We start from the raw sequence: 57,671 nt of genomic DNA on the forward strand, positions 1-57,671 counted from the left end.
GGTCAGGGGCGGCCGGTCAGGGGCGGCCGGTCAGGGGCGGCCGGTCAGGGGCGGCCGGTCAGGGGCGGCCGGTCAGGGGCGGCCGGTCAGGGGCGGCCGGTCAGGGGCGGTTGGTCAGGGTGTCGTGCAGGCCGCGGACGGCCTCGGTGATCGGCTCCAGGGGGTCGTCGGCGGTCAGGCGCACCTGGTCGGCCACCGGCCGCCCGGCGCGGACGTGCTCGGCGATCTCCTCCAGCGACGCGGCCGTCCGGCTGACCGCCTGCGGCGAGGGCGCGTCCCGGCCGTGCTCGGTCAGGGCCGCCGTGGCCGCGGTCGCGTCGGCCACCCGCTCGAGCGCGGTCATCGCCGGCAGCCAGGTGGTGACGCGCCTGCTGACCACCGGCGGCTCTGTCAGCGCCCGCTGGAAGACCGTGCGAAGGTCGGCCAGGGCGTCGAACGCCTCGCGGTGCAGCAGCGCGCACGGCGGGCCGCCTTCGAACGCGTGCCGCAGGTAGCGGGCCGTGGCGGCCACCGCGTCGGCGAACGGCGGCCCCACCGGCGCCTCCCAGCTCGCCGGCCAGGGCAGGTAGCCGAACACCAGCACGATGGCGCAGCCGATCAGGGTGTCCACCAGGCGGATCTCCGCCAGCCGCGGCCCCGCGCCGGTCAGAAGGTCGACCAGCAGCACGACCAGCGGCACCTGGAAGGTGGACATCAGCCCCCAGTTGCGCTGCTGGCCGTAGGGCAGGAGCGCGGCGAACAACGCCAGGGGGATGAGGATCCCGGGCCCGTAGGGCACCACGAAGAGCACCAGGGTGCCGAGCATCGCGCCCACGACCGTCCCGATCCCCCGCTGCACCGCCCGGGCGAAGACCGAACCGAAGTCCGGCTTGAGCACCAGCGCGACGGTGAGCATGACCCAGTAGGACCGCTCGACCCAGTGCAACTCGCTCAGCGCGGCGGCCACCCCCATGCACAGCGCGAGCCTGACCGTGTAGACCCGGGCGAGGTGCCCGTACCGCAGCCGCTGCCAGAGCCGGCCGATCCTCGCGCCAGGGCCGGCCGCCTCGCGGACCGGCTCCTGGCCGGAGGGGACCTCGCTCCCTGACAGCAGCTCCACGGTGTCGTTCACCGCCGCGCACACCGCCCGCAGTGCGGGCGAGACGGCCTCCAGCCGCTTCGGCCGGCCGGCGGTCCCCTCACCGGCCAGCGCGCCGGCGATCGAGGCGACAGCCTGCGCGATCTCGGGCGCCGGCTCGCGCCCCTCCTCGATGAGCGAGATCAGGGCATTGCGGACGCGGATGGCCTGGTTGAGCAGAGCGACCAGGCGGGTGCGCTCCCGGTCGGGGCCGAGCGCCGCCGACCGGGCGCCGAGCACGGTGTCGTAGGCCTTCTTCAGCGCGGCGTCGAAGGCCGTCAGAGCCTCGGCCCTGCCGTTGTGCCAGCGCTCCAGCAGGCAGGCGAGCGCCCGGTAGGCGCCGGCGACGGCCGATTCCTCGGCGGCGCGGGGACGCAGCGGCCAGCCGGCGACCGACAGCACCATCGCCCAGGCCGCGCCGGCGGCGTAGGCCGACGCCCCGGTCACCGGCCCCTGGGGGAAGGACACACCGAGGCCGAGCACGGTCATCACCAGCGACTGCAGCCCGCCCAGGGACCCGGCCGCCCCCGAGACGCTGACCAGCGCGGACAGCACCGACACCGCGACGGCCACCAGGACCGTCCACCAGCCGAGGCCGCGTGCGGAGTGGCCGATCATGTACCCGGCCGACCCGCCGCACGCGGCGCCGGCGATGCGGATGACCCGGGCGCGGTAGGAACCGCCCCGGTCGGCCAGCGCCGCCGCCATGGCCCCCATCGCGGGCAGCATGCCCAGCGTGAGCCGCCCCGCGGCCAGGGTCGCGATCAGGGGGCCGGTGACGGAGGCCGCCACCCGCGCCATCGCCGCCCAGTCCGGCCGCGCCGGAGCGGGCCGGACCGTCTCCACCAGCCAGCCGGGAGCCGCGCCGGCCAGCCGGTCGGCGGGATGCCGGAAGAGCGAGGACAGCGAGAACACGGGCCGGGGACGCGTTCAGCGCACCAGCTTGTCCAGGCGGATCGGCAGATCGCGGATCCGCACCCCGGTGGCGTGGTGGACGGCGTTGGCGATTGCCGCGGCGGTGCCGACGATGCCGATCTCACCGATGCCTTTGGAACCCATGGGGTTGAGGTGCGGGTCGTCCTCCTCCAGCCAGAACGCCTGGACGTCGCGCACGTCCGCGTTGGCCGCGATGTGGTACTGGGCCAGGTCGCGGTTGAGGTAGTCGCCGAACTCGCGGTCCATGATGCTCTCCTCCAGCAGAGCCATCGACAGCCCCATGGTCATGCCGCCGATGAGCTGCGAGCGCGCGGTCTTGGGATTGAGGATGCGGCCCACGGCGAACACGCCGAGCAGGCGCGGCACGCGGGTCTCCCCCGTGTCGGCGTCGACGGTCACCTCGGCGAACTGCGCGCCGAAGGCGTGGCGGGCGTACCGCTGCCGGCCGCGCACCTCCTGGGTGGTGTCGGCCGTGGCCTCGAGCCCACCGGCCGGGACGGCGCCGCCCACGGCCGAGAGCCGTTCCCTGAGCGCCTCGCACGCGCGCACCACGGCCGTCCCCCACGAGGCGGTGCCCATGGACCCGCCCGCGACCGCGGCGCGGGGCAGCGCGCTGTCGCCGAGCTCCACCGTGACCAGGCCCGGCGTGGAGCCCAGGGCGTCGGCCGCGATCTGGGTCAGCACGGTGCGCGCGCCGGTGCCGATGTCGGCGGCGGCGATGCGCACCGTGTACCGGCCGTCGGGCTCGGCCCGGGCGCTCGCCGACGAGGGGGCGCGAAGGGCGGGGAAGGTGGCGGCGGCGACGCCGGTGCCGACCAGCAGCCGTCCCCGGCGCCGCATGCCCGGGCGCGGGTCGCGTCCGGCCCAGCCGAAGCGCCGGGCCCCCTCGCGCAGGCAGCCGACCAGGTTCCTGGAGCTGAACGGCAGCCCGCTGTGCGGATCGGCGGCCGGCTCGTTGCGCACCCGCAGGTCGATCGGGTCGACGCCGCAGGCGATGGCCAGCTCGTCCATCGCCGACTCCAGCGCGAACATGCCCGGGCACTCGCCGGGCGCGCGCATCCACGAGGGGGTCGGCACGTCCAGCCGCACCAGGCGGTGGGTGGTGCGGCGGTGCGGGGCCGCGTACATCGTGCGCGAGGGCACCGCGGCCTGCTCGGCGAACTCGGCGAGGGCCGAGCTCTGCTCGAAGACGTCGTGGGTGAGGGCGACCAGCCGCCCGTCGGGCTCGGCGCCCAGCCTCATCCGCTGGATGGTCGGGGTGCGGTAGGCGGTGGCCGCGAACATCTGCCGCCGGGTGAGGGCCATCTTGACCGGCCGGCCGACCTGCTTGGCGGTCAGGGCGGCGAGGATGACGTGCGGGTGCACCTTGGCCTTGGAGCCGAACCCGCCGCCGACGTAGGGCGACACGACGTGCACGTGGGCGGGCGGCATGCCGAACAGCGAGGCCAGGGTCGCGCGCAGCCCGGTGACGTTCTGGGACGGCTCGTGGACGGTCAGCCCGTCGCCGTGCCACTCGGCGACCGTGGCGTGCGGCTCCATGGGGTTGTTGTGCTCGGCCGGGGTGCTGTAGACCTCGTCCACCACGACGGGCGCCGAGGCGAGGGCGGCGTCGGGGTCGCCCTGCTCGGTGTCGGTGGGATGGCCGGCGTTGACGGCGTCGGGCCGGTACATCTTCGGGTGGTCGGCGCGCAGGCCGACGTCGTGCTCCTCCGGCGCGTACTGCACGTGCAGCGTTCGCGCCGCCTCACGGGCGTCCTCCAGGGTCTCGGCCACCACGACGGCGATGTACTGGCCGCGGTAGGACACCCGCCGCGACTGCAGGACGGCCAGCTCCTCGTCGGAGGTCGCCAGCCGGGGCGCGTTGCCGTGCCAGATGGCCGCGACCACGCCGGGGCGCTTGAGCATGGAGTCCACGTCCACCTGGACGACCTCGCCGCGGGCGATGGCGGCCTCGACCGGCACGGCGTGCAGCAGGTCGGCCGGGCCGTGGTCGTAGGCGTACATGGCGCTGCCGGTGACCTTCGCCAGGCCGTCCACGCGGTCGAGGGCCTCGCCCACGTGGCGGGCGCCCGTGACGGGCGGGGCGGCGGTCATGGCCGGGCCGCCAGATCGGCCAGCACGCGCACCATCAGGTTACGGGCCAGCGGCACCTTGTAGCCGTTGCGCGGCAGCGGGCGCGCCCGCTCCAGCTCGGCGCCCGCGGCCTGGATGAACGCCTCCTCGGTCGCGGGCCCGCCCCGCAGCGCGGCCTCGGCGGTCTCGGCCCGCCACGGGACGTGCGCGACGGCGCCCAGGGCGATGCGGCAGTCGCGCACCACTCCCCCGGCGCCGCCGTCCAGCTCGAGCGCCGCCGCGACCGACACCGAGGCGAAGGAGAACGACGCCCGGTCGCGCGCCTTGCGATAGGCCGAGCGGGCGGCCATCGGCAGCGCGGGCAGCTCCACCGCCGTGATGAGCTCGCCGGGCGACAGGACGGTGTCGCGTGAGGGGTCGTCATCGGGCAGCCGGTGCAACCCGGGCATGGGCACCTGACGCGCCCCGCCGGGCCCCTCCACGTGGACCAGCGCGCCGAGCGCCGCCAGGGCGACGGCCATGTCGGAGGGATGGGTGGCCACGCAGCTCTCCGAGTGGCCGAGGATCGCCAGGTTGCCGTGCTCGCCCTCGCGGGCCGGGCATCCGGTGCCGGGGCTGCGCTTGTTACAGGGCTTGGTGACGTCCTGGAAGTAGGAGCAGCGGGTGCGCTGGAGCAGGTTGCCGCCCGCGGTCGCCATGTTGCGGAGCTGGCCGGAGGCCCCGGAGAGCAGCGCCTCGGCGAGCACCGGGTAGCGGCGGCGGACCACGGGGTGGGCGGCGAGGTCGCCGTTGCGCGCGCCGGCGCCGATGCGCAGGCCGCCGCCGGGGGTCTCCTCGATGGCGGTGGAGACGGCGCGGGTGACGTCGACGAGCGTGCCCGGTGCGGCGACGCCGAGCCGCATGAGGTCGACCAGGTTGGTGCCGCCGGCCAGGTACATCACGTCTGCGTCCGCGCCGACCGCCGCCACGGCCGAGGCGACGGTGGGCGGCCGCTGGTAGGCGAAGGGTCTCATCGCGCGACCTCCGCCGACCGGGCCACCTCGGCGATGGCGGCGACGATCCCCGGGTAGGCGCCGCACCGGCACAGGTTGCCGCTCATCCGCTCGCGGATCTCCTCCTCGTCCAGGGTCACCGGGCCGCCGGCCCCGGCGGCGTCGCGGGCGCTGACCAGGCTCGGCCGTCCCTCCGCCGCCTCGGCGAGCATGCCCGCCGCCGAGCAGAGCTGCCCGGGAGTGCAGAAGCCGCACTGCAGGGCGTCGTGCTCGACGAAGGCCCGCTGCAGCGGGTGGACGGCGCCGGAGGCGGCGAGCCCTTCGACGGTGGTGACGGCGCCGTCGTCCACCGACACCGTCAGCGTCAGGCACGACACCACCCGCCTGCCGTCCACCAGGACCGTGCAGGCGCCGCACTGGCCGTGGTCGCACCCCTTCTTCGCGCCGGTCAGTCCCAGGCGCTCCCGGAGGGTGTCCAGCAGTGACTCCCTGGTGTCGGCCGTGATCGGATATAGCCGGTCATTGACACGAAGCTGGAGATCGACGGTGATCGGGACCGGGGCCGGGTCCTCGCCGGGCGTATTGGCTAGGCCTTTCACCCGCGCTTCCCTACCCCCGGACATGTCACGATTATCCCAAGGGCGGCCCATCATTGCCCGTCCCGGTCCCCGGCCGGGCAATGCGGCCCCCGGGCGGGTCGGCCGGCGGGGACGGAGCGTACCCCGGTTGGCACGCGGACGGCACCTGGGGTGAAATAGGTGTGCTCTTTACCGTTGAAAGGCGCGGCCGCGCCGCCCGATCGAGGAGGTCATCCGGTGGGCACATCGGCGCGCCAGGGCCGCGGCGAGCACGACCAGCGCGACCGGCCCGACGCCGTCGGCGCCCGCATGCGCCGCTTCCGCAAGGAGCGCGGCATGACGCTGCGCGGGCTGTCCACCCGCTCGGGGCTGTCGATCGGCTTCCTGTCACAGGTCGAGCGGGGCATCTCCTCCATCGGGCTCACCGCGCTGAACGGCGTCGCCGCGGCGCTCGACCACAGCGTCGCCGACTTCTTCGACGACGAGCAGCAGCCGGGCGACGACCGCGCGGACATCGCCCGGCTTCCCTCCCACTTCACGCTCACCCGGGCCTCGACGGCCGCCACCGAGTACGTCTCCGGCCAGCAGACCTACCGCATGCTGTCGGCCCGCGGGCCGCACCTGGTGCTGGAGCCGCTGCTGGTGCACATCGCCCCCGGGGGGCGGCGCGAGGACGCCTACGGGCACGCGGGCGAGGAGTTCGCCTTCGTGCTGTCGGGCGAGCTGCTGTACGAGGTGGACGGCGTGGAACACCGGCTCTACCCTGGCGACAGCGTCCACCTGCGCTCCACCGTGCCGCACGCCATGTACAACGACACCGACGCGGTCACCACGGTGGTCTCGGTGGTCACCCCCCGGCTGTTCTGACCGGCTGTTTCCGACCGGCAGGACGCCTCGGCCTCACCCGTTCACTCGGAGGGCAAGGTGTTACGTGGGACGAAAACCGGTGAACATCGGTGCCGGAGTCACATGCGGGTGCGGGCCGACCACAGCTCGGGGAACACGTCGCGGCGCAGGCTGCGCTCAAGCCAGGTGAGCCCGCTGGAGCCGCCCGAGCCCGGCTTGGCGCCCATCGAGCGGCGCACGGCCATCAGGTGCCGGTAGCGCCAGTCGGAGAACCTCTCGGACAGGTCGGTGAGCGTCTCGGCGAGGGACCACAGCTCCTCCCCCGGGCCGTGCTCGGCGTAGACCCGGACCCAGGCGTCCTCCACCAGCGGGCTCGGGACGTACTCCTGCGCCGGGTCGCCGGACTGGGGGATCTCGAACCCGCGCCTGGCGAGCAGGGCGAGCACGCTGTCGTACAGGCTGGGGCGCCGCAGGGCGTCGACCAGTTCCTTGTACACCGCCGGGCTGCGGCGGTGCGGGCGGGTCAGCGGCTCCGACTTGTTGCCCAGCAGGAACTCCAGGTGCCGGTACATGGCCGACTGGAACCCCGAGGCCTCGCCCAGCGCGTCGCGGAAGGCGTTGAACTGGGCGGGCGTGAGCCAGCTCAGCGCCGCCCAGGAGGCGTTGAGCGCCTCGAAGTAGCGGACGCTGCGGGCCAGCACCGCCGTCGCCCCCACCACCTCGTCGTCGTCCAGCAGCCGCTGCGCGAGCCACCACTCCGACCGGATCAGCCCGAAGTACAGCTCCATCACCTGGGTCGTCACCAGGAAGGCGCGCTCCTCGGGCACGTCGGTGACCGTCCGCTGGAGCCCGTGCAACGCCTGCGCCGCCACATAGTGGTCGTAAGGGGTGCCGTCGGCGAACTCCAGGGTGGGCGCCACGTGCTCGGCCGCCTGCGCGGGGGCACGCAGGCGCCCGGCCAAGGATCTCACCCGGGCGCCTCCGGCCCGCCGTCTGCTCGTCATCCCAACTCCTCAGTTCACCTCCATGTTCACTTATATAGAATTCCAGTGAAATGATGACTCGATAGCGATTCGCCCCTTCCGCCTTCGGAACGGAAGGCGGAAGACGGTTTCCGGTTTGCGAATGACGGAGCGTGACCGTGGACGCGATGGACTGGGCCCTGGTGGCCGAACTGCAGGCGGACGCACGACTGTCCTACAGCGAGCTGTCCCGGCGGGTGCACCTGTCGGCCCCGGCGGTCGCCGAGCGGGTGCGCCGGCTGGAGGAGACCGGCGTGATCGCCGGCTATCACGCCAGGATCGACCCCTCCCGTGCCGGCCGCAAGGTCAGCGCCCTGATCCGCATGTCCTGCTACGGAGTGCGGTGCGTGCTGCGCGACAAGCAGGCGCTCGCCTGGCCGGAGATCGTCGAGGTGCACCGGGTCACCGGGGACACCTGCTGCCTGCTGCGCGTCGCCGCCACCTCGATGACGGCCTTCGAGGAGCTCATCGACCGCCTGGCCCCCTACGGGCAGCCCTCCAGCATGATGATGCTCTCGAGCCCCCTGCCCTGGCGCGCGCTCGCTCCCGCCGACGAGTGACCTCCCGGCGCCGGCGGGCCGCTCCCCCCGTGCGCCCTGTGCCCCTGTGCCCCTTGTGCGCCTTGTGCGACCGTGGCGCCTGGGCCCGCCGCCGTACCGGCCGGCTCGCGCGATCACACCGTGACCCTCTGCGATGGTAAGGTCACGGTAAGCGCACGGTCATGGTCGGCTCACGAGACTTAGGCAGGCTCATGCAGGCTTTCACGCTGCCCGATTTCTACATGCCGTATCCCGCCCGGCTGAACCCGCACCTCGAGCGCTCCCGCGCCCACAGCACCGCCTGGGCGCGCGGCATGGGCATGCTCGACGCGCCGCGGCCCGGCGGCGGCCTCATCTGGGACGAGGCCGCGCTCGCCCAGATGGACTACGCGCTGATGTGCGCCTACACCCACCCCGACTGCGACGGCGCGACCCTCGACCTCATCACCGACTGGTACGTCTGGGTGTTCTTCTTCGACGACCACTTCCTCGAACTGTTCAAGCACTCCCGCGACCTGGCGGGCGCCAAGGCCCACCTCGACCGCCTCGAGCTGTTCATGACCGCCGAGGACGAGACGCCGCCCGAGCCGGCCGATCCCGCCGAGGCCGGTCTGAAGGATCTTTGGGCGCGCACGGTGCCGGCCATGTCGCCCGACTGGCGGCGGCGCTTCACCACCAGCACCCACAACCTGATGGTCGAGTCCATGTGGGAGCTGAACAACATCGAGCTGGGCCGCGTCGCCAACCCCATCGAGTACGTCCAGATGCGGCGCAGGGTCGGCGGGGCGCCCTGGTCGGCCGACCTGGTGGAGTACGCCGCGCGGGCCGAGATCCCCGCCCACCTCGCCGGCACCCGGCCGATGAAGGTCCTGTCCGACACCTTCTCCGACGCGGTGCACCTGCGCAACGACCTGTTCTCCTACCAGCGCGAGGTTCAGGAGGAGGGCGAGAACTCCAACGCGGTGCTGGTCTTCGAGCGCTTCTTCGACTGCCCCACGCAGGAGGCCGCCGAACTGGTCAACGACCTGCTGACCTCCCGGCTCCAGCAGTTCGAGACCACCGCGCTGACCGAGGTGCCCGCCCTGCTCGCCGAGCGGGCGGCGCCCGCCCACGAGCAGGCCGCGGTCGCCGCCTACGTCAAGGGCCTGCAAGATTGGCAGTCCGGCGGCCACGAGTGGCACGCCCGCTCCAGCCGCTACATGAATGAGGGCGCCGCCGGCGGCCCGGTCCCCGGCGTCCCGTCCGGCCCGTCCGGGCTCGGCACCTCGGCGGTGTGGTCGCTGCTGCCCACGCTGCGACTCGGCGCCGACCTGCGCTCCCGCCAGCACCTTTCCCCGCCGTTGCGCCCCGTGGGGCACCTTGACCTGCCCGCCTTCCACATGCCGTTCGCGTTCCGCACGAACCCGCATCTGGAGCCCGCGCGGCGCCACGGGGCCGAATGGGCGCGGCGCATGGGCATGTTCGACTCCCTCCCCGGCATCTCCACCGGCGCGCTGTGGGACGAGCGGCGCTTCCTCGGCTTCGACTTCGCGCACTGCGCGGCGATGATCCACGCCGACGGCGAGCTGAAGCAGGTCTGCCTGTCGTCCGACTGGCTGGCCTGGGGCACCTACGGCGACGACTACTTCCCCCGTGTCTTCGGCGTCCCCCGCGACCTGCCCGCGGCGCGGCTCTGCCACGAGCGGCTCGGGTCGTTCATGCCCCTGGACATGAGCGAGACCCCCGAGCCGTCCGGCGCGCTCGAGCGCGGCCTGGGCGACCTGTGGCGGCGCACCGCCTCCGGCATGGACGCGCGCGGGCGGCGGCGGTTGCGCGCCGCAGTGGACGACATGACCGGCAGCTGGGTGTGGGAGGTCGGCAACCAGGCCCTGAACCGTGTCCCCGACCCGATCGACTACGTCGAGATGCGCCGCAAGACCTTCGGCTCCGACATGACGATGAGCCTGGCCCGGCTCGCCCACATCGACGTCGTGCCCGACGAGGTGTACCAGACACGCGTGCTGCGCGAGCTGGACACCGCCGCCCAGGACTACGCCTGCTTCACCAACGACCTGTTCTCCTACCAGAAGGAGATCGAGTTCGAGGGGGAGGTCCACAACATGGTGCTGGTGGTCGAGCGCTTCCTCGGCGTCGACCGCTGCCGGGCCCGCGACATCGTGGCCGACCTGATGACGGCGCGCATGCGGCAGTTCGAGCACATCGTCGCCCACGACCTGCCCGCCCTGCTGGACGACCTCGCCCTCGGCGAGCGGGCGCGGCAGATCCTCGTCGAGCACGCCGAGTCCCTCAAAGACTGGATGTCCGGCATCCTCGAATGGCACCGCCGCTGCGCGCGCTACACCGAAGCCGAACTACGCACCCACGGCTCCGCCGCCGCCCCCCGCCCAGCCGCCGCCTTCACCGCACCCCTCACGGATGCCTCCCTCACCGCTCCCCCGACGCATGCCCTCCTCGCCACCGCCCCATCGCATGCCTTCGTCACCGCTGCTCCCGCGCGGGTCACCGCCGGCGCTCCCCAGCCGTCCGCCAAAGAGGTATGGCGCGCCATGCCCCCCACCGGCCTCGGCACCTCGGCGGCACGCCTCACCCCACAGGGACCACCGGAAACGGCCCCCGACCGCTGACCACGACGACCACGACACCCGGCACCGTCATCACCACCCCGCGAGCCGCGTGAACCGCCGGGCGAGTCGTGAGGGACCACCGGGCAGGTCACGGCGGTAGGTCATGGTGGATGGCCGGGCGGTTCATGGAGAACCGCCCGGCGCGGGGTCACAGATGGATCAGGCTGCCGTGGTGGTCGATCTGGTCGGCGGTCTCGTCGTCGAACCACAGGCCGGCGGTCGCCAGGTAGCGGAACCGGTGGACGCCCTGGGGCAGGATCACCGAGACGGTGCGCAGGCCGTTGTGGCGGCGGCGCAGCTCGTGACGCCCCGGGCACCAGTCGTTGAAGTCGCCGACGACGCTGACCACGCCGTAGGGCCGGTCGGCGGGCAGGCAGAAGGTGACGCGGGTCTTACGGCCGAAAAGCAGGTTGCGCTTGAGCATCGGGGGGTCCTCCGGGTTGTGACACCCCCAGCTTGGCGCACCCCCACACCCTCATCACACGGACACGCCACACGTAACACACTGTTCACCCTCAGATCCCCGCACTCTCCCCCTCCACCCGGCCGTGCGCGGCACCCTCACAACCGCCCCACCGACCCCGAACCCACAAGCAACGTGACCATCCACGGCCAACCGTCCTCATGCAGGGAGCGATGGCCACGAACCTGCCTACGGCAGGGCCGGTCGTCGATGACCGGGCCAAGCCAGGATCGGTCATCGCGAAACGGTCTCAGGGCCGGGTTCGGGCGGGCAATGGTCGGCGAGTCGGTCTGCCACGGCGTGCCAGATGGGGGCGTCGGGGTCGATGACGGCGAAGTGGTCGCCCGGCCGTTCGACGTGGACTGCCTCCGGGCCGGCCGCGCGCGCGTACCTGCGGCCGATGTCCACCAGGTCGGGATCGTCGTCGGTTCCCTGGACGACAAGGTGCGGCACACCCAGCGGCAGCCGGGCCAGCGGGCTCGCGGCGGCGTACACCTCGGGCAACTCGTCCGCGTCCCCGCCGAGCGCGGCGGCGACCGCTCCGACGCCCATGCGCCGCCGGTCCGCCTCCACCAGGTCAAGCACCCCGGCCAGCGACACGGCGACCGCCACCCGCGGCTCCCGTGCCCCCCTGCCTACCGCCCACTCCCCCACGCCCCGCTTCCCTGGGACCGGTTCTGCCATGTCCAGGTCTGGCACATCCGGCATGTCCATGCCGGGCCGGCCGGGAGCCGCCTGGCCGGGTGGGGCGGATCGGGCCGCGTCGGCCGCCAGGCGTAGGGCGAGCTGGCCGCCGGCCGAGTGGCCGAGGACCACGACGCGGTCGAGGTCCAGCGGGACGCCGAGCGCCGTCAGCGCCGTCAGCCCGCTCGCCACGTCCCGCGTGGTGGCATCCCATCCGTGCAGGTCAGGTCGGCGATACTCCAGGTTCCACGTGGCGTACCCCCGGCGGGCGAGGTCGATCGCGAGCGCGTCCATCAGGTCGGCCTGCCAGATGGACCTCCAGTACCCCCCATGCACCAGCACCGCCACCGGTGGCGGCGGCCCCTCGGCGGACCGGCCCACGGAGCCCATGGACGACGATGGCGACCCGTCGGCGGCGGAGATGGCCGCGTTCATGGAAGACGACAGCGACCCGCCGGCGGAGGAGACGCCGGTGTCCGCGGGCCAAGGTGCAGGACCGGCCACGGAGGACGGTAGCCGAAGTTCTCCCCACTGGTCAGGATGGCCCCCGTACGGGATGCGAACGGCCGGCGTCCGAAGCCGGTGCACGGCGTGGCGGATGGCCCATGTCAGACCCCACACTCCCCGGCCCTGAAGGTGAGCGGCCCCGCCGGCGGCCTGAAGCGGGCCCACGCGGGCGAGATCGAGCCACACCGTCCGAGGGGAGCACGCCGGTGGAGCGTCGATGAGCCGTCGGGCGTCCGGATCAGGGCCGGGCATCGCGACGACGGCCTGATCTTCGCCCGTGGCTTCCAACTCGGCACGGAAAGAGGCGACGTCGGCCGCGACCACGAGGCGCCCCTCGACACCGAGCGCGGCGAACTCCCGCGCCGCCATGTCCTCCAGCAGCCCGGCGTCCGCCAGGACGCCCGGCCCGATCAGAATGTGCACGCGCACGCGCCGGCCTCCCCACAGCCCCCGAAGGCCCGGCGAGTGGCCGCCCGGACCGCGCCCAGCCTATCGAGGCGGTCCCTCCCACCGACGGCCGGTCGTCCGGTGATCGCGTCGATGAGGAACACCACGGTTCTTCTCCGTTCGATGGTCGCCGGTCGGTTCGACCGGCGCTCCGGGTAGGTGAACGCCGGAAATGTGCCAGGAAGGACAGCGTCCTGACGGCATGCCGGTAATCGCGATCACGCCGTGGATCGTTGCCGGATCGCTGTAGGGCCCCTCCTCCTGGGTGGAGAAGGACGAACCTAGAGTGGCTGAGGTGATCACCAAATGGTCGTATCCTCTGGCGGTCGTCTTAGCCGGGTCGCTGCTTTCGCCGAGTCCCGCGTTGGCCGGGAACGTTTCGGCCCCGAGCTCAGCCGATCCGCTCAAGGCCGCTCTCCTGGCGCCGAAGGATCTCGGGAGCGAGTTCACCCGTCGCGACTACCGCACCACAGGCCTTCTGAACCCCGCCTTCACCCATTCGAAAGCGTGCGGCGAAGCCTCCAAGCGCGTCGCCGCCGTTTATCGGACCAAGATCGCGACGGCTTTGAAGTATCGGAAACGGTGGGAAGGCGTCAGCGAATACATCTGGAGCGGCACTTCCAGTGAGATCTCCACCCTGGAGCGCGCAGCGAGGAGCATGGTCCGTCATTGCCGCAAGATCACCATCAGGTCGGACGGCGCGAATGACATCATTCGCCGGTTGCCGGTCGGTCGGCTCGGCGACAGCGCATATGGGATCAAGTTCCGCAGCGGGTTCCCGGGCAGCGATCTGGAGCGTGACTCCGAACCGGCGACCGGCATGATGGTCGCGATCGACGTTGTGATCATCCGGTACAAGAACACCCTGATCGTGTTGGAGCACGATGGCAACGTCGGCGAATTCGTTCCAGCGCTCACCAGGTCCGCCGCCGAGACAGCCGTGGCGCGACTCCGAGTGACACAGCGGAACAGTCATTGAGGACATCCACCGTTTCCTCAGGGAAGGCGTGTCGGCGTCAGGTGGTGGTCAGAGCGGGGAGCGGTTGAGGAGGGGGAGGACTTCGGCGCCGAGGAGGCGGATGCCTTGCTCGTCGTCGAGGCCGTGGGGGGTGCCGAACTCGACCCTGTGCGCGCCGGCGTCGATCAGCGCCTGGGCCTGGGCCGCCACCTGCTCGGGCGTGCCGGAGAAGGCGAACAGATCGAGGATGTCGTCCGGGATCAGTTCGCCGGCCGCCCGGTCCTCCCCCGCCGCGACCAGGTCTCGCACTCGGACGAGCAGGTCGTCGGGGATCTCGGCGGTAGGGTCCAGTTCCGCGACCACGGCCAGGTACATGGCGACCTCGGTGCGGGCTCTGGCCCGGGCGGCGGCGCCGTCGGTGTCCACGACGGTGACCGCGCCGAGCACGACGCCGACCTCGCCGGGGTCGCGTCCGGCCGCCTCGGCGCCGGCGCGCACCCGGTCGCGGATCACGGGCACCATCGCCGGGTTGGCGCTGCCGCCCACCTTGATCTCCTCCGCGATGCGCCCGGCCAGCGCGGCGCCCTTCGGGCCCCAGGTGCCGAGCAGGAGCGGCGGCCGTGCCCGCTGGACGGGGTAGCGCAGGAGCGTACCCGCCTCCAGGCGGAACACCTCGCCCTCGTACCCGGTGTCGTCGCCGCCGAGCAGCCGGTAGACCACCTCGGCGGCCTCGGCGAGGGCGGTCAGCGGCCGGGGCTGGGCGATGCCGACCGCGCCGAGCCAGGTGCCCCGGGCCAGGCCGAGATAGGCACGGCCGGCCGAGGCGAGGTCCAGGGCGGCGATCTGGCCGGCGATCTCGTAGGGGGCCAGGGAGTAAGGGTTGAGGCAGGCGGGACCGAGCCGCACGCGCCGGGTGGCCGCCGCCATCTCCAGCAGCGGGTACAGCGGGGGCTGGTACATCAGGTCGCCGAACACGCTGAGCACGTCGAACCCGTGCTCCTCGGCCACGCGCGCCAGCCGCGCGTAGTCGCCCGGCCGTTTGTCACTCTGCAACCCGAGGCCGATCTCGGCGGGTCTCATGGCAACCTCTCCCTTCTGCTCCAGGACCGTGCGCCGTGTCTCCTCCAAAACCGTGCGCCGTGCACGGGGCCGCCGCCGCGACGCGCACCGCCGCCGCGACGCGCACCGCCGCCGCGACGCGCACCGCCGCCGCGACGCGCACCGCCGCCGGGACGCGCACCGCCGCCGGGACGCGCTCGCGCCTTCGGGCGGTTCAGGTCAGGTCCGCGGAGTTCATGCGGCGGCGGCGGGTTCGTTCGACGCGCATCACCAGGCGTTCCTCGGGATCGGGGCAGGCGAACAGCGTGTCCTTCGCCAGCCAGTCGCCGGCGGCGAGGTCGCGTTGCTTGGCGGCGAGGAAGGGCAGCACCGCGGCCAGCGCGTAGACGCAGAAGTGCGCGCCGTCGGGCAGACGCAGGTGCGCGCTCTGTTCGAGGTCGAAGCGGTCGCCCACCCGCATGCCGCAGACCGATCTGCCGTCGATGCGGTCGACCACGACCCGCAGGTCGTACAGCTCCATATCGCCCTCGGCCGCCCCGTCAGGCCCATCGGGCGCCACGCCGAGCTCCTCGGGCGCAGTGATGAACCCCTCGGGTGCCGCGCCGGGCGTCTCGTCCGGGGGCGCGTCGTCGCCATCGGCGGGGAGCTGGTCATTCATGTGGAGGACTCCAGGACGCGCGGGGGTGAGGGACGCGGCTCATCAGGGGTGGACCGTCGCGCGGTCGTCGCGGACGATCCGGCCGCCTTTCATCACCCAGTGGACGCCACGGAACGCCGAGGCGGTGGTCAGGGGGTCGTCGTCCATCGCGATGAGGTCGGCGTACCGGCCGGGCTCGACGGTGCCGAGGTCGTCGTCGGCGCCGAGCCAGCGGGCCGGTTCGAGCGTCGCGGCCCGCAGCGCGCCGGCCGGGCCGAGACCGGCCTCGGACATGTGCTCCAGCTCCCTGACCGTGGCGTTGGTGCCCTCGAACGGCCAGAACGGGGGCATGTCGCTGCCGAGCATGACGGTCACGCCGGCCGCGAGGGCCATGGCGTAGCTGTCCAGGTGGCGGGGTCCGGCGGCCAGCGCGCGGCACTGCATCCATTCGGGGACGCCGAGCTCGTCGAAGAACTCCTTGCACCGCGTGACGAGCAGCGTGGGGACCAGTGCGGTGCCGCGGGCGGCCATGGCGGCGGCGACGGCGGGGGTCAGTTCGTAGCCGTGCTCGACGCAGTCCAGCCCGAGCTCGACGGCCTGGGCGATGACGGCCGCGGGGCCGGCGTGCGCGGTGACCTTGCGGCCCCAGGCGTGCGCCGTGTCGAGCACCGCGGCCATCTCGTCGGCGAACAGCTGGGGGGTGTCGATGCGCTCGTGCTCACCGGCGATGCCGCCGGAGATCATGACCTTGATGAGGTCGGCGCCCGCCTTGATCTGGCTGCGCACGCCGCGGCGGAAGGCGTCGGGCCCGTCGCACTCGAGGGTGTCGGCGCCCTCGTGCCCGTGGCCGCCGGTGCACACCAGGGCCCGCCCGGCGGTGTAGAGGCGCGGCCCGGTCGCCCGACCTGCTTCGATGGCCCGGCGCAGGGCGAAGTCGGCGTGGTCCTTCTCGGCGACGCAGCGCACCGTCGTCACCCCGCACGCGAGGGTGCGGCGGGCGCCGTCGGCCATGTACAGGGCCAGGTCGTGCGGTCCCATGCCCTTGACGTCGTCGCCTCCCTGGCCGGGCAGCGACAGCGACAGGTGGGTGTGCATGTTGATCAGGCCGGGGGTGAGGTAGGCGCCGTCGAGGTCGAGGACGGGCACGCCGGGGATGCCGCGCAGGATCTGCGCGCGGGACCCGACGGCGAGGACGCGCTCACCGCGGACGTGCACCGCCGCGTCGGGCAGGGTCTCGGCACCGCCCGCCGCCCGCCCGTGCACGACGGTGCAGTTGACGATGACCACCTCGCCCATCGGCCGGCCTCGATCCATGAGAGGAACCGCTGTTCATGAACAAGAGCACAGCCTGTTCACTCGGTAATATAGCGGCCCGACCCGTAAAAACCGAGTTCACCTCACTTTTTCGCTCCTGACGTTCATGAAATTTCAGAGACCTGCGGCCAGTCTCAGCCGCAGCCCTCGAACTGCGGGACGGTGAAGGTCAGCGCCAGCCCCGACTTGGCGAACCACTTCTGCAGCAGCCGCTTGGCCGTGCCGTCCTGGTACATCTCGGTGATCGCCTTGTTGACCGCCTCGCAGCCGTCGATGTCGCCGGTGCGGATGCCGATGCCGTACCGCTCGTCGCTGAACGGCGCGTTGACGATCTTGGTGCCGGAGGTGGCGAACCCGGTCAGGATCAGGTCGTCGGTCGAGACGGCGTCCACCTTGCCCGCGCGCAGGTCCTCGACGCACTCGCTGTAGGAGGCCGAGGGCACCAGCGTCACGGGGATCTTGCGCTCCTCCTTGACCCGGCGCCAGGAGTTGGACCCGGTCACCTGGCACAGCTTGCGGTCGCGCAGGTCGCGCACGTTGTCCACGCCGCTCTGGTCGGCCCGCACCAGCGTGTCCTGGTGCGCCACGTAGTACGGGCCGCCGAAGGACACCTTGGTCTTGCGCTCGGCGGTGATGGAGTAGGTGGCGACGACCAGGTCGACCACACCGTTCGTGATCATGTTCTCGCGCTGGGCGGACGGCGCGGTGACGAACCGCACCTGCTTGCCGAGCTTGCGGGCGACGTAGGTGGCGACGTCGACGTCGAACCCCGAGTAGGCGCCGCCCGCGCCCTTGACCCCGAGGTTCGGCTGGTCGGCCTTCACTCCGATCACCAGGGAGTCCTTGTCGAGGATGGAGGTGCCTGCCGCGCAGGAGGCGGCCAGCGGGACGAGCGCCGCCACGGCCGCCAGCGCGGCGGCGGCGCGGCGGAACCCGCCGTGCGCGCGCGTGGAAGTGAGCGTGACCATCAAGGGGTTCCCTTCAGCGGTACTCGGCGAGCCGGGGCCGGACACCGATGAGGACCATCAGGATGGCGGCCAGGGCGGCCGCGGGAGGCACCCAGTTCCACCCGCCGAGCGCCCCGTCGCCCTCGCGCACCGCCGACTCGAACGCCTGGCGGTGCAGCGCGGTGAGCTTGACCAGGGCGTCGTCGTAGGAGGCGAAGGCCGGGCCCATGGCCTGGCCGACCGCCGCGCGCCGCGAGCCGGACGTGGCGAGCTGCCGGATGCGCTGGTCGTTGTGCTGGAAGGCCTGGTAGCGCTGGAGGACCTGGTCGAACGCCGGCCGCTGCGGGGGCAGGGACAGGCCCGCGGCCTCCGCCCCGAAGAAACCGAGGAAGTCCTTCTTGCCGCCGGAGACGCGGTCGTTCACCGCGGCGTAGTACTTGTCGAGGTTGCCGGCCGGGACGTAGAGGACGGCCTGCGACTTGTCCAGGTACACCTGCTCGTAGGTGTCGGCGCGTTCGGGGTCGAGCAGGTAGCGGCTCTCGTCGCCGTGCAGCGTGTTGCCGATGGCGCGGGCCCGCGAGAGCGCGAGGACGGAGTTGAAGCCGTCCTCCTTGGCGTCGCGCAGCACGTCGCCCTCGTGCTGGAGGACGGCGAACGCGGCCACGGTCAGCGCGGCGACCACGACGGTGGCCACCAGCGCGGGCACGTTGAACGTGCGGCGGAAGCCGCGGCTCAGATAGACCTGCAGCACGATGAGCGCCAGCAGCGCCAGCCCTCCGGCGACGCCCACCCAGATGCGCCCCTGCTGGACGGCCGACAGCTCGGCCAGGTAGGCGTGCCGGACGATGGTGCCGCTGTCCAGGGTCAGGTTGTAGGCCTTGGGCAGCAGGTCCAGTCGCATGAGGTCGGTCGCCTGGCGGTAGACGTCCAGGACGGCCTGTGGCGGCGGCCCGGCGGCATGGCCGGACTGCTCGTCCAGCAGCAGTGCGCGGGCGGCCAGCCGCTCGTAGCGGCCGAGCCCGTCCAGCAGGGCCTGCACGGTCATCTGCTCGGTGGCGTCGCCGCTGGCGAGGTCGGCCGCCTGCAGCACGGCGCGGTCGGCCTGCGAGCGGCGCTCGTCGTAGCGGTCGAGCATGGTCTGGCGGCCGGGCCCGAGGGCGGACTCGCGGCCGGTGAGCAGCACGGAGGCGACCTGGGCGTCCATGTCGCTGAGCGCGAAGTACAGGTCGGCGGTGGTGACGACCTGCGGGCCGGCGGTGTGGCCGATGACGCGCAGGCCATCCCTGGCGTGGCCGACGCCGATGCTGACGGTCGCGAAGACCAGCAGGACGGCGGCGACGGCGAGCCCGGTCAGCAGGCGGATCCACCCGGGGACGGTGCGAACCCGCAGCAGGCGGCGCAGCGCCGGGGTGCCGGCGGCCGGGCCGGCCGCCGGCACGGCGGGCACGGCGGCCGTGGCGCCGCCCGGCGCGGGGGCGGCGGGCGGCGGGGCCTGGGCCGGCGCCGGGGCGGGAAGTGTCATGGCTCAGGCCCTCCGCACGGTGATGAGCGTCCAGGCGCCGACGTGCACGCGGTCGCCGTCGGCGATCGGGACCGGCACGTTGACCTCCAGGAGCTCGCCGTTGACCAGGGTGCCGTTCGCCGAGCCGGGGTCGACGAGCTGCCAGGAGCCGTCAGGCTGGGCCAGCAGCACGGCGTGCAAATGGGAGACGCCGGGGTCCTCCGGCGGCCCGGACAGGTCGATCTCGGGAACCAGCGACCGGGACTGGCTGCGCCGCCCGATGCGCATCTCGGGACCGGCGAGAGGCAGAGTGCGCTCGGGACAGTAGGGCGGGAAGGCGACCCGCGCGGCGTCCGGCCCGCCCTGGCCGATCATGGCCTCGTAGTGCGCGCGGTCGGCGGCGACCACCGCCACCCAGCCCGCCCGCGCGGGGCGGCCCTGCGCCGTGCCGCCGGTCGCCGCCTGGCCGGTCGCCGGGCCGTTCGCGCCGGCCGGGCCGTTCGCTCCCTGCGGCGCGGGCGGCGACGGCTGCCACGACGAGGAGGACCGCGACGAGGGCTGCACGGGCTGCGACGGCTGCCAGGACGGGGCCGCCTGCACCGGCTGGGACGGCTGCCAGGACGTCGCCTGCTGGGGGCCCCGCACCGGCTGCGCCGGCTGCCACGGCTGGGCGGGCGCGGCGGCGCCGCCCGTGCCGGTCTGCGTGGCCGGCTGCGGCGGGGCGGCGGACCGGGACGACGCGCCGCCGCCGCCGAGCACGAAGTCGTACCCGCAGGTCTCGCAGAACCGGCCGGTGCGCTCGGCCCCGCAGTCGGGGCAGTCGCCGGTCGCCGCGGCGCCCTGCCCGGCCGCGGCCCCGGGGGACGCCGCGCCGGAGGCCGGGCCCGCGGGCGCCCCGGAGGCGGCCGGCGCCGGGCTTCCCGACATCAGCGCGCCGCAGATGTCGCAGTATTCCTCGTCGGCGGAGTCGTGCCCCACAGGGCAGATGGCCATCCTCAGTTCTCCGGGTCCTTGCGCATGCGGACGGTTCGGACGGAACGGGTGTCGAGCGCGATCTCGTCCGCCTTGTCAACGACGCGCTTGAGGCGGGCGGTTCCCGTCTCGGGGTCGACGTCGATGACCTTGTCGAGCAGTTTGGCGGTCTCCTCGTTGCCGGCCTGCTGGGCGATGCCGCGCGCCCTGCCGAGCCGGGCGGTCGCGGTGTCCAGGTCGCCCTCGTTGCGGGCCTGCAGGCCCTCCTGGATCAGCGAGGCGAGCTCCTGCTGGCCGGTGTAGTGGGCGACCCTGGGGTTGATGCGCGTGGACTGGACCGGGTCGTCACTCCACTGCGCCAGGATGTTGCCGCCGGCCAGCACCTCCCCGGTGTCGGGCACCACCAGCTTGACCAGGCCGGCGCGCATCTCCTGGCCGACGTTCCCGGCCGGCACGCGCACGCTGACGTGGTACTCGCGGGTCTCCCCGCCCCAGGAGCCGGTCGGGTAGTCGCCGGTGAGCGCGTCGACCTCCGTGCGGCGCCCGGTCAGGTCCTCGAGGGTCGGGGACACCTGCTTGACGAAGTTGAGGGTCGCCGCCCGGGGCGTCCACACGCGCAGCGCGACGTCGGCGACGGTCTTGCCCATGGCGGCCTCGGTCATGGCGCGGAAGTCGGCCTCCAGCTCCTCGGGCCTGCGCACGTCCATCACGCTGCCGAGCAGGGTGGAGCCGATCCTGCGGACCTCGGCCACCACCCAGTCGGTGCCGACGCCGCGGCAGTCGCAGACGAACTTGCCGGCGCAGTAGGCGAGGTTGGCGTCGAACTCGGGGGCGGGCTCGTGCTCGTTCTTGCCGTCGGTGAGCAGGATGGCGTGCCGGATCGCGCCCGGGTGGCTCATCTGGTGGGCGCTGAACAGGTCGGCGGCGCGGCGCAGCCAGCGGCCCATGGCCGTGCCGCCGTCGGCTCGGAGCTGGGCGACGGCGTCCTTGGCGGCCTGCCGGCTCTGCGGGGTGGCGGGCGCGAGCTGCCCGTTGGGCGGGAAGACGACCTCGGCCTGGTGGTCGCCGGAGATCACCGCGAAGTACACCCCGTCGCGCAGGGTGTCGATGGCGGCCTGCGCGGCCTTGCGGGCATCGGTGATCTTGCCGTACGCCATGGAGCCCGAAGTGTCGACGATGATCACCTCGGCCGCCTCGGCGACGGGCGCCCGGTCCACCGGGCCGCTCGCCTCGACCGTGATGATGCCGTGGACCTCCTGGCTCCCCGCGGGCAGGTACTTGTTCTGGTCCACACGGACGCTGAAGTCAGTCACTTGTCTCCTTCGGGAATGCCACCGTCGTCTCGCCCCGCTCCCCCTGTCCGAACGGGATCACCGCGACGGTGATGTTGTCGTGACCCCCGGCCTCGTTGGCCAGCCGCACGAGCCGCCGCGCCACCGCCAGAGAGGGGCCGCTCAGGGCCGTGGCGGCCAGCGCCTCCGGCTCGGGGTAGTAGTTCCACAGGCCGTCGCTGCACAGCAGCACCACGCCGGGACCGTCGGTGGTGAAGGTCCTGACGTGCGGCACGACCTCTCCCGCGTCGGCGCCGAGCCAGGCGGTGAGCATGTGGGTGCCCGGGGTGGCGTCGTCGGTGGTCAGCAGCGACGACTGCTCCCCCAGCCAGTACGCGCGGCTGTCGCCCACCCATCCGACGGTGACCCGCCGCCGCTCGACCACCGCGGACACCAGCGTGCAGGCGGGCGAGTCCTCCCCCGGCCGGGCGGCGGAGGCGACGGTGTCGGCGGCCAGCCGCACGGCCTCGCGGGTGGCCGTCTCGGGGCCCTCTCCCTCGGCCAGGCGCTTGGCGATGGTGACCGCCGCGATGTCGGCGGCCGCCTGGGAGGCCTCGTCGGGGCGCGGCGAGGTGGACACCCCGTCGCACACGACCGCGACGACGGCGTCCTCGCCGGCCGTGAGCAGCGCCATGGCGTCCTCGTTGCGGCTGTGCCGCAGGCCGCGGTCGCTGACGCCGGCCATCGGGCCGAGCTCCATCTCCACGTGGTCGCGGCCGGTGGGCTGGAGCATGCCGCAGTTCTCGCAGTAGCCGTCGGACCCGATGGCGGCCGACCCGCATACGGTGCAGGCCCTCCCCAAGGACGGCGCCGAGCCCCGCGGGGCACCTGGCGCCGAGCCCGGCGAGGCCGGCCGCGCGGAGACCCGCGCGGCCGCGGACAGGTCGTGCCCGCACTGCTCGCAGAACGCCTCACCGGGCAGGACGTGGGTGCCGCACACGGGGCAGGAGCCGCTCACCTCTGCCCCGCTCGTCTCCGGGCCGCTCACCACATCGTCCTCGGCCGTACGGCGTTGGCCCTGCCGATGAGGGCGTGGCGTTCCTCGGTGGACCCGGCCGAGCGGGCCAGGGACCGGTAGACCCGTTCGAGCTCGCCGCGCACGCCCTGCTCGCTGAGCGGGGTGCCGAGCAGCGTCCCGTTGCCGGGCACCGCCTGCCCGGTGACGAACCGGGCGAGCGCGCTCTCGAGCACCTCCGAGGCCAGCCCGGCGCGGTCGCGCGCGTCGAGCTTCAGGCCGCGCAGCCGATCCCCGGCGGCGACCAGCTCGGGCTCGGCGGGAGCCTGGCCGCGCACCACCACCGCGACGGCCGCCACCTGGGCGGCGGTGCGGTGGATGGAGGTGGGCGGCATCTGGTCGAGCACGCGGATCGCCCCCTGCGGATCGCCGGCGGCCAGCCGGATGCGCGCCTGGGCGAAGCAGGCGCTGACGTAGGAGCGGTCGGTCTGCCAGATGGCGGCGTAGTGCCGTTCGGCGTCGGCGAGGGCGCCGAGGTGCTCCAGGGCGAACGCCAGGGCCAGCCGGGGCGCCGCCTCTCCGGGGAACCACGAGTAGATGCCGTCGAAGAACTGCGCGGCGCCGCCGGCGTCCCCGGCGGCCAGCGCGGCGACGCCGCGGTACCACCACAGCCGCCAGTCGCCGGGCAGGTCCCTGGCCACGGCCGCGTACAGCTCGTCGGGCACCGGGCGGCCCTGCTCGCTCATCACCCTGATCAGCGCGAGCCTGGTCTCGGGGGTGGGCGGCGCGGACTCCAGCAGGCCGATCAGCTCCTCGGGGTTGCCGGCGGTGAGGCCGGCGAGCAGGCCGGCGGCCGGGTCGAGCGGGTCGACCAGCGGCACGGGGAGCGCGGAGGCGGCGTCGGCGGGGTCGAGCGCCGGGAAGGCCCGCCCGGTGGTGGCCGGGGCGAGCTCGGTGCCCACGGCGGCCCGCTCGGGGCCGAACACCCCCGACTGCGCCGGGTGCGGCGTGCCGTCCTCGATGGCCCTGACCTCGCGTAAGACGCCGACGAGCTGGTCGGACATCTCGGCCGCGCTCTGGAACCGCCTGCCGGGGTCGGGGTCGGCCGCTCGCCGCAGGAAGCGCTGGAAGGACTCCTGGCGGGGGCCCATGTCGGGCAGCGGGGCGCTCTTGCCGCCACTGGTCGGGCTGAAGGGGAAGGCCAGCACGGCGAGCGTGCGGCCCACGGTGTACAGGTCGGAGGCGATGGAGGGGCCGTGGGAGGCGATCTCGGGCGCCTGGTAGCCGATGGTGCCGTAGATGGCGCTGTCGGCGTCGTCCACCCGCCGCACGGCGCCGAGGTCGATGAGCTTGAGCTGTTCCTCGACCTGGATGACGTTGGCCGGTTTGAGGTCGCAGTAGAGCATGCCGCGGTCGTGCAGGTATCCGAAGGCCCGCAGGATCTCAAGGCCGTAGGCGATGACCTGGGCCAGCGGCAGCGCCTCGCGGTTGTCGGACTCCCGCAGCCTCCTGCGCAGCATCTCCTGCAGGGGCTCGCCGCCGACGTACTCCATGACGATGTAGCCGACCATCGTCCCGGTGCCCGGGTCGGGGTGGTTCACGAAGTTGAAGATCTTGACGATGTTCGGGTGGTCCATCGCCGTCAGGTAGCGCCGCTCGGCCTCGGCGGCGGCCAGCGCCTCCAGGTCGCCGGTGTCGAGCAGGCCCTTCATGACCACCCAGCGGCCGTCGAGGTTGCGGTCGGCGGCCAGGTAGATCCAGCCGAGACCGCCGTGGGCCAGGCACCCCTTGACCTCGTACTGGCCGGCGACCAGGTCGCCGGAGCGCAGTTTGGGGGTGAAGGAGAAGCGCTGGCCGCAGTGCGGGCAGAAGCCCTCGGGACGGCCCGGGCGGCCGTCCCGCGTGCGGCCCACGGGCTTGCCGCAGTCGGGGTTGCCGCAGAAGCGGCGGTCCTCGGGCACGACCGGGTCGGAGAGCACGACGGCCGAGGGGTCGCGGTAGGGCACCGGGGGCACCTCGACCAGCCCCATGCCGAGCATGCCCCGGCGGGAGCGGCTGCTGGTGCGGCGCGAGCCGCTGGTGAAGCCGGTGATGCCGCTGGGCGCCGAGCCGGTGGGCATGGTGACGGGGGGCATGCCGGCGGAGGGCGCGGTCAGCGGCCCCGGGACGACGCCGGAGGGCGGCGCGCCCGTGGCGGAGGACGGCCAGGCCGTGCCCGGGCGTCCCGCGCCGCCCGCGGGGGCGTTGGGGATGCCGGGGGCGTTGGGCGGCGACGCGGAGGGCCAGGCGGTCCCGGGGTGGCCGGAGTTGCCGAACCCGGGAGGCGCCGGCGGCGCGCCCGGGGGCGCCCAGTGGCCGCCGGGCGGGCTCTGCGGCGCGCCGGGACCGCCGGGCGGCGGGGCCTGGGCGGGCGCCGAACCCGGGGACGAGCGCGCGGCCTCGGGAACGGGCGCCATGCCGCATGTGTCGCAGTACCCGTCCACCACCGTCCCGGCGCAGCCGGGTTGCGTGCATCTGGTCATCCGGCCGCTCCTATTCGAGTGATGGCCCGCTGGTACTCGGCGACCGCCACGGTCGCCCGCCGCAGATCGCACGGCGCCGTCCACAGAAGGTCCCGCGCCGCCCCGTACAGGCCGGCGAGGGCGAGGTCCTCGGCGTGCCCGAGGCGCACCGCCTTGGCCTGGTAGGCCGACAGCCGCCCGCGCAGTTCGTCGCGGCGGCCGATCAGGCCGGCGACCGACTCGGTGGTGCGCGTGGCGTGGGCCAGCGCCTCCTCCACGCCGCGTTCGAGGGAGGTCAGGCGCTCGGCCAGCTCCAGCCAGCGGCCCGCGCGGGTGTCCAGAGCGGCCAGCCGGTCGCGCAGCGTGGGCGCCTGGTCGGGCATCTGGGGCAGCGACGGCGACTGGATCTTGGTGAGGACCAGGTCGCGGACGCGCAGCGCCTCCCGCTCGGCCTCGGCGACCGCGTCGATGCGCTCCGCGAGCCGGCGGGCGCGGCCGTCGAACTCCTCGCGCACGCGAAGGGCCTGGTCCAGCTCGGCTCGGCGCGCGCCGGCGGCCCGGCCGAGCGCCTCCAGCTCGCCGAGCAGACCGGCCGACCCCAGCGGGTCGGTGGTGACCCGCGCGCGCAGCCGGGCGGCGGTGTCGTCGAGCCGGTCGAGCTCGGGGTCGGGCGCGCCGAGGGAGGTGGCGGCCTCCCGCGCGCCCCGGCGGGCGGCGTCGGCCGCGTCCAGCGCGGGCAGCAGGGTGTTCCACGCGGCGTCCACGGCGCCGATCAGCTCGGCGACCTCACGGTAGGCGCCGTCCATCCCGGCGAGGGCGAGGTCCAGGGTGATCCACTCGCCCTTCTCCCTGAGCAGGGAGCGCTTCTCGATGGGCACGTCGTCGGGCTTGAGCTCCACCGAGAGGCCGGTGAGCAGCGCGGTGAGCAGGCCGAGGTCGGGCCGGCCCGCGGCCCTGGCCTCCTGGGCGAGGTCGAGCACGCGGCGGTAGGCGTCGAACAGCCACCACAGCCTGACCAGGGTGACCTGCGCCTGGTCCCATCGGCGCGCGGTCTCCCCGGTGGGGGTCATGCCTTTGAGCAGCCGGTGGCTCGGGTGGTCGTCCAGGTCGAGCATGTCGCCGGCGACGCGGTCGCGTTCCTCCATGCGCCGGCGCAGGGCGTGGTCGACGCCCTCCAGGCTCATAGGCGGGCCGGCGGCCCCGGGCATCCCCAACGCTCCGCGCCTCCCCCGGTGCTGGGACGTACTAGTCCGTCTCTATCCACATTCTTTCCATAATTCAGGGGCGCGCGTGCGGTCCGGGAGGGCGGCGCAGGCGGGTATTCGATCACATACCGGTCACGCAGGTGTCACGGCGCGGTCGTCCGGCGCGAAACGGGGGGCGGGACGGAGGGCGGTCAGCGGCCGACGAGCCAGTTCCACACGCTTCTGACCACGTCGGATCCCACCTCGGCCGGCGCTCCGAGCTCACGGGAGACCGCGTCCTTGATCAGCCGCTCCATGGCGGCCTCGTCGCGGTACTGGACGGCGTAGTCCAGCCGCGTGGCGTACTCGGCGTCCTCGCGGCGCCGTTCGTCCACGGCCCGCAGGATGTCGGCATCGTCGATCATGGGCGTCAGAAGGGGAAGCGGGCGAGGTCGAACGCCTTGACGCCGCGCACGCCGTCCCACACCAGGAAGTTGCCGTATTCGCGCATCGCCTCCACCGGCACCCGGGCCAGCTCGGTGACGTCGCCCAGCAGCCGCTGGAAGCGGAAGACGGCCGCCGGCCCGAGCTTGTTGACCACGCCGGCCATCAGCCGCACGAGGTTGTAGCGGAACAGCGCCGAGCAGGGCAGGACGCGGTGGTCGTCGCGCAGGCGGGAGAACACCTCGGCGTGTTCGGGGTGGGCGGCGCGGTAGGCCTCGCACACCTCGGCGGAGAAGTGGCCGCGGTAGCGGACGGCGTGCCCGTCGAAGCTGAGCCGGTCGTCGCCGATCGCGAACTCGCCCGTGGTGTAGGTGGCGGCGCCCAGCAGGTCGGCCCACGGTTCCAGGAAGGCGCGCTCGAACCGGGCGGCCCTGGCCGAAAGGCGGTCGGCGAGCGCGGGGCTCGGCAGGAACGCGCCGTGCGACCCGCGCATGTCGAAGATCCAGGGCGGCGGGGTGAGGGTGTCGGCCTTGGTGAGCACGACGGTCAGCTTGGCCAGCAGCTCGGCCCTGGTCTGCCGGTCGGCGCCGGCGAGGAGCGCGCGCAGGCATCGGGCGTCGGCGCCGGTGGAGGCGCTGTCGGCGTGGAGGGCCCAGATGACGACATCGGATTCGACCAGCCGGTCGCGATACATGGCGTGATATCCGGGGTCCGCGGCCAGCGATTCTCCCATTCCAGGCATATCCCAAAATGTCAACATATGGCCGGAATTACCGGGGACGGAAATGCAACGCGGCTCACACGTTCCCGTTTTGCCGTCGCCGACCGGCAGCCGGGTGCCGAACAACGCGTTGAGCAGCGACGACTTCCCCACTCCCGCCTGCCCCATTATGGCCACGCTCAACGGCCTGCCCGATTCGGCGTCCCGCTCCCGGCGCACTCCCTGTCTGACCTTTTCCAGCCGCTCCTCACCGAGCGCGCCGACGGAAACACGCTCCATCCTTGCCACGGGCTCACCTCAGGTCATAGCGTTGACGACTGTTCAGGACCATTTCCCGCCCCGCCCATCGTGGCCACCGATCCTTGCGATGACCTTGCGGAAAGGCCGCCGACGTGACGATCGCGAACCGACCGCCTCGGTAAGACGTGGCGACCTTCGACATCCGCCTGCTCGGTGACGTATCGATCCTCGTCGACGGAACCGCGCGCAAATTACTGCCGCAGACGGCCAAGGCCCTGGCCATGCTCGTCTCCGCCAGGAACCCGGTGCCGCAGAACAACCTGGCCGCGGCGCTCGGCCAGAATCCCGACTGGCCGGTCACCGACGTGGCGCCCCCGCTGTCGCGGCTGCGCCAGGCGCTGACCGGCAGCGCCCTGGACATCCCTCCCGCCAAGTGGTCGCACGCCTACGAGCTGGTCGAGCGGGAGCCGGGCTACCTGGCCGCGACGCTGGACGCCGCCAGGTTCGAGGCCCGGCTGCGCCGGGGGCGCGAGCTGTACGACGACGGCGACCTGGCCGGCGCGCTGCCCGAGCTGCGCGCGGCCGCCGCCGAGTGGCGGGGTGCGCCGTTCGCCTCGCTGTCGGCCGGATGGACGCTGCCGTGGGTGTGCGAGACCTACCGCGCCAAGCTGGAGGAGCAGCGCAAGGAGCTGGTGCGGCTGGTCGCCCGCGTCGCGCTGCGCCTGGGCCGCTACAACGAGGCGGCCTTCCTGTCCGAAGGCCCGGTCGGCGAGGGCGGCGAGGACACCACGGCCGTGTGGCTGCTGCGCTTCCTTGCCTCCCTGCGTGAGGACGGCCCGGCCGGCGCGCGGCGGGCCGTCGAACTGCGGCGCCGGGTCGCGCCCGGCGACGACGCGGCGCGCCGCGCCGAGGACCTGCTGGCGCTGCATGAGCACGGCTTCGACGTGTGCGCCCCGCTCGGCGCCGCGGCGGAGGCGGCCGGCGGTACCGGCGGTCCGGCCGTCCTGGTCGGCCGCCGCCGCGAGGTCACCGAGCTGTCGCGCCTGGTCGAGCGCCTGCGCGCGGGCGAACCCGCCTCGCTCGCCCTGTGCGGCCCGGGCGGCATCGGCAAGACGCGCCTGCTGAGGGAGGCCGCCCGCCTGGCGGCCCGCGCCCGGGTGGAGGCCGTCACCGTGATGTGCCGCGACCTGGACGGGCTGCAGCCGTGGCGCCAGCTGGCCGGGCTGCTCTGGGCGCACCTGCGGCGCGACCCGTCCAGCCCGCCCGAGCCGATCAGCGCCCAAGAACGCGACACCCTCGGCAAGCTCATGTCGGCGGGCACGCCCGGCTCTCCCGCCGGCCCCGGCCACGAACGCGACCCGCGCGAGCTGACCTTCCTGCTCACCGGCCTGGTGCGCCGGGCCGCCGGGCGGGGGCTGCTGGTGGCCTTCGACAACGCCCACCTGCTCAGCCCGTACGCCGAGGAGCTGCTCCAGCACGTCAGGCGGGGGCTCGGCGCGGTGCCGGCCGGGTTCCTGCTCGCCACCCGCGACGAGGCCGCGCACTGGAAGGAGGCCATGGAGTCCCTCGCCGTGGCACCGCTCACCCAGCCTGAGGTGGCGCAGTGGCTCGGCCGGGTGTGGCCGCGCGAGCCGACGCCGGGCGAGATCGAGCGGGCCGCACGGGTCACCTCCGGCGTCCCGCTTGAGCTGTGCTCCCTCAACGAGGCCGGCGATCTGCGCCCCGCCCCGGCCGCGCCCCGCTCCGAGGCCGGGCCCGCGTTCCACTGGCTGGCCGCCGCGGCGGTCACCGCCCTGGGCCTGGACGTCGACGCCGCGCTGGTGGCCCGCATGCTCGGCCTGGAGCCCGCCGAGGCCGACCGCGCCCAGGCCCTCGCCGCCGCCGGCGGCGCCGTGGAGTGCCGCGACCGGGTGCGCTTCCCGCACGACCGCTCCCGCGAGGCCGTCCTGGACGAGCTCGACCGCGACCCGGCGCTCGCCCGCCACCTGCACCGCCGCGCCTTCGAGGCGCTGACCGACCGCATGGCCTCCGGCGGCTGGGCCGATCCCGCGCTTCCCGTCCGCGTCGCCCAGCACGCCCGGGCCGCCGGGTCCGACGTCCCGCAGGAGCGCGCCGCCGCCGCGTGCCTGGACGCCGCCCGCGCCGAGCAGCGCGGGTTCGGCGTCGAGACCGCCGTGGAGTGGGCTCAGTACGGCCTGCGGCTGCGCTGCGACCCCGCCACCCGCGTCGGCCTGCTCATCACGCTCGGGGACGCCCTCAGCGACGGCGGCGACATGGAGGAGGCCGGCCGCCGCTACCTGTCGGCCCACCAGGCCGCCGAAGGACTGCCCACGCTCGCCGCGGCGGCCGCCGTCCGGCTGGCCCGCAGGTGGTCGGCCCCCGGCCAGGTCGACCGGCAGCTCATCCACCTCATCGGCGAGAGCCTCGCGGCGCTGGAGCACGACCCGGGCGACGAGGCCGCCCTGCTGCGCCTGCAGCTCAAGGCCCACCTGGCCAAGAAGCAGACCATGGCGGTCGCCCGCAGCACCGCCGATCCCGTCCCCGACGGGCCGCCCGTGGGCGTCGAGCTCGCCCGCGCCACCCTGCGGGAACTGCCCGCGGACGTCGACCGCCTGGTGCGCTGTGAGGTGCTCAACGAGTGCCGGTGGGCGCTGTACGACCACGCCGACCCCAGGGAGCTGCTCGGCATCGCCGCCCGGCTCCGCGAGGCCGGCGTCCAGGCCGGGTCGGCCTACTTCCAGAGCGAGGGCCTGGTCGCGCTCGCCGTCGACCAGCTCAGGCTGGGGCTGCTCGGCGACGCCCTCGGGACGGTGGACGACCACCGCCGGCACGTGGCGCGCAACCCCCGCGCGCTCGGCCCCTGGCTGCAGGGCACGCTCGACACGGTCATGGACATGTGGAACGGCGACTTCCGCCGCGCCGAGGAGCGTCTCATGGGCGAGGCGCTGCGCATGGTGGAGGAGCTCACCGCCGGCCACGCCGTGCCGGGCGAGACGCTGCGCCAGACCTGGATGGGCCAGTACTTCTGGCTGCTGTACGAGAAGGGCAGGCTGGAGGAGCTGTTCACCTCCGGGATGACCCGGCAGATCGAGCAGCACGGGTACTTCCCGGTCTGGCGGGCCGCGCACGTGCTCGCGCTGTGCGAGACCGGCCGGCACGACGAGGCCGCCGACCGGCTGTCCGCCTTCGTCCGCGACACCTCCGGCCTGGCCGCGCTGCCGCCCCACGGGTGGGCCGTGTCCACGCTGGCCATGCTCGCCGAATCCTGCGCCCTCATCGCCGACGCCCTGTCCACCGCCCCGCCGGCGACCGCCCCCGCCACGGGCCACCTCGGCGCCCTGGATGACGGCGTGCCCCTCCCCGGACGTCCCGCCGACCCGGCCGGCGGCGTGTCCACCCCGGCTCACCTCACCGGTCTGAGCGGCGGCAGGTCGGCCCCAGGTCAACCCGGCGGGCTGGACGACGACGGTCCCGCCGCCTACGTGCCCCTGCTGCGCCGCCGGCTGGCCGCCCATGCCGACGAGATGGTGCTGGCGGGCTGGCCGGCGGTGCTCGTCGGGCCCGCGGCGCGGTTCCTCGGACTGCTGGCGATGATCACCGGGGACGCCCGGGAGGCGCTGCGCCACCTCGACCAGGCGACGCGCATGGTGTCGGCCGCTCCCCCGCACATGGCCAGGCTCCAGCTCGACCGCGCCAGAGCCCTGCGCCTGCTGGACCCCTCCGACGCCTCCGGCGAGGCCACCCGTCTGCTGCACCGCTCACTGCGTCTGTCCGACCGCCTCGGCATGCCCACCCTCGCCGCGAAGGCCCGCGCCCTGCTCACTCCCTGACCGGCGCCCCGAGCCCGACCGCCGGCCGCCCATGGGCCCCGCCACCGGCCCAAGGGCCGCCACCGCCGGACAAGGCGGCGGGGTGGACCATAATGGCGGCATGGCGGTGGGGTTGCCGGGGCGGTATGACGATATCGCCGGCAGGGTGCCGCGGTCGCTGGGCGACCTGCGGGGGCCCTCGGCCGGTGAGGTGGCGTTGCCGCTGCATCTGTGCTGGTCGGGCATGCGCGTGTACGACGTAGGTGATCCGGCGATCCGCCTGGGCATGTACCAGGTCGTGATCGCCGAGGGCATGCTGGCCGACGTGGAGGCCCACCTGGACGCGCGCCTGCTCATGGAGGTCTGGCCGCGGCTGCGCCGTCTGATCCATTCGGCGGCGCGGGCCGAGTGGGAGTCGCGTTTCCCGGCGCTGGCCGAGCACGCGCGGGCGCACGCCACCGAGGTCGCGGCGGAGCTGCGCCGGGCCCGCGAGGCGGTCCGCGCCCGGGCGGAGGAGGCGCGCTGATGGACATGCCGCCCTTCCACCGGCGCATCCTGGACGCCGCGCTGCAGGTGTGCGACGCCCACGGCCTGGTGCTCGCCGGCGGGTACGCCATGCGCGCGCACGGCCTGGTCGAGCGGCCGAGCCAGGACCTGGACTTCGCCACCGTCGCCTTCACCCCGCTGGAGGAGATCACCGGCGACCTCGCCCGGGCGCTCGAACGCGACGGCCTGGAGGTCCGCCACCAGCGCGACAGCGCCCGGCTGGCCCGGCTCACCGTGAGCGACCCGGTCACCGCGCAGTCGGCCGCCGTCGACCTGATGAAGGAGCCGCTGCAACGCCCCGCGGTCGACATGGAGATCTGCCCGGTGGCGAGCATGGACGACGTGGTGGGCATGAAGGTCGGCGCCCTGTGCGGCCGGGCGCTCCCCCGCGACTTCATCGACGTGCTGTCGGTCGCCGACCGGTACGCCGACCGCTACGGCCTGCCCGACCTGGAGCGGCTCGGCGCGCTGTTCGAGGACGGCTTCTCCCTGGAGAACCTCGCCTTCAAGCTGGAAAGCGGCCTCACCCTCGACGACGCGCTTTTCGCCCAGTACGGGCTGGACGAGCGGGAGATCGCCCGGGTGAAGGCCTTCATCCTGTCCTGGTACGAGGACCTGTCCCTGCGCATCGCCGAGGAGACCGAACTCGACCCCGACCAGTGAGGCCCCGCCCACCTTCCGCGCCGCCCCGGCTCCCACGGGACGCGACGGGTGCGATGCGGCGGGACGGACGGGGCGGCGGCGAGCCGAGGAGGCGGCGGGGTCACCACTCGACCGGCAGCGACTCCACTCCGTAAATGACCGAGAAGGCGCGGAAGGCGATCTCCTCGATCGGCACCGCGGCGCGCAGGCCGGGGAAGCGGCGCAGCAGCGCCGGATAGGCGATGCGCATCTCCATGCGCGCCAGCGAGGCGCCGAGGCAGTGGTGGACGCCGTGGCCGAAGGCGACATGCGGGATGATCTTGCGGGTGAGGTCCAGGTGGCCGGGGTCCTCCAGCAGGGCGGTGTCGTGGTTGGCGGCGGGGAGGGAGACGGCGATCATCTCCCCCGCCTTGATCTCCTGTCCGCCGAGCACCACGTCCTCGCGCGCGTAGCGGGGCATCACCGTGTGGACGACCGACAGGTAGCGCAGCAGTTCCTCGACCGCCGTCTCGACGTGCTCCTCCTCGCGCATCAGCGCGACGCGGGCGGGATCCTGGAGCAGGAACAGCGTGCCGAGCCCCAGCATGTTGGAGGTGGTCTCGTGCCCGGCCAGCAGCAGCAGGTCGGCGACGCCGGTCAGCTCCTGGTCGTCCACCTCCTGTCCGTGCTCGCGCACCAGCATGCCGAGCATCTCCTCGCCCGGGTCCCTGCGCTCCTTGGCCACCAGGCCGGCCATGTAAGCCTGCGACGCGCGCGCCGCCGCGGCGCGCTCCTCTAGAGGGAGCCCCATGTCGAGGCGGGCGCGGCTGAGCCGCTGGAAGTCCTCCCGGTCGGCGTAGGGGACGCCGAGCAGCTCGCAGATCACCAGCGAGGGGACGGGCAGCGCGAAGGCCGGCACCAGGTCGGCCGGGGGTCCTGCCTCCTCCATGGCGTCGAGGTGGTCGGCGACGATGCGCTCGATGCGCGGCGCCAGCCGCTGTATGCGCCGGACGGTGAACTCGGGGGTGAGCAGGCGGCGCAGCCTGGTGTGGTCCGGCGGGTCGTAGGCGAGCAGGAAGCCGTGCCGGGGCGGGGCCGTCCCGGCGCCCTCCCCGCTGTGGCCGGAGACGGCGATGGACGCGTAGGAGCGGTGGTCGACCGGGTCGTTGCCGAACCGGGTCGCGTCGCCGAGCACCTCGCGGACGTCCTCGTACCGGGTCACGAGCCAGGCGGTTCCCGCGGGCGTCGTCAACCTGGACACCGGCTGCTCCGCGCGCAGCCGGCCGAGCTCGGGCACCGACTCGAAGCGGTCACGTGCGACGTGTACCGGTATGACCTGCGGCTCGGCCATCAGGCGGGTCCTTTCGGTGGGCCGTTGGTACAGGAGGCGATGGTACGGGGCGAACCTGGGGGTCCCTGGACGGGGGCGAGCCGCGACCCCTCCCCCTGATGTGCCAGAAGGATCACCGGGCGGGACCGTCGCGGCGGGAGGCCGGGTGCAGGGCGTAGCCGGCGGCGATGAGGGCGACCCCGCCGGCGACGGCCAGCAGGATCCACCCGGGGTGGAGGCGCCGGAGCAGCACCGCGCCGGCGCAGGCGCCGCAGAAGATGGCCAGGACCGAGACCGCCCGGCGCAGAGCGCGGGGGTCGGTCCCGCCGGCCAGGAAGGACTCGGCGGCCAGGCCCGTGAGCGTGCGGGTGAGCACGGTGGTCGTCATGTCCGGGACCCCGAGCACCCGCACGATCGCGTTCTGCAGCCCCATCCCGGCGGCGACCAGGGCGATCACCACGCTGCGGTGCCCCTCGGCGGACAGGCCGAGCACGGCCGACGCGCCGGCGGCCAGGCCGGCCAGCGCCGCCTCGGCGGCCAGGGTGATCACGATCCGGGAGCGGCGGGAGCGGGCGTGGCGGTGGATCCGGCCCCCCGCGACCGCCCCCGCGAGGAAGGCCAGCAGAGAGACGAGCGACCTGGACGCCGAGAATCCGGGCGATCCCGCGGCGGCGAACCCGAGGATGACCACGTTGCCGGTCATGTTGGCGGTGAAGACGCGCCCGAGCGCCAGGAAGGCGACCGCGTCCACGCAGCCGCTCAGCACCGTCAGCAGCCCGAGAGCCACCGGCAGCGGGTCGCGCCCGCCGTCCCGCGCCCGCCGCCTCACGATCGGCCCCTCCGCCTCCGCACGTCCTTCGCGTGACGTTAACGCAGGTCAGCCTCATCTCACCGGACGATGCGCCCTCCGGCGTGTGGTGCCGTCCGCCACCGCGCGGGCGGCCATGGACCGCATCGCGCCCCCGGGAGACGCAGGTCACATTCGCAGGCTGTCACACCTGGCCCGGCCGTTCCGTCAATGGAGGTGCAAGCCACGAACGGACACGCAAGGAGATCACCATGGAAGCCCGTCTCAACCTCTTCGCCAACCCTGCCGCGGCGAAGTTCGCCAAGCACCTCAACGCGGCGGGCAGGGCGGTGTCGGAGTCGACGCTGCCGGCCGCGACCCAGGAGCTGGTGAAGATCCGCGCCAGCCAGATCAACGGCTGCGGCTTCTGCCTCGACATGCACACCAAGGAGGCCGCGCACGCCGGGGAGATCTCGGTGCGCCTGCACCTCGTCGCGTCCTGGCGCGAGGCCACGGTCTTCACCGAGGCCGAGCGGGCCGCCCTGGAACTGGCCGAGCAGGGCACCCGCATCGCCGACGCCGCCGGCGGGGTCACCGACGAGGCGTGGGCGAACGCCGCCAAGCATTACGACGAGGACCAGCTCGCCGCCCTGGTGTCCATCATCGCCGTCATCAACGCCTACAACCGCATGAACGTCATGGTCCAGCAGCCCGCGGGCGGCTACCAGGTCGGCCAGTTCGCCTGACCGGCGGCCCGGGTCACCTCCAAGAGGGCTCGTCGACCCCGGGCACAGTGCGCCGCCGTGGCCTGTCACCAGGCCACGGCTCGGCGTCGTGCGGGCCGGTCGATGCCTCGGCCTCCGGCGTCCCGGCCATGAGAGCGCCCTGGGCGTCGCGGCGAACCTCTCCTGGCGGCCGCCAGGAGATCCGGCAGCCACACCGGACGCCAGGACGTTCCAGCGGCCATTTCCTGGGCGGCGTCCCTCACGAGTTGATTTTGAGCAGGTCGGCGCCGAGGGGAGTGAGCGTGTGTATCACCGTGTTGCCTTGGCGGTTGGAGACGATCAGGCCGGCTTCGCGCAGTGTGGTGGCGTGCTGGCTGGCGGTGGACGGCGTGCCACTGATGCGCCGGGCCATCTCGCTGGTGGTGCAGCCGCTCTCGATGACGCGCAGGCAGGCCGCGCGGGTGCCGCCGAGGAGGTTCGCCAGCGTCTGCGAGCTGTGGGCGTCACCGCCGGACCACCACTCCAGGTTGCGGGTGGCCGGATAGACGAGCACGGGAGGCAGGCCGGGATCGATGAGGCTGACGGGGACACGCCAGCAGAACGCGGAGGGCAGCAACAGGATGCCCCGTCCGTTCAGATGGATCTCATGCTTGACCGGATAGTCGACCTCCAGGACCGGCCGGTTCCAGCGCATGGTGGGTCCGAGCCGGCTGAGCAGCCCTTCGGGACCGTTGTCCAGCAGAGACCTGGCGTGCATGGTCCGTTCGAAGTCGACGACGGCTTGCATGACCGGCTGGTGCGGCGCGATGACGGTCGTGTAGTAGCCGCGAAGTGCGTTCGCGAGGAGGTCGAGGGTTTCCACACTCCCGTCCGCCAGTGGGCTCAGCCACGAGGGCACCGTCGGCAGGACCGCGACTTCACGACGGAGTCGGTGCCGCGGCGTGCTCAGCATCGCCTCGATTCCCGCCTCCAGTCCCTCGGAGGCCTGCGCCGGGGTCAGGAAGTCGGGGAAGTCTCCTACAGGAGGGGCGAGATGGTGCAGCACCCGCAGCTGAGCCCGGGGCAGCCGGCGCAGCGCGGCCCGGGCCTGCGCCCGCCATGGCCCGAGAACGACCCGGCTTTCCGTGGAACGCAGCAAGCAGACGCTGAGGACGACCTCCCACAGAGGATCGGGCCGACTCGCCACTCGAATGCGATGAAGGTCATCTCTCGTGAAGAACACTCGAAGCACAGCACAACCCCCGAGGGCATACCGCCCCACCGAACCATCGAAGCCCCGTTGCCCGGTTAGTCCCCTTGAGAGATTATTTGCCCGCAATATGGATGGTTGTCAAGGGTCGGGTAAGGCACGTGATTCTGTGGCGGAGCAGTGCGAAGCCGACCCGGTCGTGGCATCTGACGCATGATCCGTTTGGACCTGGTGTTCACGCCTCCGGTGCCACCGCTGTGGAACGGCAGGGTGAAGGCCGCGCGGACGGCGAAGCGGTCTGGTCAAGATCGCGGGTGAAGGTCTGCAGGTGGGGAGGTCGGCGGCACGGGGAGGTGGAGATCCACGCGCGGGGCGGGGTCGCCGGCGCGGCGGCGCCGCGCGTACGTCGTCCAGCGAATTTCAACGGTGACCGAAAGACGTCGACACCCGCGGGCCGCCGTCATGACACTTCGCTTGTCCCGTACCGCTCGTCGTCTCCCCACGGCCTGCCGACGGCTTCCCGCCGACAGCGCGCTTCGAGAAGGTGGTCCCGGATGCCTCGACTCGCCCATCGCCCACGGTGGTCGTACACAGGACCTGCCGGTGGGGCCGTCACGGCCGCGAACGTCTCGCACTCTGATCAACATCCCGATCGGCACGGGCGCGGATCCGGCTCATCACGGAGAGGCTCCGCCTCTGACTCCGGCAGGTGCGGCCGCGTTTGCGGTCATCGACCCGCTGCCCGCCGCCGGTCACGACCGCCCCACCGGCCGGCGCCGGTTCGTCTCGGCGGCCAGGCTCTTGATCGACGGTCCGTGCGACTTGAGAAATTCGACCGCCCACGAACACCGAACACCGAATGCGCCTCCCCATGGAGCCGGCGTAGAGCAGATCTCGACACTGCGCAGGGATCGCCATCGTTATAACGACTATTTCTATTTATCAACTTCCGAAAAGGGATATGGCATATGGAAATGATCGAACGAGGTCTGACAGACGCCGAGTCGGTCGGCCAGCGAATCCAGACGCTGCGTCTTCGCGCCGGTTTGACGCAACAGCAACTCGCCTCGAAAGCCGACATCAGCCTGGGTGGGCTACGTGATCTCGAACAGGGCCGGGTCAGCCGGCCCCGGGCGAACACGTTGTACCGCCTCGCATCCGTGCTGGGGTTGTCGCCTAAAGAGGCGCGTGACCTGATCCAGCTCAACCAGGAGCATCTTCTGCTGACCAGAGGTCTGCACATCAGGGTGCTGGGGACCTTGTCCGTCTGGGTCGACGGCGTACCGGTGCCCTTGGGTTCGGAACCCCGGCGCATCCTGCTCGGCATGCTCGCCCTCTCGCCGCGTGTGCCGGTCAGCGTCGAGTCGCTGGTGGACCAGGTGTACGGGCACCGGCCGCCGCCGAAGGCGGGCGAGCTCGTGCGGTCCCAAGTGTCCCGCCTGCGGCGCAAGCTGCAGTCCACCCAGTTTCCGGCGCGAACCGGTGAGGTGCTGGTTTCGGCGGGCGGCGGGTACATGCTCACGGCCGACCACAACCAGCTCGACCACCTCGCGTTCGAACGTCTGGTGTCCCGCGCCCGCCGTGACCGGGACGCCGGACGGCTGGAGGAGGCGTTCACCGGTTACCAGCAGGCGATCGGCCTGTGGCGCGGCCAGACACTGGAGGACCTGCCGATGCTGCAGATCCACTCGGCGGTGGCGGCGCTGAACAGGCACCACGAGATGGCCATCCTCGAGTACGCGGCCACGGCCGGCGCTCTGAACCGTCACGATGAGGTGCTGCCGGTGCTGTATCGCCTCACCGAGGTCAACCCGTTGCACGAGTCGGCGCACGCCCGGCTGATGGTCGCCCTCGCAGGCAGTGGGCAGCAGGCCGCGGCGCTGCACGTGTTCATGGGCCTGCGTGAACGGCTGGCCGGTGAACTGGGCCTGGACCCCGCTCCCAAGCTGCGCGATCTGCACCAGGCGATCCTGCGCAACGAACTCGTCGATGTGGGCGCCTCGCACGATGTGCCCTCGGCGCCTTCCCCGCAGACGCCCCTCACCGCGCGGCCGGTGCCGACCCAGTTGCCGACCGCGCCGTACGGCTTCGTCGGCCGCGACGAGTCCATCGCGCAACTCGACGCCCTCCTCATCGGCGATCGGCCTTCGACCGCGATGACCAGCGTGGTCATATCCGGTACGGCGGGCGTGGGCAAGAGCGCTCTCGCGGTGCACTGGGCCCGGCGCGTCGTGGAGCGGTTCCCTGACGGGCATCTGTACGCGAACCTCGGCGGGTTCGGCCCAGAGCCGGAGCCGGTGTCGCCGAGCGATGTCCTGCCCGGCTTCATCGAGGCGCTCGGGGGTGAGCCCGATCGCGTTGCCGCCAGACTGGCCGACCTGGCCGGCGCGTACCGCAGCCTGCTGACAGGAAAACGGGTGCTCGTGGTACTCGACAACGCCCGCGACGCCGACCAGGTTCGTCCGCTCCTCCCCAGCACTCCGGGCTGCCATATCGTGATCACGAGCCGTGATCCGCTGCTGGGGCTGGTCGTGACGGAGGCCGCCCATCCGCTGGAGCTCGACGTGCTGACCACGACCGAGGCGAGGGAACTGCTCAGTATGCGGCTGGGAGCCGACCGGCTGGCGGCCGAGCCGCAGGCGACCGACCACCTGATCGCCCGGTGCGCGCGGCTTCCGCTCGCGCTGGCGATCGTCGGCGCCAAGGCCGCCATCAGTCCCACGCGTTCTCTGGCCGCGCTGGTCGGCGAGCCGGCGGACGGGCGGATTCTGAACGCCCTGCGCAACGACGACGCCTCGACCGACATACGAATGGTGTTCTCCTGGTCCTACCGCACTCTCAGCCCGGAAGCGGCCCGGGTGTTCGTCGAGTTGGGAAGGCGTCCGCGGACGGAGATCGACCTGGAAGCCGTGACCGCGGCCGCCGGTGAGTCCGCGGATCGTGTCCGCCAGTCGATGGACGAACTCGTCCGCGCTCACCTGATCACGGAGTTCGCGCCTCGGCGGTACGGCATGCACGCCCTGCTGCACGCGTACGCCGGCGAGTTGGCGGAGCAGGCTCGGACATGGACATGACGGCCGGGCTCCACACGTGACGGGAACACCCGTAGTCGTCCCGCTTACCGGCCGCGCTTGTGAGCTTGACAAGCCCTGTTGGCCGGTACGGGCGATCGCGCGCGTGTCCGCGTCCGGTCACGCGGGTGGACGATCATAAAGCCACCAGTTCGGTCACCGAGGTGGAGATCTCCACCGACAGCGATCTACGGAGGTCATGTGGACGACGTCATCTCTGGTTCCGCACCCACACGTACGCTCGGCGGATCAGGGCTCTCCGTCTTCCCCGTCGGTCTCGGATGCATGGGCATGTCGCAGGACTACGGGCCGGCCGACGACAACGAATCCCTCGCCACGATCCGGCACGCGATCGATCTGGGCGTGACGCTGATCGACACGTCCATGAGCTACGGCGCGGGTGACAACGAACGCCTCGTCGGCCGGGCCATCGCCGGGCGGCGGGACGAGGTGGTGCTGGCGACGAAGTTCGGCATCCTGCGGGAGGAGCGGGGCGGCCCGGCACGAGTCTCGGCGAGGCCGCAGGACGTCGCCCGATTTTGCGAGGCGTCGCTGTCCAGGCTGAACGTCGAGCATATCGACCTGTACTACCTACACCGCGTGGATCCCGAGGTGCCGATCGAGGAGACCATCGGTGCGATGGCGGAACTGGTCGGCGCGGGAAAGGTACGGCACCTCGGGGTCTCGGAGATCGGGCCGGAGGACCTGAAGAGAGCCGCCGCCACGCACCCGATCACCGCGCTGCAGTACGAATGGTCACTGTGGTGGCGCGACCCCGAGGACGACGTGGTACCCACCGCACGCGAACTCGGCATCGGGCTCGTGCCCTACAGCCCGCTCGGCCGGGGTTTCCTGACCGGTCACGACCTGGCGACGGCGAACCTGACGGCCGCCGACGACCGTCAGCTAGACCCGCGCCTGCAGGGCGACCACCTGGAGCGCAACCGCGCCGCCCTCGCGCAGATGCGTGAGCTCGCGGCGGAGACCGGCGTCACATCCGCGCAGCTCGCGCTCGCCTGGTTGCTGGCCCAGGGTGACGACGTCGTGCCGATTCCCGGTACGCGCAGCCGGAACCGGGTCGCCGAGAACGTCGCGGCGGCGGCGGTGTCGTTGTCGGACAAGGATCTGGCACGTCTGGAAGCCGTGGCGTCCCGGTCCGCGTGGTCCGGAGACCGGCAGACCTTCGCACCGCACCGCACGGTCCGGAGGGCCACCGGAACGACGAACACGGTTGGGGGAACACAGCGTGACAGCCGAAGCAGTGCGAACCGGTGAAGCGCGACCGGTCGCGGAGGACGGGCGGACAGGTCCGGTGTGGTGCCACACGGAGTGGGATCCGCTGGAGGAAGTGATCGTCGGGATCGTCGACGAGGCGCACTTCCCGCCGTGGCACGTCGCGCTTCCACCGGTGTTGCCCGCTGACCAGCACGACACCTTCCGCCGCAACGCGGGCAGGCCATTTCCGCCGGAGGCCGTCGCGGCGGCCGCCAAGGAACTGGAGGAGTTCGTCCACATCCTGGAAAGCGAAGGGGTGACGGTCCGGCGGCCAGAGCCCATTCGCCAGAACGTCCCGTACCGCACTCTCGACTGGTCCAGCACGGGCATGTACGCGGCCATGCCGCGCGACGTCCTGCTGGTGGTCGGCGACGAGATCATCGAATGCCCGACCGCGTGGCGTTCACGCTATTTCGAGACCCTCGCCTACCGGCCACTGCTCAAGGAGTACTTCCGAGGCGGCGCGCGGTGGAGCGCGGGTCCGAAGCCGGAGCTGAAGGACGAGTTGTACGACTCCACCTGGGTCGATCCGGGCGAGGACGGGCCACGGCGGCTGGTGGTGACCGAGTTCGAGCCGACCTTCGACGCGGCGGACTTCACCCGGTGCGGACGCGACATCATCGCCCAGATGAGCAACGTCACCAATGCATTCGGCATCGAATGGCTCGCCAGGCACCTCGGTGACGACTACCGGATCCGCGTCCTGGAGTTCGACGACGCTCACCCGATGCACATCGACGCGACCCTGGTCCCCATGGCGCCCGGCAAGGTGCTGATCAACCCGGAGCGGGTCCGGCGGGTGCCGGACCTGTTCCGGGGCTGGGACGTCATCACCGCGCCGAAACCGATCATCCCGGACTCGCACGTGCTGTACATGACCAGCAAGTGGATCAACATGAACATCCTGATGCTGGACGAGGAACGGGTGGTCGTCGAGCGCCAGGACGAGCCGATGATCTCGCTGCTGAGGAGATACGGTTTCTCGCCGATCCCGTGCGACTTCCGCAATTTCAACAGCTTCGGCGGGTCGTTCCACTGCGCCACGTTAGACGTGCGCCGCCGGGGTGCTCTGCAATCCTACTTTTAGGGGGCCACGTGCGGGTGTGGAAGAACACGCCGAAGGACGCGCTGCTGCTCGGGTTCAGCGTGGCGCAGTTGGCCGTCATGCTGTGGCTGGCCACCACCTGGAACGGGGCGTCGATCCCGTGGAGAGTCGCCTCGACGGCCGGCGTCGCCGTACTGATCTCCTACAACATCATCGTGGTGAGCCACCTGTTCACTCATGTGCCGTGGTTCGTGTCAGCACGGCTGAACGCGGTGGTGTCACTGCTGAATTCCATCAATATCGGACAGTCGGTTCAGGCGTACCACCTTACGCACGTCCGTAACCACCACCGCTTCAACAACGACCGGATAGGAGAGGACGGCACGACGAGAGACCGTTCCTCGACGTACCGCAGCGGAAAGGACGGCGAGCACAGCCCGCTTCTGCGATACGCGGTCAGCGGCGCGCTGGACAGCCTGGTGGGCTGCGGCCGGGAGATCTTCCACGTCCATCGGCTGTGGCGGATCGGCGACGACGAGGAGATCCTGCTGTCCCTCGCCTCCCGCCGCGAACCGCGGCGTGGCCGGGAACTGCTCCAGATACGCGCCGACCGGGCCGCGCACTGTCTGTCCCTCGTCCTGTTCGCCGCCGTCTCGTGGCAGTGGGCCTTGATGTCGTACCTGCCGGCGTTCTTCCTGGCGCTGACGATGGTGAACGTGCAGAACTACTACCGGCACTACGGGGCGGACCCCGGTGACCGGGCGGCGGACTCGGTGAGCCACTACAGCCGCCTGTACAACGCGCTGACGTTCAACGACGGCTACCACCAGGAGCACCATCTCAGCCCGGGCTCCCACTGGTCGCAGTTGCCCGCGGTACGGGAGAGGTTCCGCGCCCGACTCGACGGCAGAACGCGCATCGTCAGCCCAGTGCCCGCGATGCTCGGTTTCCTCCACATCCGCCGTTCGCTGCTGCACCACGGCAGCGCGGGCGGGCCACGTTGATCGCGACCCAGAACGGAGAACCGGTGGAGCACAACGCGACGGTGCCCCGGATCACGGGTGGTGTCCTGCCGGGTGACGGGTTCCGGGTGTACGAGACGGTCCGTGACGTGGACGTCGACGCCGTGCTCGCCGTCCTGAACGGCGATCTGGCCGCCTACCGGGTGCGCGACTTCGTCGCTCCGGAGGACTGTGCGCGGATCACCGGGAACTTCTGGGCCTCCGGCATGCGCACGCCGCGGTACGGCGACGGCGAGGACGGCGTGGAAGGCTACATCGTCGGCGCCTCGCACATCGAGGTGACCACCGACGTGTACCTGACCGAGGCCGCGCGGACCGCGGACGCGGTGGCCGATCTCTACCGGGGAACGGCCGACCCGGTGGCGGGCTTCCGCGACCGGCTCGCCGGACATGGCGTGGTGAAGCGGGTCCGCGCGGCCGGGCACAACGGCCGCGCCGCCGGCGACTCCAAGGCCGTGTGCTGGAACAAGGCCGGCGAGTACCTGCTGATGCCGCACGACGATCTGGCCCAGCTCGGCGATCCGCTCCAGGCCGGTTTCGAGGTCCAGACGGTGCGGCGGGTGATGGCGGTGAACGTCTACCCCTACGTCCCTGAGGGAACGGGTCACATCAAGCTGTGGAACATCGAGCCGGACGACCCCAGCAGGGACCGCCTGGGGTTGACGCACAGTGGTTTCCCCTATCCGCCCGAGCTGCTGGACGACTTCCCCTACCTCGTCATCCCCACCAAGACCGGGGACCTGTGTGTCATCAACGGCAACCTCGTGCACGCGGTCCTCGGCGGATCCGATCCGCACGGCGGCAGGCGTCTGCTGCTGACCTGCTTCACGGGCCTGACCGCGGACGACGAGCTCATCTGGTGGACCTGACCCGCCGAGGAGGCGATGGTGCCCGACCCGACACGACCCGGCGAAGGTGCGGGGGATCCGAGTCGCCAGGAAAGGCTGAAGCAGCTGATCAAGTCTCGACTGCGGGCCACCGGGCAGGACTCGCCACGGCGGCGGAACCCAGGCTCCCCTGTGGCCTCCTATGCCCAGGAACGGCTGTGGCTGACAGAACAGCTGCTCGACGAGCATTCCGCCTACAACGTGCACCACGCGTTCCGCCTGCGCGGGCCGGTGGACGCGGTGGCGCTGGAACACGCGGTCGGCGAAGTGGTCCGGCGGCACGCCGTGCTCCGCACCACCTTCACTGAGCGGGATGGCGAGCTGGAGCCGAGCACGAGAACGGAGTCGTGGCTGGACTTCGAGTACCGCGACCTCACCGGCCACGAAGACGGCGCCGCGGAGCTGTCGCGATCGGTCGAGGCCTCCGCCTTCGGCGTGTTCGACCTGCGGGCCGGACCGCTGGTGCGCGGCCTGCTGGTCCGGGTGGGCCCCGAGGAGTTCGTCTTCGTCTTCGTGGCCCATCACATCGTGGTCGACGGCTGGTCGATGGACATCATCTGGGATGAGCTGTCCCACGCGTATCGCGCGGCGGCCGACGGTGAGGTCCCCGACCTCCCGGAGGTGCCGCTGGAGTACTCGGACTACGCGCTCTGGCAACGGGAGTGGCTGGAGAGCGGAGTCGCCGAGCGGCAGCTGGTGTACTGGCGAGAGCGACTGGCCGGCCTGGTCACGGCCGAGATCCCGGGAGACCGGCCTCGCCCGGTCGTGGGATCCGGCCGGGGCGGCACGGTGGACTTCACGGTGCCGGACACGGTGGCCGAACGGTTGCGAGAGGTGGCGCGCGACCATGGGGCCACGTTGTTCATGGTGATGCTGGCCGGTTGGTACGCGGTGCTGACGCGGTGGTGCGGGTCGACCGACGTGGCCGTGGGCACTCCGATCGCGGGCCGGGGCCGGGCCGAGCTCGAGCGGATGGTGGGGTTCTTCGTCAACACGCTGGTCCTGCGGGTCGACCTGTCCGGCGATCCGCGCTTCGGCGAACTGGTGGAGCGGGTGCGCGACGTGGCCGCGAACGCGTACGCGCATCAAGATGTGCCGTTCGAGCGGCTGGTGGAACGGCTGGCCCCGCGCCGCGAACCGGGCCGTACGCCCTTCTTCCAGGTGATGGTCTCGGTGGAGGACGGCGAGCCGGGCGTTCCGCGGCTGCCGGGCGTGGCGGTGAGCCCGATGCCGCTGGGCGTCGGCACGGCCAAGTTCGACCTCGGCGTCGCCCTGCGCGTCGACGGCGCCCGGATCACCGGCACCGTCAACTACTCCACCGACATGTTCGACCGCGAGACCGCTCAGCTCCTGGCCGCGCAGTACGAAACGTTGCTCACGTCGGCCGCCGCGTCCCCTGAGGCGCCGTTGAGCGCCCTCGATCTTCTCTCCGACGAGGGTCGCGACCAGCTGATCGAGCTCGGCACCGGTCCGCGGGCCGTCGAGACGCCGCCGTATCTGCACGAGGTCATCGCGGCACAGGCCCGCCGTACCGGTGAGTCCGTGGCCGTGGTCTGGGACGGCGGCGAGCTGACGTATCGCGAGCTGGATCGCCGGATCGAAGCCGTGCGCGGGTCGCTGGGCGAGTGCGGAATCGGGCCGGAGTCCGTCGTCGGCATCCTGATGGAACGATCGCCCGCGACCATCGTCTCGATGGTCGCGGTCCTGGCCGCTGGCGGCGCGTTCCTCCTCATCGACCCGGCGTATCCGGTCAACCGGACAGAACGCATCCTGACGCTGTCCGGGGCAGAGGCCGTGGTGGTCCGCGGCGGCGTCCGGGCCGACGGGATACCCGCCTCCGCGCAGGTGATCGACTTCGACGCGGCGGCGGCGCGGCCCGCCGATCCCGCCACGCGGACGGCGGCGCACCGGGCCGCGGATCCCGACACCCTGGCCTACCTCGCTTTCACCTCCGGCTCGACCGGCGAACCCAAGGGCGTGATGATCACCCACCGGGGCCTGTCCGGCATGATGCTGGACGTCCGCGACCGGCTGGAGCTGACCCCGCGGGACACGATGGGCGCCATCGCGTCCCAGGCGTCCGATGTGGTGATCGTGGAACTGCTGGCCCCCCTGACCTGCGGCGCACGGGTGGCCGTGCTGCCCCGCGAGGTCGCCGCGGACGGCGACCGGTTCGCGGCGGCGATCGACCGGTACCGGGTCACGGTCACGCACGCCTCGCCCACCACCTCCTCGCTGCTCCCCGAGGAGTGGAGCTCCGCCGACCTGCGCATCTCCTCCGGTGGTGCGACGCTGTCCGGCGATCTGGCCCGGCGGCTCATGCCGCGGGTGCACACGCTGTGGAACGCCTACGGCCCGGCCGAGGCCACCGTCTACACGACGATGCACACGGTGAAGGACGCCGCCCCCGGCCTGCGGGTACCCATCGGCCGTCCGATCCGGGGGGCCACGGTGCGGGTCCTGAACGACCACGGCCGGTTGGCGCCCATGGGCGTGCAGGGCGAGCTCGTCATCGGTGGGTCGGGCGTCGCGCGGGGGTATGTCGGCAGGCCGGGTCTCACCGCCGAACGGTTCGTGCCCGACCCCTACGGGCCGCCCGGATCACGGGCGTACCGCACCGGTGACCTCGCCTCCTGGTCGGCCGACGGGTCGCTGATGTACGGCGGCAGGCAGGACCACCAGGTCCAGCTCCATGGATACCGGATCGAGCTCGGGGAGATCGAGGCCGCCATGTCCGCACATCCCGCCGTCGCCCACGCGATGGCGGCGGTGCGCGGCGAGGAGCGCAATCCCGAGCTGACCGGTTACGTGGTGTGGCGGCCGGACTCGCGCGCGACCTGGTCGGAACTGCGCGCCCACCTGCGGGTGACGCTGCCCGACCACATGGTTCCCACCGTGTTCGCGACACTGGAGCGTCTCCCGATGACGCCGACCGGCAAGGTGGACCGGGCGGCGCTTCCCGGCGTCGTGCGCAACCGGTCCGAGCGAGCCTACGTCGCGCCCCGCGAGGACCTCGCGAAATTGGTCGCGGGCGTGTGGGAACGGGAGCTCGGGGTCGACCAGGTGGGGCTCCAGGACGACTTCTTCGAGCTGGGCGGGCACTCCCTGCGGGCGGCCAAGGTGGTGTCGAGGCTCCGGCAGGCGCTGCGGATCGAGCTGACGGTGCGAACGCTCTTCGAGTTCCCGGTGCTGGCTGGATTCGCCGACGCCGTCAAGCGCGCCGGCCGGGAAGCACAGCCGGAGATCCCCAGACGCCCGGACGACGCCCCGGCCGGGCTCTCCGCATTCCAGCAGCGGCTGTGGTTCCTCTACAACCTGGACCCCGACCGCCGCGACTACAACAGCTATGTCGCGGTGCGGCTGTCCGGAGCGCTCGACGCGCAGGCCCTCGCCGACTCGTTGTCGTACCTGGTCACCCGTCACGAGATGCTCCGGTCACGCATCCACGGCCGGGACGACAACCCGGCTCTGGTCACCCTGCCACCGGGCTCCTTCCGAACCGAGGTGGCCGACCTGACCGCGGTCGCCCCCGATCGGCGGGAGGCGGAGCTGTCGCGGCTGGTCGACGGCTGCGCTTTCGAGGTGTTCGACCTGCGGGCCGGGCCACCAGCGCGGAGTCTCCTGGTACGTGTGGGCCCCGAGGACTTCGTCTTCGTCTTCGCGGCGCACCACATGGCGGTCGACGCCTGGTCGCTGGAGATCCTCTGGGACGAGCTGTCGCGGGTGTACGGGGTCGTGGCCGGTGGCGGGGTGGCGGATCTGGCCGCCGTGCCGTTGCGGTACTCGGACTTCGCGTACTGGCAGCGGAACTGGCTGAACGGCGCCGCCGCCGAACGGCAGTCGGCGTACTGGCGGGAGCGGCTGGCCGGCCTGGTCGCGCCCGAGATCCCGGCAGACCGGCCTCGCCCGCTCATGCATTCCGGCCGGGGCGGCACTGTGAACTTCTCCGTGCCGGACGACGTGACCGCACGACTGCGCGAGGTGGCCCGCGACTGCGGGGCGACGATGTCCATGGTGACGCTGGCCGGTTGGTGTGAGGTGCTGGCCCGGGAGTGCGGGACGACCGACGTGGCCGTGGGCACCGCGGTCGCGGGCCGCGGCCGCGCGGAGCTCGAGCGGATCGTCGGGTTCTTCGTCAACACGGTGGTGCTGCGGATGGACCTGTCCGGCGATCCCGATTTCACGGAACTGGTCAGGCGGGCACGGGACACGACGCTGGACGCGTACGCCAACCAAGACATCCCGTTCGAGCGGCTGGTCGAGCGGCTCGCTCCACGGCGAGAACCGGGTCGCACGCCCTTCTTCCAGGTGATGTTCTCCACCGAGGAGGGCGGACCGGGCCTTCCGCAATTGCCCGGCGTGACGGCAAGCCCCCTGCCGCTGGGCGAAGAGCCCGCCAAGTTCGACCTGTCCGTCGGCGTCCGGATCGACGACGGCCGGATCGCGGGCACCATCACCTACTCCGCCGACCTGTTCGATGACCGAACCGTGCGGCGACTCGCCGACCACTACACGACGTTGCTCACGGCGGTGGCCGCGGCGCCCGGCAAGCCGCTGAGCGCTTTCCTCGGCACTCCGGCACCTTCTTCCGCAGACCCGAGGTGATCAGAATGGAGAGCAGTCATGGCAGAGCCGGACGGACCGCCGATCGAGGCCGATTCCGCTGTGATCGCCCGGGCCAACAGCACACGCGTCGACTTCCCTGACGCCGACTCGCCCCTCCACGCGCTCTTCTCCTCGTGGGCCGACCGGGCACCGGAGTCCCCCGCGATCGTCCACCCCGGCGGGGAGCTGACCTACCGCGAGGTGGCCGGCCAGGCCGACGCCCTGGCCGGCACGCTCGTCGCACGCGGGGTGCACCCCGGCGACATCGTCGCCATCGTCCTTCGCAAGGGCTGGGAGCAGGTGGTCGCGGCGCTGGCCACGCTGCGCGCAGGCGCCGTCTTCGTGCCCGTCGACCCGGATTTCCCGCAGGCACGCATCACCCATCTGCTCCGGCACGCGGAAGCGCGCTGCGTGATCACCCGCACGGACGTGGACGAACACCTGGACTGGCCGGAGGACATCCGGCGCGTACGCGTCGACGAACGGCACGCGGCCGGGAGTCCGGTGCCGGCCACCGTCACGGCGCCCGACGACCTGGCGTACATCATCTACACCTCCGGATCGACCGGTGCGCCGAAAGGCGTGATGATCACGCACCGGGGCGCGGTGAACACCATTCTCGACATCAACTCCCGGTTCGGGGTCCGTCCCGGCGACCGGGTGATCGCGGTGTCCTCCTTCACCTTCGACCTGGCCGTCTACGACATCTTCGGCACTCTGGGTGCCGGCGCGACCATCGTCTTCCCGCCGCACACCGCGATGCCGGACGCGGCGGTCTGGCTGGACACGGTCAGCAGGTACGGCGTGACCGTCTGGAACTCCGTGCCAGCGTTGATGGGCATGGTGGCGGAACTGGCGCAGAGCCGGAGCGACGGCGCGGCGGCGCTGTCGACCTTGCGCCTGGTGCTGCTGAGCGGCGACTGGCTGCCGCTGTCGCTGCCCGACCGGATCCGGGCGCTGGCCCCGGACGCGCGGGTGGTGAGCGCGGGCGGCGCGACCGAAGGATCGATCTGGTCCATCCTTCATCCGATCGACGAGGTGTCGCCGGACTGGCGCAGCATCCCGTACGGAAAACCGATGGCCAACCAGAGCTTCCACATCCTGGACCCCGACGGCAGACCCTGCCCGATCGGTGAGGAGGGCGAGCTCCACATCGGCGGCACCGGAGTGAGCGCCGGGTACTGGCGCGATCCGGACCGTACGGCGGCGAGCTTCGTCACCGATCCCCGCACCGGCGAAACCCTCTACCGGACCGGGGACCTCGGCCGCTACCTGCCCGATGGGAACATCGAGTTCCTCGGGCGCAAGGACTTCCAGGTCAAGGTCCAGGGCTTCCGGATCGAACCGGGCGAGGTGGAGTTCGCGCTTCGCGGGCATCCGGATGTGAAGGACGCCGTCGCGGTGGCCCGCCCCGACCCCGCGGGCGACCGCCGCCTTTTCGCCTACGTGACCACCGAGGCGGAGGATCTCGAGGGGGACCACCTGCGGGAGTTCCTCCGGGAGAGGCTGCCGCGCTACATGGTCCCGGACGTGGTGTCCGTCCTGACCTCCCTGCCGCTCACCGCCAACGGCAAGGTCGACCGTGCCGCACTTCCCGAACCGGCGCGCCGGCCGGATCACCACGGCGGCCACAGGGCGCCGGAGTCGCCCGTCGAGAGCGTCCTGGTGGGCCTATGGGAGGAGATCCTCGGCGTGCCCGTTCCCGGTACCGAGACCAACTTCTTCGACTCGGGCGGGAACTCGCTGAGTGCCATGCGGCTCACCGTCGCGGTCCAGGCCGTGCTCGGCGTGGAGGTGGCGATCACGCAGGTGCTCAGGGCGCCGACCATCCGGGCGTTCTGTTCCGCGCTCGCCGAGGACGAGCCCGCGTGGCGGAAGGCCGTCGCGACGGCGGAACAACTGCTGATGGAGGCTTCGGCGCCCGGCGACACCGCCGCATGGACATGACCAGGGGAGACACCGTGCGAGAAGGGCCCGGCGCCGCCTCCGACGCTGCGTGGACCGGCGGCATACCCGCACGGATCAGGGCGTGGGCGACGCGTGCGCCCGCCGCGCCCGCCGTCCTGTACGACGGCGGTTCGTGGACGTACCGGCGGCTCGATGAGACCGTGGACCGCATCACGCGTCGTCTCCGACGGCACGGCGCCGGCCCCGGCACGTTCGTCCCGGTCCGGTTGGACCGCTCTCCCTGGCTCGTCGCGACGATGCTGGCGGTGTGGCGGTCGGGCGCGGCCGTCGTGCCACTCGGCTCCGACCAGCCACTCGACCGGCTGCGGCGCATGCTGGCGGTCGATCCGCCGCCTCTGGGAGTGACCGATCGCCGGCACGAGGAGCTTCCCGGGGCGACGACCTGGCTCGACCTCGCCGCCGTGTCGTCCGCGCAGGACGATCCCGCCGTCGGCGACCCGCCGTCGATCCGGCCGGACGACCTCGCCTACGTCTACTTCACCTCCGGTTCCAGCGGAACCCCCAAGGGAATCGTCGGCACCCACGGCGGCGTGCTGAACTATTTCGACGACCTGCGCGGTGAGCGGTACATAAACGCCGACGACCTGGTGGTCCAGCTTGCCGCTGTCTCCTTCGACGCGTCGCTGCGCGACATGTTCTTCCCGCTCACGGTGGGCGCTCGCACCGTGATCACGCCGCAGGGCGGCCGGGACGCCGCCGCGGCGTTGCGGGTGATCGTGGACGCCGGTGTGACCGCCGTCCTGGCGGTCGTGCCCTCGGTGGCGCGCGAACTCGTCCGGGAGGCGGACAGGCTGAGCATCACCGTCCCAGGGGTCCGGGTGATCCTGCTCAGCGGAGAGACGCTGCACCGGGCGGACGTCGCCGCGATGCGGCGCGTCTTCGTGAACGCGAGGGTCGTCAACATGTACGGGCCGAGCGAGTGCACCATGACGGCCACCACGTACGAGATACCCGCGGAGACGAACGGCACGGACGTGCCGATCGGGCGGCCGATCACCGGTGTGTCCGTTCACCTGCTCGACCGGTCGCTGCACCCGGTTCCGGACGGCCGGGCCGGGGAGGTGTTCATCGGCGGAGCGGGGCTGACACAGGGGTACTGGCATCGCCCCGGCGTCACCGCGGAACGCTTCGTGCCGAACCCCTTCGGCCGTCCGGGCGATCGGATGTACCGCACGGGCGACATGGCACGGGCCGGCGCGGACGGGGTCCTGGAATTCCTCGGCCGGGCCGACGACCAGGTCAAGATTCGCGGCCAGCGCGTGGAGCTCGGCGAGGTCGAGGCCGCCCTGTCCGCCCTGCCCGCGGTCAGGGAGGCGGCGTGCCGGGCATGGGACGCCGCGCTCGTGGCCTACGTGGCGTGGTCGGACACGGCCACTCCGCCGGCCATCGGCGATCTGCGGGCCAGCCTGGCCGGCACGCTGCCGGACCACGCGATCCCCACGACGTTCGTGCCGATGGACGCCCTGCCCCGCAACCGAACCGGCAAGATCGATCGCCGGGCCCTGCCCGAACCCGCGGCGGAACGCTCCGCGCTGCTCGGCGCGCCCGCCGCGGCGAGCGATCCGCTTGAGGAGGCACTGGTCGCGGTCTGGGCCGAGACGCTGGAGGCGACCGTGGTGGGCGTCCACGACAGCTTCTTCGACCTCGGGGGGCACTCGCTGCTCGCCATGCGCCTGGCCGCCCGGATCTCCGACGTGCTGGGCACCGAGATACCCCTGCGGACGGTGTTCGACGCGCCGACCGTGGCGGCCATGGCCGGACTCGTCAGGCGGACGACCGGCGACCGCGCCAGCGAGATCGCGTCCGCCCGGCCCGCGTCCGCGCCGCCGCCGGACGGCGGCCTGCGGCTTTCGCCGTCCCAGTCGCGCATCTGGCACGTCGACCGCCACCTCGCCCCCGGCAACGCCTGCTACAACGTGACAGGCCTCTTCCGCATGCGTGGCGACCTGGATATCGGCTCGCTCCGCGACGCCGTCACCGAGATCGTCCGCCGTCACGACTCGCTCCGCACGGTGTTCTGCGAGCCGGACGGCGAACCGGTGGTCCGCCCACACCCGCCCGCGCCGGTCGCCCTGCCCGTCGATGATCTCGGTTCCGAGCCGCCCGGCGCGTTGGACGACCGCGTTCGCGCCGTGGTGCGACGCGGCTTCGACCTCGTGAACGGACCGCTGTGGCGGACCGGTCTGATCCGCCTGTCCCGTCAGGAGCACGTCTTCTTCCTGGTAGCGCACCACATCGTGTTCGACGGTCACTCGATGGGGAACTTCCGCCGGGAGCTGACCGCGTTGTACCGGGCGTTCTCCTCCGGGCTGCCGTCGCCGCTGGCGCCCGTGCCGCTGCAGTACCCGGACTTCGCGACCTGGCAGCGCGCGCGGCTCGAAGCGGGGACGTGGGACTCCGACATCGCCTACTGGCGCGCCCGGCCGGCCGAAGCGGTTCCGCTGATCGACCTGCCGGACGGGTACCCCTTCACCGACGACCACTACCGACGTCGCCGGCACCACGCGAACCCGCTGGGCGGGCGGCGAACCCAGGACCTGCAGCGGCTGGCGGCCCGCACTCGGGCGACGCCGTCCATGGTGCTGATGGCCGTGTTCCAGGCCGCGTTGTCCCTCGCGTTCGGCCGAGAGAGGTTCCACGTGGCGACACCGGTCGCCAACCGTGCTCGTCCCGAACGCAAGGACATGATCGGCTTCGTGGCGAACACGCTGCTGCTGCGCGCCGACGTCACGGCGGATCCGACGCCGGCCGAACTGCTGACGCGGGTCCGGGCCGGTTTGCTCGACGGTCTCGCGCACGCCGAGCCGCCACTGGAGAGTGTGTGCGACGGCCTGGCGGAATCCGCCTCGGACGTCCACCTCGCACAGGCGATGTTCAACCTGCAGGAGGCACCCAACGACGACGGCGAGATCCCCGGGCTCACGATCACCCCGGTCGATCCGCCCGACGCCTGGTCGCGGTACCCGATCGCGCTGTTCGTCACCCAGCGCCCCTCGGACATAGGCCTGCACCTCGTGTACGACAGCGTGCTGTTCGATACGGAATGGGGAGAGTCGACCATGCGGATGATCGACCGGCTGCTCGACGCCGCGCTCGACGGCGACGGCGCCGACGTGCCGATCTCCCGGCTCGCGAAGCACCTGTGATGGACACCGCCCCAGACGCGTCCGAGGTGCGTGTCACGGAACCGGGCAGGTACCCGCTGTTCGCGGTGCTGACCGCCCACGGCGTCTCACTCGCCGGCAACTCGATGACCTATCTCGCGGTGCCGTGGTTCGTGCTCGACACGACGGGAAGCGCCACGCGGACGGGTCTCGCGGCGGCGGCGTCGTTCCTGCCGATCCTGCTGTCCCTGACGTTCGGCGGTGTCCTGGTCGACCGCATCGGTTACCGCCGGGCGAGCGTCATCGCCGACCTCTTCGGCGCGGCGATGGTGGCTCTGATCCCGGTCCTGCACTTCGCGGGTGCGCTGACGTTCCCGGTGCTGCTCGTCCTGGTCCTCCTCGGGGCCGCTTTCGACGTGCCGGGCAACGCCGCACGCGAGGCGTTGCTGCCCGCTCTGGCGCAACGGTCCGGCATGAGCGTCGAACGGGCGTCGAGCGCGCTGGAGGTGGTCGAACGCGGGGCGCGAATGGCCGGCGCTCCGCTGGCCGGTGTCCTGATAGCGCTGATCGGCCCGGTCAACGTGCTGCTGGTGGACGCGGGGACGTTCGTACTGGCGGCGCTGATCGTCGCCGTGTCCAGAGCGCCGCGGTCCGCGCCCGAGGCCGAGGCCGCCGGCGAGCCCTATCTCGCGGGCCTGGCGCAGGGGTTCGCCTTCCTGTGGCGGGATCGGCTGCTGCGCGCGATCGCGTTGCTCCTGGCCACGACGAACATGCTCGACGTGGCCTACGTCAGTGTGGTGCTCCCGGTGTACGGCGATCGGGTGCTCTCGGGCGCGGGAGCGATCGGCCTGCTCATCGGCACCTCGGCGGTGGCCGGAGTCGCCGGTGGCATCGTCTTCGGCGCGGTGGCCCATCGGCTGCCTCGCAGGCCGCTTTTCACCGTGGTCTTCCTGCTGGTCGGGTTGCCCCGCTGTCTCGTGCTCGCCGTGGAACCCTCCCTACCGTTGATCTTCACGGTGGTCGCGGCGACCGGGTTCTGTGCCGGAATGATCAATCCGATCCTGCGCACCGCGCAGTACCACCGGATTCCGGAGGGCATGCGCGCCCGGGGGCTGGGCGCGATTTCCGCCGTGGCCTTCGCGACGGTTCCCCTCGGCCCGATCGTCGGAGGCGGACTCATCTCCTCCGCGGGTCTGACCGCGACCCTCCTCGTCTTCGCCTGCGTCTACGCGGCGGCGGCCTCCAGCCTCATGCTCTTCGGTGTGTGGCGGGAGATCGGCACGGCGCCGGGCGGGGCACGAACGCGCCCGCGGGAGAAGGGGTGAAGCGTTGACGGATCCGAACACCGGCACCGGCATGCGGACCGCTCCGGTCGCCGGGATCGTCGGCGGTGTCGGCCCGCTGGCCGGAGCCCACCTGTACGAGCGGTTCGTCCGGCTGACCGCGGCCGAAACGGACCAGGACCACTTCTCCGCCGTCCTGCTCAGCCGGCCGTTCCCCAGCCGGATCGGGCATCTCGGCGGTGTGCCCGGCGCCGGATCGCCTCTCCCCCACCTGGTCGCGGCGACCAGGGCCCTGCAGTCGCTGGGATGCACGGTGGTGGCGCTCGCCTCGGCGACGACCCACGCCTACCGGGTGGACATCCAGCGGCAGACCGGCGCCACCATCGTCGACGGGCTGCGGGCGGCCACCCGGGACCTGTCCGCCCGCGGCGTCACCCGGTGCGTGGTGTTCTGCACGTCACCGGCCCGGCGGCAACGCCTGTACGAGCCCTCGTGGCCGGACGACGTCGAACTGCACTACCCCACGAGCGCGGAGCAGGAGACGCTGGACCGGCTCATCCTCGCGGTGAAGAGCGGCCGGACCGGTCCGGCCGAGGTGGAGGTTCTCGATGGGCTCATCCGCCGCTACCGCAGGCGTGGTCTCACCGTTCTGCTCGGGTGCACCGAGCTGCCGCCGCTGTGGACGCCGGACGGGCCGAGCGCCGCCGTCGTGCCGGTCACCGACGCGATCGCCGCGGCGACGATCGCCGCCATCAGCGACCCTGCGGCGGGCGGTGACCGACCGCGGTGACCAGTTCGGCGAGGGTCATGCCGGGATCGGTGACGATCATCCGCAGCACCGAGGTGACGCACCTGTCGATGTCCTCGATCATCGCTGGGCCGTACGCGCTCCGGTCGTACTGCATCTCGAACTCGTACGGTGCCCCGCCGTTGACGATCAGGCTGAGCGGGTAGTTGTTCATCTCGCGTACCCGCAGGGCACCCGCGGACATACCGCCCAGCGCGGTCCGGATCCCATCGTCGACCGGGTAGTTCCCGACCACCACGATGCTGTCGAACAGTGGCCGCCGCGGCGGGGTCTCGCTCCACGCGGTGATGTCGGCCAGTGAGGTCTGTTCGGACGGCATCCGGGTCCGGTCCGTCTGTATCTCCCGCAGCCAGTCGTCGAGCCGTTGGTCACCGGCTCCCAGCCGGACGCGGACCGGCAGCGTGTTGATGAACAGGCCGATCATCTGCTCCATCCCCGGCAGGTCCGCCCGGCCGGACACCGTGGCTCCGAAGACCACATCGGTGGCGTTCGTGTACCGGCCGAGCATCAGCGACCAGCCGGCCTGGAAGAGCGTGCTGGGGGTGATGCGCAGGCGTCGCGCGCACTCCTGCACCGCGGAGGACAGCTCCGCCGGAAGCTCGCGGTGGTGAACGCCGTACCCCGCGGCTTCGGACGGCTCGACGGGCAGCGTCGTCGGTTCGGTGAACCCCGCGAGGTAGTTCCGCCAGTACCTCTCGTCCATGCCGGTCTCGCGCTCCCCCTGCCAGGCGATGAAGTCCCGGAACGGACGGCGGGCGGGCAGCCGTAACTCCGCGCCCGATACCAACGCCTGATAGACGGCCAGCGCGTCGCCGATGAGCATGGTGATGCTCCAGCCGTCGAGCAGGATGTGGTGGGTTTCCAGAAGGATACGCCAGTTCCCCGGACCGATCTTGATCAGTGTGATCCTGGCTATCGGGGCTCGCTCAAGGTCGAAGGGATTGCGCCTGCCGTCGTCGAGCAGGTCCTCCAGGGCCGACCGCTGCCGGTCGGGGTCGCGGTCCGACCAGTCCAGACGCGTGACCGGCAGGCGCACATCCCGCTCGACCACCTGGAGCGCCGGATACACGGCCTTCCAGGTGAACCGGGTACGCAGCATGGCGGTCCTGCGGGTCACCTCCTGCCAGGCCAGGGCCATCACCTCCGCGTCGATGTCACCGAGTTCCCAGCTCACCTGCGTCAGGTAGACGTCGGCGTTGGCCGCGGTGAGCGTGTGGAACAGGATTCCCGTCTGCAGGGTGGACAACGGGTAGATGTCCTCGACGCCACGGCAGGAACCGAAGAGCCGCCGCACCTCCGCGGTGGACAGGCCGGTGAGCGGGTAGTCCGACGCGGAGCGCCCTCCGCTGTCCGGAAGCCGGCAGAACTCGACGATCCGTTCCAGCGCCCTGGTGAACTCGCCGGCGACGCCTTCGATGCGGCTCCGGTCGTGGACGTTGCGATCGTAGGACCAGTGCACGACAAGGCGCCCGTCCTGGATCCGGGCGTACGCCTCGATCAGGTGGGTACGCGGCCGGCTCGGCGCGTTCCCGGCCCGCACCGGATCCGGTACCTGGCGGACCAGGGCGTCCCCGCCGGAGGGAGTGCCGATCCGCCCGAGGTAGTTGAACAGGACCTCGGCCTGTGGAAGATCGTCGAGGCGGTGTTCGTCCGCGCGGATGTCGCGCAGCAGGCCGAGGCCGATGCCGCGGCGGGGAACCGCGCGCAACGTCTCCTTCACCGCGACCAGGCATCCGCCGACGTCGGCGGGGTCGGGCAGGTCCAGGTACACCGGGAAGACCGAGGTGAACCAGCCGACGGTCCTGGTGAGGTCGACGTCGTCGAAGAGCGGTTCCCGGCCATGGCCCTCCAGATCCACCAGCAGCCGCGGTGAACCGGTCCACGTGCCGAACGCCAGCGCCAGCGCCGTCAGCAACACGTCGTTGACCTGGGTCCGGTAGACGTCGGGCACCTCCTCGATCAGGGCACGGGTGATGTCGCGGGGCACTTCGGATTGGAAGCGCT

Annotated in this window: 41 protein-coding genes and 1 pseudogene (1 of these 42 cut by a window edge); 18 read left to right on the forward strand and 24 right to left on the reverse strand. The window is 72.4% G+C overall.

All coding sequences use genetic code 11. The annotated features are described in order from the left end of the window. Positions 1 to 100: 100 nt before the first annotated feature. The 4 genes from ABZT47_RS25330 to ABZT47_RS25345 are packed head-to-tail and all read right to left on the reverse strand — an operon-like array spanning position 101 to position 5,669. Positions 101 to 2,032, reverse strand: a complete 1,932-nt coding sequence (locus ABZT47_RS25330; protein WP_354846791.1) for an FUSC family protein — start codon at positions 2,030 to 2,032, stop codon at positions 101 to 103. A 15-nt stretch (positions 2,033 to 2,047) separates the two neighbouring features. Beyond that, positions 2,048 to 4,147, reverse strand: coding sequence for a xanthine dehydrogenase family protein molybdopterin-binding subunit (locus tag ABZT47_RS25335; RefSeq protein WP_354846793.1), 2,100 nt, complete (start codon positions 4,145 to 4,147; stop codon positions 2,048 to 2,050). Further along, on the reverse strand, positions 4,144 to 5,139 hold the full coding sequence (locus ABZT47_RS25340) for a xanthine dehydrogenase family protein subunit M (protein WP_354846795.1): 996 nt from the start codon (positions 5,137 to 5,139) through the stop codon (positions 4,144 to 4,146). The genes ABZT47_RS25335 and ABZT47_RS25340 overlap by 4 nt, the downstream gene beginning before the upstream one ends. Beyond that, complete coding sequence (locus ABZT47_RS25345) at positions 5,136 to 5,669, reverse strand: 2Fe-2S iron-sulfur cluster-binding protein (protein WP_354846985.1); 534 nt, start codon at positions 5,667 to 5,669, stop codon at positions 5,136 to 5,138. Before ABZT47_RS25345 ends, ABZT47_RS25340 begins: the two co-directional genes overlap by 4 nt. Positions 5,670 to 5,933: 264 nt before the next feature. On the opposite strand from ABZT47_RS25345, the gene ABZT47_RS25350 reads away from it, so the two are divergent. After that, complete coding sequence (locus ABZT47_RS25350; protein ID WP_354846797.1) at positions 5,934 to 6,563, forward strand: cupin domain-containing protein; 630 nt, start codon at positions 5,934 to 5,936, stop codon at positions 6,561 to 6,563. A 98-nt stretch (positions 6,564 to 6,661) separates the two neighbouring features. Here the strand turns inward: ABZT47_RS25350 and ABZT47_RS25355 are convergent, their stop codons facing one another. Continuing rightward, positions 6,662 to 7,546 (reverse strand): tryptophan 2,3-dioxygenase family protein, encoded by an 885-nt coding sequence (locus ABZT47_RS25355; RefSeq protein ID WP_354846800.1) that lies wholly within the window; start codon positions 7,544 to 7,546, stop codon positions 6,662 to 6,664. Between the two features lie 146 nt (positions 7,547 to 7,692). Between ABZT47_RS25355 and ABZT47_RS25360 the strand changes: the two genes are divergently transcribed. Further along, positions 7,693 to 8,124: an Lrp/AsnC family transcriptional regulator gene (locus ABZT47_RS25360; protein ID WP_354846988.1), complete on the forward strand. Its 432-nt coding sequence runs from the start codon at positions 7,693 to 7,695 to the stop codon at positions 8,122 to 8,124. 191 nt (positions 8,125 to 8,315) lie between these two features. Continuing rightward, complete coding sequence (locus tag ABZT47_RS25365) at positions 8,316 to 10,727, forward strand: germacradienol/geosmin synthase (protein ID WP_354846802.1); 2,412 nt, start codon at positions 8,316 to 8,318, stop codon at positions 10,725 to 10,727. Between the two features lie 148 nt (positions 10,728 to 10,875). Here ABZT47_RS25365 and ABZT47_RS25370 read toward each other — a convergent pair whose 3' ends face one another. Both ABZT47_RS25370 and ABZT47_RS25375 read right to left on the reverse strand, forming a co-directional pair. Then, positions 10,876 to 11,151, reverse strand: a complete 276-nt coding sequence (locus ABZT47_RS25370; protein WP_354846805.1) for an isoamylase early set domain-containing protein — start codon at positions 11,149 to 11,151, stop codon at positions 10,876 to 10,878. A gap of 273 nt (positions 11,152 to 11,424) precedes the next feature. After that, positions 11,425 to 12,810, reverse strand: coding sequence for an alpha/beta hydrolase fold domain-containing protein (locus ABZT47_RS25375; RefSeq protein ID WP_354846808.1), 1,386 nt, complete (start codon positions 12,808 to 12,810; stop codon positions 11,425 to 11,427). Positions 12,811 to 13,114: 304 nt separating this feature from the next. On the opposite strand from ABZT47_RS25375, the gene ABZT47_RS25380 reads away from it, so the two are divergent. Continuing rightward, complete coding sequence (locus tag ABZT47_RS25380) at positions 13,115 to 13,807, forward strand: hypothetical protein (protein WP_354846810.1); 693 nt, start codon at positions 13,115 to 13,117, stop codon at positions 13,805 to 13,807. 48 nt (positions 13,808 to 13,855) lie between these two features. On the opposite strand, the gene ABZT47_RS25385 is transcribed toward ABZT47_RS25380, so the two are convergent. The 12 genes from ABZT47_RS25385 to ABZT47_RS25440 form a co-directional block, all read right to left on the reverse strand. Continuing rightward, a complete protein-coding gene (locus ABZT47_RS25385; protein ID WP_354846813.1) occupies positions 13,856 to 14,866 on the reverse strand; it encodes an LLM class flavin-dependent oxidoreductase in 1,011 nt (336 codons plus the stop codon). Positions 14,867 to 15,059: 193 nt separating this feature from the next. Beyond that, a complete protein-coding gene (locus ABZT47_RS25390; RefSeq protein WP_354846816.1) occupies positions 15,060 to 15,503 on the reverse strand; it encodes a TIGR04076 family protein in 444 nt (147 codons plus the stop codon). Positions 15,504 to 15,545: 42 nt separating this feature from the next. Further along, positions 15,546 to 16,796 (reverse strand): amidohydrolase family protein, encoded by a 1,251-nt coding sequence (locus ABZT47_RS25395; RefSeq protein WP_354846819.1) that lies wholly within the window; start codon positions 16,794 to 16,796, stop codon positions 15,546 to 15,548. Positions 16,797 to 16,930: 134 nt separating this feature from the next. Beyond that, positions 16,931 to 17,764, reverse strand: coding sequence for a glutamate ABC transporter substrate-binding protein (locus ABZT47_RS25400; protein ID WP_354846821.1), 834 nt, complete (start codon positions 17,762 to 17,764; stop codon positions 16,931 to 16,933). A 13-nt stretch (positions 17,765 to 17,777) separates the two neighbouring features. Beyond that, positions 17,778 to 19,265 carry a hypothetical protein gene (locus ABZT47_RS25405; protein WP_354846824.1) on the reverse strand — a complete coding sequence of 496 codons (1,488 nt, stop codon included), beginning with the start codon at positions 19,263 to 19,265 and terminating at the stop codon, positions 17,778 to 17,780. 3 nt (positions 19,266 to 19,268) lie between these two features. Continuing rightward, positions 19,269 to 20,237 (reverse strand): FHA domain-containing protein, encoded by a 969-nt coding sequence (locus ABZT47_RS25410; RefSeq protein WP_354846827.1) that lies wholly within the window; start codon positions 20,235 to 20,237, stop codon positions 19,269 to 19,271. Positions 20,238 to 20,239: 2 nt separating this feature from the next. Then, a complete protein-coding gene (locus ABZT47_RS25415; protein ID WP_354846830.1) occupies positions 20,240 to 21,529 on the reverse strand; it encodes a VWA domain-containing protein in 1,290 nt (429 codons plus the stop codon). Further along, the gene (locus ABZT47_RS25420; RefSeq protein ID WP_354846833.1) at positions 21,522 to 22,535 is read right to left on the reverse strand and encodes a protein phosphatase 2C domain-containing protein; all 1,014 of its coding nucleotides are present in this window, start codon (positions 22,533 to 22,535) and stop codon (positions 21,522 to 21,524) included. The genes ABZT47_RS25415 and ABZT47_RS25420 overlap by 8 nt, the downstream gene beginning before the upstream one ends. Further along, complete coding sequence (locus ABZT47_RS25425) at positions 22,532 to 25,024, reverse strand: tetratricopeptide repeat protein (RefSeq protein WP_354846836.1); 2,493 nt, start codon at positions 25,022 to 25,024, stop codon at positions 22,532 to 22,534. The genes ABZT47_RS25420 and ABZT47_RS25425 overlap by 4 nt, the downstream gene beginning before the upstream one ends. Then, the gene (locus tag ABZT47_RS25430; protein WP_354846839.1) at positions 25,021 to 26,211 is read right to left on the reverse strand and encodes a hypothetical protein; all 1,191 of its coding nucleotides are present in this window, start codon (positions 26,209 to 26,211) and stop codon (positions 25,021 to 25,023) included. The genes ABZT47_RS25425 and ABZT47_RS25430 overlap by 4 nt, the downstream gene beginning before the upstream one ends. A gap of 188 nt (positions 26,212 to 26,399) precedes the next feature. Beyond that, positions 26,400 to 26,612 (reverse strand): hypothetical protein, encoded by a 213-nt coding sequence (locus tag ABZT47_RS25435; RefSeq protein ID WP_354846842.1) that lies wholly within the window; start codon positions 26,610 to 26,612, stop codon positions 26,400 to 26,402. Between the two features lie 5 nt (positions 26,613 to 26,617). Then, a complete protein-coding gene (locus tag ABZT47_RS25440; RefSeq protein WP_354846991.1) occupies positions 26,618 to 27,631 on the reverse strand; it encodes a GTPase in 1,014 nt (337 codons plus the stop codon). A gap of 146 nt (positions 27,632 to 27,777) precedes the next feature. Here ABZT47_RS25440 and ABZT47_RS25445 point away from each other — a divergent pair, with 146 nt between their 5' ends. From ABZT47_RS25445 to ABZT47_RS25455, 3 genes are all read left to right on the forward strand, one after another. Beyond that, positions 27,778 to 31,422 carry an AAA family ATPase gene (locus ABZT47_RS25445; protein ID WP_354846845.1) on the forward strand — a complete coding sequence of 1,215 codons (3,645 nt, stop codon included), beginning with the start codon at positions 27,778 to 27,780 and terminating at the stop codon, positions 31,420 to 31,422. A 100-nt stretch (positions 31,423 to 31,522) separates the two neighbouring features. Further along, positions 31,523 to 31,927 (forward strand): hypothetical protein, encoded by a 405-nt coding sequence (locus ABZT47_RS25450; protein WP_354846847.1) that lies wholly within the window; start codon positions 31,523 to 31,525, stop codon positions 31,925 to 31,927. Next, on the forward strand, positions 31,927 to 32,610 hold the full coding sequence (locus ABZT47_RS25455; protein WP_354846850.1) for a nucleotidyl transferase AbiEii/AbiGii toxin family protein: 684 nt from the start codon (positions 31,927 to 31,929) through the stop codon (positions 32,608 to 32,610). The genes ABZT47_RS25450 and ABZT47_RS25455 overlap by 1 nt, the downstream gene beginning before the upstream one ends. Before the next feature lie 100 nt (positions 32,611 to 32,710). Here the strand turns inward: ABZT47_RS25455 and ABZT47_RS25460 are convergent, their stop codons facing one another. Continuing rightward, positions 32,711 to 33,919 (reverse strand): cytochrome P450, encoded by a 1,209-nt coding sequence (locus ABZT47_RS25460; protein WP_354846853.1) that lies wholly within the window; start codon positions 33,917 to 33,919, stop codon positions 32,711 to 32,713. A 112-nt stretch (positions 33,920 to 34,031) separates the two neighbouring features. Then, a complete protein-coding gene (locus tag ABZT47_RS25465) occupies positions 34,032 to 34,727 on the reverse strand; it encodes a YoaK family protein (RefSeq protein ID WP_354846856.1) in 696 nt (231 codons plus the stop codon). Positions 34,728 to 34,957: 230 nt separating this feature from the next. Here ABZT47_RS25465 and ABZT47_RS25470 point away from each other — a divergent pair, with 230 nt between their 5' ends. After that, positions 34,958 to 35,431, forward strand: coding sequence for a carboxymuconolactone decarboxylase family protein (locus tag ABZT47_RS25470; protein ID WP_354846859.1), 474 nt, complete (start codon positions 34,958 to 34,960; stop codon positions 35,429 to 35,431). Positions 35,432 to 35,669: 238 nt separating this feature from the next. Here the strand turns inward: ABZT47_RS25470 and ABZT47_RS25475 are convergent, their stop codons facing one another. After that, positions 35,670 to 36,596: a winged helix-turn-helix domain-containing protein gene (locus tag ABZT47_RS25475; RefSeq protein WP_354846862.1), complete on the reverse strand. Its 927-nt coding sequence runs from the start codon at positions 36,594 to 36,596 to the stop codon at positions 35,670 to 35,672. 118 nt (positions 36,597 to 36,714) lie between these two features. After that, positions 36,715 to 36,933, reverse strand: a pseudogene (locus ABZT47_RS25480) (hypothetical protein); the annotation flags it as partial. A 640-nt stretch (positions 36,934 to 37,573) separates the two neighbouring features. On the opposite strand from ABZT47_RS25480, the gene ABZT47_RS25485 reads away from it, so the two are divergent. The 10 genes from ABZT47_RS25485 to ABZT47_RS25530 all read left to right on the forward strand — a co-directional run bounded on the left by ABZT47_RS25485 (position 37,574) and on the right by ABZT47_RS25530 (position 55,649). Beyond that, positions 37,574 to 39,673 (forward strand): BTAD domain-containing putative transcriptional regulator, encoded by a 2,100-nt coding sequence (locus tag ABZT47_RS25485; protein WP_354846865.1) that lies wholly within the window; start codon positions 37,574 to 37,576, stop codon positions 39,671 to 39,673. Positions 39,674 to 39,871: 198 nt separating this feature from the next. Then, complete coding sequence (locus ABZT47_RS25490; RefSeq protein ID WP_354846868.1) at positions 39,872 to 40,945, forward strand: aldo/keto reductase; 1,074 nt, start codon at positions 39,872 to 39,874, stop codon at positions 40,943 to 40,945. Between the two features lie 73 nt (positions 40,946 to 41,018). Then, positions 41,019 to 42,032: a glycine amidinotransferase gene (locus ABZT47_RS25495; protein ID WP_354846871.1), complete on the forward strand. Its 1,014-nt coding sequence runs from the start codon at positions 41,019 to 41,021 to the stop codon at positions 42,030 to 42,032. Between the two features lie 8 nt (positions 42,033 to 42,040). After that, a complete protein-coding gene (locus tag ABZT47_RS25500) occupies positions 42,041 to 42,994 on the forward strand; it encodes a fatty acid desaturase (protein WP_354846874.1) in 954 nt (317 codons plus the stop codon). A 23-nt stretch (positions 42,995 to 43,017) separates the two neighbouring features. Next, positions 43,018 to 43,881, forward strand: a complete 864-nt coding sequence (locus ABZT47_RS25505) for a hypothetical protein (protein WP_354846877.1) — start codon at positions 43,018 to 43,020, stop codon at positions 43,879 to 43,881. 150 nt (positions 43,882 to 44,031) lie between these two features. Next, positions 44,032 to 48,504: an amino acid adenylation domain-containing protein gene (locus ABZT47_RS25510; RefSeq protein ID WP_354846880.1), complete on the forward strand. Its 4,473-nt coding sequence runs from the start codon at positions 44,032 to 44,034 to the stop codon at positions 48,502 to 48,504. Positions 48,505 to 48,522: 18 nt separating this feature from the next. Then, a complete protein-coding gene (locus tag ABZT47_RS25515; protein WP_354846883.1) occupies positions 48,523 to 50,451 on the forward strand; it encodes an amino acid adenylation domain-containing protein in 1,929 nt (642 codons plus the stop codon). Between the two features lie 14 nt (positions 50,452 to 50,465). Beyond that, positions 50,466 to 53,618 (forward strand): amino acid adenylation domain-containing protein, encoded by a 3,153-nt coding sequence (locus ABZT47_RS25520; RefSeq protein WP_354846886.1) that lies wholly within the window; start codon positions 50,466 to 50,468, stop codon positions 53,616 to 53,618. Then, positions 53,618 to 54,901, forward strand: a complete 1,284-nt coding sequence (locus ABZT47_RS25525; protein ID WP_354846889.1) for an MFS transporter — start codon at positions 53,618 to 53,620, stop codon at positions 54,899 to 54,901. Before ABZT47_RS25520 ends, ABZT47_RS25525 begins: the two co-directional genes overlap by 1 nt. Before the next feature lie 4 nt (positions 54,902 to 54,905). Beyond that, positions 54,906 to 55,649 (forward strand): aspartate/glutamate racemase family protein, encoded by a 744-nt coding sequence (locus ABZT47_RS25530; RefSeq protein WP_354846892.1) that lies wholly within the window; start codon positions 54,906 to 54,908, stop codon positions 55,647 to 55,649. Here the strand turns inward: ABZT47_RS25530 and ABZT47_RS25535 are convergent. After that, positions 55,612 to 57,671, reverse strand: the 3' end of a protein-coding gene (locus tag ABZT47_RS25535; protein WP_354846895.1) for an amino acid adenylation domain-containing protein. 3,979 nt of this gene lie beyond the right edge of the window; 2,060 of the gene's 6,039 nt are visible here — the last part of the coding sequence; its start codon lies beyond the right edge, outside the window — the gene reads right to left on this strand; the stop codon is at positions 55,612 to 55,614. The genes ABZT47_RS25530 and ABZT47_RS25535 overlap by 38 nt on opposite strands.

The sequence above is a fragment of the Sphaerisporangium sp. NPDC005289 genome, from assembly GCF_040607455.1.
Taxonomy (GTDB): Bacteria; Actinomycetota; Actinomycetes; order Streptosporangiales; family Streptosporangiaceae; genus Sphaerisporangium; species Sphaerisporangium rhizosphaerae.

Coding starts and splice junctions, on each gene's coding strand:
- ABZT47_RS25485 (WP_354846865.1), top strand. CDS start 37,574: ATGATCGAACGAGGTCTGACAGACGCCGAGTCGGTCGGCCAGCGAATC.
- ABZT47_RS25335 (WP_354846793.1), bottom strand. CDS start 4,147: ATGACCGCCGCCCCGCCCGTCACGGGCGCCCGCCACGTGGGCGAGGCC.
- ABZT47_RS25365 (WP_354846802.1), top strand. CDS start 8,316: ATGCAGGCTTTCACGCTGCCCGATTTCTACATGCCGTATCCCGCCCGG.
- ABZT47_RS25430 (WP_354846839.1), bottom strand. CDS start 26,211: ATGCCCGGGGCCGCCGGCCCGCCTATGAGCCTGGAGGGCGTCGACCAC.
- ABZT47_RS25435 (WP_354846842.1), bottom strand. CDS start 26,612: ATGATCGACGATGCCGACATCCTGCGGGCCGTGGACGAACGGCGCCGC.
- ABZT47_RS25360 (WP_354846988.1), top strand. CDS start 7,693: ATGGACTGGGCCCTGGTGGCCGAACTGCAGGCGGACGCACGACTGTCC.
- ABZT47_RS25410 (WP_354846827.1), bottom strand. CDS start 20,237: ATGGCCATCTGCCCTGTGGGGCACGACTCCGCCGACGAGGAATACTGC.
- ABZT47_RS25525 (WP_354846889.1), top strand. CDS start 53,618: ATGGACACCGCCCCAGACGCGTCCGAGGTGCGTGTCACGGAACCGGGC.
- ABZT47_RS25460 (WP_354846853.1), bottom strand. CDS start 33,919: ATGGCCGAGCCGCAGGTCATACCGGTACACGTCGCACGTGACCGCTTC.
- ABZT47_RS25450 (WP_354846847.1), top strand. CDS start 31,523: ATGGCGGTGGGGTTGCCGGGGCGGTATGACGATATCGCCGGCAGGGTG.
- ABZT47_RS25385 (WP_354846813.1), bottom strand. CDS start 14,866: ATGAGACCCGCCGAGATCGGCCTCGGGTTGCAGAGTGACAAACGGCCG.
- ABZT47_RS25390 (WP_354846816.1), bottom strand. CDS start 15,503: ATGAATGACCAGCTCCCCGCCGATGGCGACGACGCGCCCCCGGACGAG.
- ABZT47_RS25340 (WP_354846795.1), bottom strand. CDS start 5,139: ATGAGACCCTTCGCCTACCAGCGGCCGCCCACCGTCGCCTCGGCCGTG.
- ABZT47_RS25455 (WP_354846850.1), top strand. CDS start 31,927: ATGGACATGCCGCCCTTCCACCGGCGCATCCTGGACGCCGCGCTGCAG.
- ABZT47_RS25440 (WP_354846991.1), bottom strand. CDS start 27,631: ATGGAGCGTGTTTCCGTCGGCGCGCTCGGTGAGGAGCGGCTGGAAAAG.
- ABZT47_RS25370 (WP_354846805.1), bottom strand. CDS start 11,151: ATGCTCAAGCGCAACCTGCTTTTCGGCCGTAAGACCCGCGTCACCTTC.
- ABZT47_RS25400 (WP_354846821.1), bottom strand. CDS start 17,764: ATGGTCACGCTCACTTCCACGCGCGCGCACGGCGGGTTCCGCCGCGCC.
- ABZT47_RS25470 (WP_354846859.1), top strand. CDS start 34,958: ATGGAAGCCCGTCTCAACCTCTTCGCCAACCCTGCCGCGGCGAAGTTC.
- ABZT47_RS25515 (WP_354846883.1), top strand. CDS start 48,523: ATGGCAGAGCCGGACGGACCGCCGATCGAGGCCGATTCCGCTGTGATC.
- ABZT47_RS25395 (WP_354846819.1), bottom strand. CDS start 16,796: ATGGATCGAGGCCGGCCGATGGGCGAGGTGGTCATCGTCAACTGCACC.
- ABZT47_RS25355 (WP_354846800.1), bottom strand. CDS start 7,546: ATGACGAGCAGACGGCGGGCCGGAGGCGCCCGGGTGAGATCCTTGGCC.
- ABZT47_RS25405 (WP_354846824.1), bottom strand. CDS start 19,265: ATGACACTTCCCGCCCCGGCGCCGGCCCAGGCCCCGCCGCCCGCCGCC.
- ABZT47_RS25425 (WP_354846836.1), bottom strand. CDS start 25,024: ATGACCAGATGCACGCAACCCGGCTGCGCCGGGACGGTGGTGGACGGG.